We start from the raw sequence: 44,136 nt of genomic DNA on the forward strand, positions 1-44,136 counted from the left end.
CGGCCAGGAATGCACCCCTGCCGATTGCATGATCGATGCCGAGTTCCTCACCGACATGGGATTCGAAGTGGTTGCCGCGCATCATCGGTACCCGCGAATGCGGTTGGAACTGGACAGGGATCACGGGTGGAAGGCTGACGTGGAGTCGGCGTTGGAACGGCTGCTCGCCGTGGCGTCGCTGACGATGACCGACATGGAACAGAAGTCGACCGTCGGGGTTCTCTGAGCGCGTCGCCGACGAATGGTGGCGGCGGGCTCCCTGGATGAATTCCCCGGGATGTTTTGGACGCGAACGCGGTTGAAGCGTTCGACCTTACCGTTGGTTTCCGGCCGACATGGGCGGGTCCGTATGTGGGCGACTTCGCCGAGCACAACAGCGAAATCCTGTGACCGGTTGCAGGTTCCGTTGTCGGCAAGAACCCGTTTGTCGGTGATCTGGGGGTCGAAGGTGTTGGCGTGGTGCCAGTAAGCGGCGGCGGCCTCTTTGCATTCGTCGCTGAGGATTTCGGAACAGGCAAGGCGGGAATGGTCGTCGACGGTGTGGCGCCATAGACGTACCCCATCCCGGTCCGGTTCTTGCGACTTTCGCGGCTGCCAAGATTGCGGTGCCCGCCGCCGTCGGGATGCGGCCGAGTCTCTTGATACCGACTTGCACCTGAGGCGGTCGTGTGCGTGTCGATGAGGGTTTGCCGGAGGACGGGGAGCCTGGTGGCCTGGAGGAATGGAGGGTCCGGCAAAGTCGAATTTCAGCAGACCAAGAGTTAGGTCGATGGGTCTGTGATGACCGTGGCCGTGATTCCGGAGAGCCGCGATGTTGATCTTGTGATCGGAGCTCATTTGGACTACCGTCCAATTGGTCTGGACAGGCGTCCAGATTGCGTTCCTGCCACGGAAAGTCCCGGCAAGAGGACGTAGAGAATGTCACTGACAGTGGGGGTTGATTTATATGTCGGTATTGAAGTCTCGCTCGCTCAAGCGTGCCGCAGTGATGGCGGTTGCGGCGGCGAGTATTGGCGGTGGACTTGCGGTCACGACGCCGAGCGTGGCCGCTGCCCAGGGGAGCAGCGAGACGCCCGTCGCTGGTATCCAGTGCGGCTATTACACGAAGGTGGAGTTCGGCACCGTCTACGCCTACTACCGCACGTGTGATTTGATCGGTCACAGGATCAACGTCGACCTCGCGATCTGGCAGGACGAGCAGCGCTGCGTAGGGTCGAATGCGATTGTGGGTCTCGGCAGCGTGGGAAATGGCCCAGGAGCCGTCCGAAATGCGTGGAAAATCGGGAACTGCTAGTCACATCTCGTAGCTGAAGATTGACCCGCGGCCTGTGTTCGCCAATTGGTGGCGTAGGTCGCGGGGTCTCTCGTATGAGCATTGAGTGGAACCCCATCGAACTGACGGAACGTGTCATCGTGGCCGACGAGATCCGGGTGACATCGCCTGAATCAGCGACTTCTCGTCCACGCACAGCCTGTCGCGTACCGGATGCCGAGATCTTCGGCCAGAAGTGGCGAACTCCATTGCATGACAACGTATTTCTTCCGTGGAGGTGTCGCTCGCATGGCCTATCTGAAGGCTTCAGGCGCGCCGCCTAGGCTTGGTCGGCCTTCGAGAGCTCCTCGGCCAGCAGTTCGGCGAAGGTGAACGTGCCGGTGGGCTGATCGTCCTGCCCGAGCAGGTAGAGGCGCTTCACTGCGATCAGGATGGACTCGGCGATGATGTCACGGTTGCGCGGATTGGCGAGCACGCCGACATCGGATTCGTTTGTGAGATAACCGATGTCGACCTGCACGGTCGGCATGTTGGTCAGCCGCAACAGATCCCAGGTGCGACCGTGGGTCCGGCAGTCCTGCAGCGAGGTCCTGGCAACGATCTCGCGCTGGATGAAGCTGGAGAGAACCTGTCCGATCCGCGAGGTGGCACCGTGCGAGTTCCCGAAGTGGAAGCTGGCCACGCCATTTGCGTGCGGGCTGGTGCTGGCCGAGCACCGCAGCGAGATCATCAGGTCCGCCTCGAACGTGTTGGACGTCTCGGCGCGCTGGGCGGGCGACGGGTTCTGGTCGTGCGCGCGGGACAGGAATGTCTCCATGCCGGTCGCCGCCATCCGGCCCTCGAGCCGGCTGGCCAGGTCCCAGAGGATGTCGGACTCGGTGATCGGACCGAACGCCGAGTCGAGCACGATGCCGGTCTCGCCGCCGCCGAGGTCGGGGTCGATCACGATGCGCTTGCCGCTGAGCTGCGGGCCGGAGCGGCGGACCAGCTCCTCCTCGGTGATGGCGTGCGGCGAGCCGCCCGTGACCCGGGTGCCGAGCAGATCGAGCGACCGCAGCGTCTGCGGGCCGCAGATGCCGTCGGAGGCGATGCCGATCTCACGCTGGAACGACGACAGACCCTCGTGGGTCTGCGGGCCGAAGTAGCCGTCGACGCGGCCCGGGTAGAAGCCGAGGTCCTGCAGCTTGGTCTGCAGCGCCGCCACGTCGTCGCCGTACAGGGGCGCGGACAGCTGGTAGATCAGCGTGCGAGCGCCGAGCCGGTACGAGGCCTCCTTGAGCGACCGGTAGGTCGCGGTGCCGACCACCCCGTCGACCAGCAGGCCACGCTGCTGCTGGAAGGCCCGCACGGCGCTGTCGAGGTGGTGGTCGAACACCGCGTCGGGGGCGATCCACTGCGAACCGTTGATCGCCTCACGCGAGGTGACGGACACCCCGTTGTGCAGGAAGCCGAGCGTGGAAAGGGTGCCTCGAACCTCAGCAACGGCGGGACCGTGGTCGCCGTGACGGAGTCGATGCATTCTTCCCGGCCCTTTCGTCAGTTCCTGACGGCGCACCGAGGCGCCGCGCGTCGCACGTGTCGATCGATTGTCGCAGAAGCCCCCGAGAAACAGTCAATCTCGGGGGCTGCGATGTGACCTAGAGGACGTCGGACAGGTCCTTGAGCAGGGCGGCCTTGCCCTTGGCTCCGACGATCTGCTTCACCGGCTTGCCGCCCTGGAACAGGATCATCGTGGGGATCGACATGACCTGGAAATCGCGCGCGGCGGCCGGGTTCGCGTCGATGTCGAGCTTGGCGACGGTGAGCTTGTCACCGTGCTCGCCCGCGATCTCCTCGAGGACGGGGGCGACCATCTTGCAGGGGCCGCACCAGGTCGCCCAGAAGTCGACGAGGACCGGCTTCTCGGAATCGAGGACGTCCTGCTTGAAGGAGTCGTCGGTGATGGTGATCGTGTTGGACATTGTCTGTCTCCTCGGGTGGCTGGTCGGGGTGTGCGGGCGGTCAGGCCTCGCGGACTACTCGGGACTCACGCCTCGACGGCGACCGGCTCGCCGGCTGCCTCGAGGGTGTTCGCGGTGATGTCGCCGCGCTCGGCGAGCCAGCGCTCGGCGTCGATCGCCGCGGAGGCGCCGGTGCCGGCCGCGGTGATGGCCTGGCGGTAGGTGTGGTCGACCAGGTCGCCTGCCGCGAAGACACCCTCGAGCGAGGTCGCCGTGGTCGGGGACTGCACGCGGACGTAGCCCTCGTCGTCGATGTCGACCTGGCCCTTGACCAGCTCGCTGCGCGGGTCGTGACCGATCGCGACGAACAGGCCGGTCACGGGCAGCGTCGACTGTTCGCCGGTGACGGTGTCGCGGACGACCAGGCCGGTGACGCTGTTCTCGCCGACGACCTCGACCGGCTCGGCGTTGGTGACGAAGCGGATCTTCTCGTTGGCCTTGGCGCGCTCGAGCATGATGCGGGAGGCGCGGAACTCCTCGCGTCGGTGCACCAGGGTGACCGAGCGGGCGAACCGGGTCAGGAAGGTGGCCTCCTCCATCGCGGAGTCGCCGCCGCCGACGACCACGATGTCCTGGTCCTTGAAGAAGAAGCCGTCGCAGGTCGCGCAGGCGCTGACGCCGCGGCCGAGCAGCCGCTCCTCCCCCTCGATGCCGAGGTAGCGGGCCGCGGCGCCCATCGCGAGGACGACCGCGTGTGCGTAGTAGGTCTCGCCGTTCGCGACGACCTTCTTGACCGGACCGGCCAGATCGATCTCGTCGACGTCCTCGGTGCGGATGTCCGCGCCGAAGCGCTTGGCCTGCTCACGCATCTCGTCCATCAGGTCCGGGCCCATGATGCCCTCGCGGAAGCCTGGGAAGTTCTCCACCTCGGTGGTGGTCATCAGGGCGCCACCGAACTGGGTGCCCTCGAAGAGAAGGGGTTCGAGCTCCGCTCGAGCGGCGTAGACACCTGCCGTGTATCCGGCGGGTCCGGAGCCGACGATGATGAGGTCGCGGACGGAGGTCGGAGTAGTCATGCGGGCCTTCCGAGGTAGTGGACGTTATGTGCGTCAACAACAGCCTAAGGGGTGTTGTTCCCGCTGTTCGTGGGTACGCCGCGGGCGGCGGCACGCTCGACGTACGGCGCTATCAGTTCCTCCGTGCGCTGACGGACGGCGGCCACGTCGGCGCCCTTCTCCAGCTGACGGGTCGCGGCATGCACCACCGCGTTGATCAGGTCCGCCATGGCGGCGGGGTCCTGCGCACCGAGTTCGGCGAGGGCGGCGGCCAGCGGGGCGATCAGCTGCCGGTGCATCGCGGCGCTGGACTCCGCGATCACATCACGGGGCGCGATCGAGGCGATTGCGGCGGCGATGGCGTGTTCGCCGTCCGCTACCAGATCGAGGTTCGCGCGCACATAGGCGAGCACCCGCCGGTCCGGGGCACCTGCCTCGGCCATCGCGGCCTCGACCCGCTCCGACCAGCGCGGGAAGGCGTCCTCGATCAGGGCGGTGAGCAGGTGCTGACGGGACCGGAAGTATTGGTACATGCTCGAGCGGGCCAGCCCGGCCCTGGCGGCGACCTCGGCAAACCCGGGGATCTCGGTTGCTCCCTCGGCGAGCACGGCCCGGGCGGCGTCGAGCAGCGCCCGCTCCTGAGCCTCCCGGTGTTCGGCGACGGTGGGCGCGGTGATCCGGGGCAACGGGTCTCCCTTCGCCCTGTGCGTCCGCTGCTGCGGGCCGTACATCAGCCGGTCACGATCTACGCCGGACATCGTAATCGTGCCGCCCCTCGGGCATGCGCCGACCGGCGACCCGGCCGCCCGCCGTCGCCTCCATGTCCGCGCCCGCCCGCCGACGTCGCGTCGATTTCCACCCTGTGACCTCTGTACAGAAGCCCCTGTTCGGGCGCATCCTGATCGTGAAGCCCGCTCGTAGGGTCATCGGAGGTCCGTCATTCCTTTCCACACCGCAGCTCGCGCAGTGCTCGTCTCCATCGCCGCGATCGTTCTCACCGCCGGCAGCGCCGGGGCGGAGGCGGTGGCGTCTGTGTCCGGCACCGAGCAGGCCCCGTCGACGCCCGCTCCCACCACCACCGAGCAGGCACCGGGGACTGCCACTCGGTACGTGAGCAACCCCCCTGACAACGCCGGCGATCAGGCCTACTGCAACCTGCAGGCCGACCGGGCGAACGCCATGGCCGCCAGCGATCCGACGAGTGCGAAGTGGATCGTCGAGTCCGCCAACTCCAACGGTTGCAAGATCGTCGAGGCCTGACGGCCCGCTCAGCCGATCAGCTGCTGCGCCTCGCGCACCACGCAGCGGGTGCCCGTGTAGATGGTCGGCATGCACTTGTTGCAGTGGATGCAATGGCCCTCGGTGGCCGTCTCGTCACGAAACCTGTTGACCAGATCGGGTTCTCGTAGCAGTGCCCGCGCCATCGCGACGAACTCGAACCCCTCGTCGAGGGCGCCGACGATGGTGTCCATCCGATTGATGCCGCCGAGCAGGATCAACGGCATCGACAGGATCTCTCGGAACTGCCGGGCGAACGGGAGGAAGAAGGCCTCCTCGAACGGGTAGGTCGGGAACAGGTGCGGCCCGTATACCTTGAGTCCGAGACCGACCAGCTTCGGTTGCGACGCAACGAATTCCGCCATCGGAACCTCGCCGCGGAAGAAGTACATGCCGTTGAGGAGTGAGCTACCGCCGGTCAGCTGCAACGCGTCGAGGTGACCGTCGGACTCGAGTAGCTTGGCGATCTGCATGCTCTGGTCGAGCCACAGTCCCTTCGGTACCCCGTCGGACATGTTGAACTTCGCGGTCACCGCGACCCTGTCCCCCGCGGCGGCCCGGACTCGTTCGAGCACCTCGCGCGGGAACCTGGCCCGGTTCGCGACGCTGCCACCGTAGCCGTCCTTGCGCTTGTTCAGATTGGGGCTCATGAAGGAGCTCAGCAGGTAGTTGTGACCGAGGTGCACCTCGATGGCATCGAACCCGGCCTCGACCGCGACCCGCGCCGAGCGCTCGAAGTCCGCGGTCACCGCCGCCAGCTGGTCCGGTGTCGCGCCTCGCACCAGACCCATTGCGGGAGCACTGATCCGGGTGGACGGAGCCAGGGTCGGGCGCTTGTTCGACATCGTGTTGGCGACCAGGCCGGCGTGGCCGATCTGGGCGGCGGCCAACGCTCCCTCGGCGTGCACGGCGTCGGTGAGCCTGGTCAGGCCCGGCAGGCTCGACTCGTCGAGGACCAGGGTGTTGCGGTGCACTCGGCCGCCCTCGGACACCGCGCAGTACGCCACCGTGGTGAGCGCCGCTCCCCCCGCGGCCACCGCTCGGTGGAACTCGATGAGCTCGTCGGAGACGGCCCCGCGCGGCATCACGCCCTCGAATGTGGCGGCCTTGATGATCCGGTTGCGCAGGGTCAGCGGGCCGAGCCGGGCGGGCTCGAAGACGCGCGTAGTGCTGGGCGTCTCGTTCGGGGAGGTCATGTCGGATCCTTGCGTCGCGGAATTACGATGCCACCGGCCTCGTAATAGGACACGGTATAGCCCCGAGGCCGGACATGGAAGAGAATCCGGGGCAATGACTAAAACCGGATCGGGTCGGCCGCGGGACCCACAGATCGATGCCGAGGTGCTCGCGGCCGCTCGCGAGCTGCTGGTCGACGTCGGATTCGACCAGCTCAGCATGCGCGCGATCGCCGCGAAGGCCGGGGTGAGCCGGGCGGCGATCGACCGTCGGTGGGATTCGAAGGCGCAACTCGTGCTCGACGCGGTACTGGGCGTGACCCCGGACCTGACCCCGTTCGCGGGGGCCGATCGGGAGGGATGGATCACGTGGGTGGTGACCGGGAGTTCGGAGCTGTTCCGCCGGCCTGAGGTGCGGGAGGCGGTGCCGGGACTGCTCGCCACGTTGCGCGATCAGGAGGATCTGCGTAACACGCTGTGGCGGGGCTTCAGCGGTCCGAGCAGCGCGCTGTACGCCGAGTCCTCCGGGTCGGACGACCTGCTGGATGCGCGCGCCCTCCTGGTCCTCGGGGCCGGGGCGGCGCTGTTCCTGTCGCTGATCGCCGTCGAGGAGGACACCCCCGAGATGCGGGAGCGGGTTTTGCAGATCCTGCTGCCTGTCGCGCGGGGCGAGCAGGGGTGATCGGCGCTGGCCGTCAGCCGATGTCGCTGCGCGCCAGGGTTTCCGGGCGCGATTCCGTGCAGTCGGCACCGACGACCAGCGCGGTGATCTGCGGCGGTCGCGGGCCCGCGAACAGCATCAGGATGCCGCGGATCCCCCGGATCCGCACCGGGCCGGACCCGAGCAGGGGGGTGTCCGGATCGACGCCGTTGGCGCGCAGGCAACCGGCGAGTGCGCCGGGGGCGGACAACGGACCGAGCGACGACCGTCCCATCATGACGAGGGCGGCGCCGGGGGTCAGATCCGCACCCAGGTCCGGCTCGTCGGCGCGGGGCATGAACGGCTGGGCCACGGTCGGTGCCGGTGCTTCGGGATCCTCCTCGAGCACTCCCGTCCCCAGGACGATGCCCCCTGCCAGCAGCAGGATCGCGGCGGCCGCGGCGACGGGGATCCACGCTCGCCTGCGACGGGGATGGTCGGCGAGGGCGACCACGGGGACCGTGTCGACCGGGTCCGGGGCGCCCTTGGCTGCCAACGCTGCGTGAAGTCGGTCGAGAACCTCCGGGGGCGCCGGGGGTGCGGGGGTGTCGTCCGCACGGAGTTCGGCGAGCCGGGTGCTGACCGAATCGAGGGCGGCGAGGACTTGTCGGGCCTGCGGGTCGCTCTCCACCGCGGCGCCGAGGCGCGCCTCGAACGGGGGGTCGAACAGCCCTGCGTGCAGGTCGGCGATCAGTTCGGGGTCGAAAGGGGGCCGCAGGAGCGCTTCATCACCCTGACCGACCATGTCACCTCCCTGCTGAGTCCTCGAGTCTTACGGGCACGTCATTATGATTAGACCCCTCAAGGATGGATTTGGTTCCGCTCATTCTGCAAATATTTCAACTGCTGGGCCAGCTTCAGCCGTGCCCGAGCGCAGCGGCTCTTGACGGTGCCCTCCGGAACCCCGAGTAGCGCTGCCGCCTCCGCGACTGAGTATCCCTCCAGGTCGACCGCCACCACGGCGGCCCGCTGCTCGGGCGACAGGGTGAACAGGGCGGCGTCGATGGCCATCGCGGTCTCGCAGTCGTCCATCGGGTCGCGGGGGCGGGCCGGTTCCTGGTGGTCGTCCTCCAGCGGCACGGTCGGTCGGGCCCGGTTGCGGCGTATCCGATCGAGACACGCATTCACCACGATCCGGTGCAGCCAGCTGCGCACGGCAGCATCCGCCCGGAACGACGCCGCCGTCCGGTGGGCGGACAGCAATGCCTCCTGGAGCGCGTCAGCCGCGTCTTCCGGCGTGTAGCTGGTCCGCTTCGCCGTCTGCCATAAATGGTCCTGATGTCTGCTCAACAACTCAGCAAACGCGCGTGCGTCCCCCGACGCGTGCGCTGCCAGGAGCTCGGCATCAGACATGCCAGCCCCGGCGACCCCCCTATAGATTCGCACGAGAAATGCTAACCGACCGTAAGGTCTGGAGTCACTCCGAGGGCTGAACCGGTGTTCAGGGGGCCTTCGTGAAGCTGATCTCCGCGAGCGAGGACTGGTTCTTCCCGCCCTCGCTGGCCAGCTTGGTGATCCACACCAGGACCTTGCCGGTCTTGCCCTCTGCGGTCACCGGAATCGTGGTGACGCCCTTCCCGAGGACCGCCGAACCGATCACCTGGGTCTGGTCCAGGGTGGGGTTCGCCGTTGCGGCGGTGCGGATCTCGACGGCGGTGCCCGCGCTCGGCGAGGTGATCGAGACCTCGCGCAGCGCGCTCGGCTCGGCCAGGTCGATCATCAGGCCGACACCGTTCTTGAAGGTCGGGAACTGGTCGAAGTAGCCGTCCGTGGTCCACGCGGTGGCCGGGTTGCCGTCGATCGCCTGCCGCGCGGTGGCCGGGTTGTCCGGTGACCCCTGCGGCGAGTACACGGTGGCGCCCGTGGGAACCACCGCTGCCCCCGCCGCGGCGGGCCCGGGTACGGCGGGCGCCGACACGGAGGCCTCGGCCGGGGCGGTCGTGAGGCCGATGTTCTGGTCCGTCAGCGGTTCGCTGGAGCTGCCCCCCGCCAGGAAGTTGGCCAGCCACCAGCCGACCAGGGCCAACACGACGACGGTGAGGACACCGAGCGCGGACAGCGCGATGATCATCTTGTTGTCCTTCGCCCGCTTCGCCTCGGCCTCCTCGGGATCGAGAAGGGCGCGGCTGGTCGCCCCGGCGGGCCGCTGGCCGAGTCGCAGTGCGGGCATGAGGTCGGTCTTCTGATCCACCACGGACGCCTGGTCCAGCACGTGCTGGACGGTCGCGGCCGTGCGGATCCCGCCACCCTGCTCGAGGGCGCGGACGGCGACGGCGGAGATCTCGAACGGCACCTCGGGCCGGAGGCGCCGCGGCTCGACCGGCAGTCCGTCGTCGCCGCGGTCCGCCAGCCTCATCCCGCCCACGGTGCCCGCCGCGTGCGGCGTGCGCGGGTCGGCGGCCGTCTGAGGGGCCGCTGCGGGGGCACCCGACTCGGGCGCCGGTGCCGGCTCGCCGAGCGGCCACCGCGCCGTGATCAACGCGTACAGCATGGCGCCGAGTCCGCGCACGTCCGAGCTGGGATCGGCGTCGGCAAGGGTGGCGGGGAAGGCCAGCACCGCGTCGCCACCCGCGGAGATCCGGATCCGGTCCGGATGGTCGATCGACAGCGATCCGCCGCCGCGGTGGGCGGCCTCCGCCGCCGAGGCGAGCGCACGGATCGCCCTCGCCGCGCCGATCGGAGACGGTTCGGTCTCGGCCATCTCCCGCAGCGACCGTCCCGGCGTCCACTCGGCGACGACGATGCCGCCCGAGCTGCCGCGGACCACGTCGAGGACCCGGGCCAGGCCGGGCGAGTTGATCCGACCGAGCCGCAGGGTGCGCGACAGGACCGCCTGCGGTCCCTCCGACTCGGACGTCGAGGAACTCGCGCGCTGGTCGGCGTCGACGAAGGTCAGCGCGACCTCGCGATCGAGCTTGATGTCGTGGGCCTGCCAGAACTTGAGTCCGCGGGCACCGCCGTGCGGGGCGAGGAGGCGGTAGCGCCCGCCCGCCACCGAGGCGCCGGGGATCAGCTTGGGCCCGCGCGTTGACCTCGCCGCCGAGGTCGAGTCGCCCACCCGCAGCGGGGGCAGCGTCGGCGAGCCGATCGGGATGACACCGGTGTCGACTGTCAGGTCGCGCTCGGGGCGCTCCACGGCAGGCTTGTCGGCCTTGGCGGGAGCCTTGGCCCCGTCGCCGTCCGGGATCGCCGAGGTGGGCCCGCCGTCCGTTGCCTCGATCTTCCGCGGGGCCGATTCGGGCACGGACGCCTTAACAGCGGACACGCCGGACTGGCCGTCGGCAACGTTCTCGTCGCTCACCCTCACTCCTTCGCGCATAAGTCCCGAAATCTCTCCTGTTGAGAACTGGTCCCCAGACCGCCGGGGATCAGCGTACGGGAGTGGTATCCCGCCGCTGAGGGGCATCTGAGCACCGTCGATGGCGGGGATCAACTCAGTCTCCGCCTCATAGAGTGACACGACCTTCGGCGTGTCAACGCGCGATTCCGGCGTCGACCGACCGAGAAGTCTGTTCACCACACGCCCCACCGCCACCGTGCCGGCGACCACCTCGGGTACCCGGGCGATCCGCAGCAGCCCGAATGTCAGCCCGAGCATGATGACCGCGCCGATACCGACCTGGACGAAGGCACCGGGCCCGCCGAACCGGTCGCCGAGACGGTCGAGGCGCAGCAGCTCCTCGGCCGTCAGCATCGTGATCCCGCCCGCCACCGAGGCGACGACGACCAGGAACGCGGTCTTGCCGACGTTCGCCATCCGCAGGTTACCGAGGCTCCGCCGGAGCAGGTAACCGCCGATCAGCGCGCCCACGGTGAAGCCGAGACCGTTCGCGACACCGAGCAGGCTGACGACCTGCTCGTCACTCGAGGCCACCATCGGCGCCAGCAACGAGAGCCCGACCTTCACCCCGGTGATGCCGAGGATGATCCAGGTCGGTGTCCAGGCCTGCTCGCGGGCGTAGAACACCCGAAGGTGGATGAGCACGAGGGCGTACGGGATCAGGGTGAACGCGGACCAGCTGACGGCGTGTCCGAGCCGCTCGGCGTCGGCCTCACCGAAGCGGCCGTAGCCGAACAGGGCATGGCCGACCTGTGGGCCCGCGAAGGTGAGGAACACCACCACCGGCACCAGCGACACCATCGTCAACCGGGTCGAGACGGACAGGTCGTCGACGACCGCCGGGGTGTCCTCCGCGGCCGCATTGCGACTGAGCCGCGGCATGATCGCGGTGAGCACCGTCACGCCGAGGATGCCGTACGGCAGCTGCAGCAGCAGCCAGGCCTGCTGATAGATCACCGGCCCGGCATCGTCGACCCCGGCGGCGACGTATGTGGCCACTGCGAAGCCGGCTTGGCTGATCAGCACATAGAGCACGATGGCGATACCCATGCCAGCGAACATCTTCAGCCTGGCGTCGAGTCCCCACAGCGGCTTCAGGCTGATGCCCTCGCGCCGGATCGCGGGCAGCAGGGTCGCGGCCTGGGTCACCACGCCTACTGTCACGCCCAGCCCGAGCAGCAGCACGCGCCCGGTCGTCATCTCGTCGGAACCGCGGGTGACCAGCCAGAAGACCGCGAGCACGCACAGCACCACGAGGTTGTTGAGCACCGGCGCCCACGCGCCGGGCTTGAACACGCCCCTCGTGTTGAGCAGCGCGGTCAACAGGGCAGACAGGCCGTAGAAGAGGATCGCGGGCAGCAGCAGGTAGGCGAACGAGGTGGACAGTTCGGCGTCGACCTTGCCGTCCTCCGGGAGGAAGATCCGGGTCAGCAGCGGGGCGGCGGCGACCGCGACCACCGAGGCGACACCGAGGATCAGGCAGGTGACGGTGAACAACCTGCGTACGAAGGCCACGCCCCCGTCGTCGTCCTCCTTCTCGGCACGCACCAGGACCGGCACCACGATCGCGGTCAGCACCGCGCCGAGGACCAGTTCCGAGATCATCGTCGGCAGCTGGCTGGCCACGGTGAACGAGCTGGCGGTGGCGGCGCCGAGCACGGTCAGCAGCAGCACCTGCTTGAGGAAGCCGGTGATCCGGCTGACCAGGGTGGCCACCGCGATGGAGCCGGTGGACGCGAGGAGACGGGAGTTTTGGCTCTGCGCCTGCGGCTCCTGCTCGGGTGTCGGCTCCGGATCCGGCGCGGGAGCGGCGGGCCTGTTGACTGCCGGGCTCGGTGCAGGCTGCGGCGGCTGTCCCCCGCGCAGATGCGGGGGCGGCGGCAGGTAGCGCTGCGGGGCGGCCCGCTGCGGCGCGGGCTGCGGTCGGTACGTCTGGGGCTGGGCGGGGCGGAACGGGCGCGGCTGGTCCGGCGGGAACGGCGGCTGCGACCTGGGCTGGCCGGGGGGCGGCGGCATGCGCCCGGCCTGGTCAGGTGGCGGCACCGGTCGCGGGTCGGCGGGTCCGTGCGGTGTCGGGTTGGCCCGTTCCCACGGGGCGGGCGGCGCCGGCTCGGGATGCCGAGGTCCCGGATTCTGGGGTCGCTGCGCGGGCTCCGTGCCCGGATTCTGGGGTCGCTGCGCGGGTTCCGCGCCCGGATTCTGGGGTCGCCCGCCTGGGTCCGCTCCCGTGCCCGGTGGGCGACGCGTGCTCCCCGTCATCGAGCTTCGTACCCTTCATCCGCTGGGTCCGGCTGACCCCGGAATCGGTGCCACAGGCGCCGTCCCGCAAGTAGCAACAGTAGTGCGCCTGCGCAGGCGGTGATGATCGCCAGCGCCTTGCCGTACGTGTTCGTCCGGATCGACACCGAGGTGGGCTCGCCGAGTTCACGGCCGTTCGTGGTGGTCAGCGCGACATCGACCACCAGCTTGCCTGCGTTCTCGACGGTCGCGGGCACCTGCAGCGTCCGGCTGCCGCGCGGCGGCAGCTGTTGATCGCCGATGTCGGTGACCGTCATCTCCTGCGGTGCCGAGATCTGCAGCCGCACGTTGATCCCCACCGGCAGGTCGTTGCGCGCGACCAGCAGGAGCGGGCTCTGTTCCGAGGCGAGGGTGTAGGCGCCGCCGGGGGGAAGCACCGTCACCGACGCGTAGATATCGGTCAGCGCCTCCTCGACGTCGCTGACCCGCGTCTCGGCGGCGGCCGTCGCGGCGCCCCGCTCCCGGTCGCGCCTCCCGGACGTGCTCAGCGCACGCAGCAGGTCCTCACTCAGCGGCGCGGTGTAGCCGCGCGGGGTCAGTGCCGACTGCGGATCGTTCACCAGCGACTCGGTGAGCGCATTGATCTCGGGGGCCACCGCGGCGGCTCCGGTCTGTACCCGGTCGGGCGCGCCGTCCTTGGTGGCCTGCGCCGGATAGTCCAGGTCGACCGGCGGCTGTGCGGTCGGTCGATCGAGCAGGTCGGCGAGCGGGCGCGGGTTGGCCAGCCCCGAACGCATCAGCGTCGACACCGTCGAGAGCACGGCACGCGCCTCGTCGCCGTCCACGGACCAGTTCTGCGGCGGCACCACGAGCAGGCCGTGGTCCGCGCTCGCGGAGGCGTTGGGCGGCGGCGTGAGTGCCGGCCAGGCGATCGCGCCGAGTGCGTCCTGGAGTCGGGCGGTCCGCGAGTCGTCGGACAGGTCGTATCGAACATCCGCCGGGGTGTAGGTGGGTGTCTGCGGGGTGGCACCGACGGCGGCGAGGGCGGTGGCCGCGGGCACGTCGAACAGCGCAGCGGACAGCGGTCGATCGGCGGTCGTCCCGGCCAACGGCACCGTCGGCCGCGTGGTCTCCTCGGCCACCGCGTTGTCGGCCAGCAGCGCGGTCGGACCGAGCCCCCGAAGGCCCGCCGCCTCGGGGTTGAGGACACCCGCGTCCGGCCAGGTCAGGCCGCGGCGCGAGGTGATCCCCAATATGCCGTCGATGATCCCCGCCGGTGCCGACAGGGCCCGCTCCACCAGTGTCGGGTCGTCGGTCTTCTGCAACGCAGCGAGATCGACCTGCGCGAACGGCACGGCGGTCGTGCACAGTCGGGACGTCAGCGACCGCAACCGTTCGAGCCACTCGGTGGCCGCGGTCTGTCCGGTCCCCTCGTGTGCGGGGCCGTTCGGATCCGAGGGATCGTCGACCACCAGGTATCCCCTGGTCATGTTGCTCACGGTGATCAGCAGATCCGGGTCGACGGCCAGGCACATGCTGTCGGCGAGCTTGTGGTCGCGGTCGACGCTGTCGCCGGTGGCGAACTCGGCGGCGGCGAGCAACTGCTCGAGCCGTCCCCCGTCCGCCAGCGAGTCCGCCAGCTCGTCGTCGACGAGTCGGACCTTCTCGTCCGAGGATCCCGGGATGCCGGACGCGAGCCGGGGCTTGTCGGCGAACGGCCACATCAGGGTGACGGCGACGGGGTCGGTGATGCTCGGCGGTACCGCCGCCGCGTCGGGGCGATCGGCGCCGCGGATGCTGGGGTCGCGCGGGAGCCCGAGCACCGGCAGCAGGAATCGGGCGTCGTCGAGCCTGGCCTGGCCGCCGTACTCGGGGGTGCCGTTGACGTTGACCAGCAGCGGGTACACCCCTGGCTCCTTGATGCCGAGCGACACCGAGGAGGTCGACCGCAGCGGCATCGCCAGGGTGAACCGGCTGGACTGTCCCACCTGCAGCTTCTCGGTGACGGTGGTGAACTCCCCGACGGTGTCGTAGGCCTCCTGGTCGGCGGTGAGCATGGACCTGAGCTGCTCGGACTCGGAGATGGCCGGTGCGGCCTGGAGCCGGACCTTCACATCGTGGACGGGACGATCGCCGACGTTGGTGACGGATCCGGTGACCGTGACGAACGGTTCGCTGGAGGTGGTGACGGCGGTCGGGGTCACCTTGTCGATCGTCAGGCTCACGAACTCGCGCTCGTCGGTGTTCGACCGCAGGCCCGAGGAGGCCGGCGCCGCGACGGCGGACTCGGCGCCGCTGTCGGGTCCGTTGGTGGGCGCGGCGACGGCCACCGCGGCACCCATCGGGGCGGCGGCCAACGCCAAGGCGGACAGGGTCGTCACGGCAAAGCGACGCAGGGTGGCCCTCATCCGTTCTCTCGGGACCCTTCGCCGGTAGCGGACGCCATCTGGTCGATCAGCTCCCCCGCGACTCCTGCGAGTCGGCGTTCGTCGGCGTAGGCGAGCCGGGACTCCAACTCGGCCAACGGAACCCACGCCACCTCGGTCACCTCGACGTCGGCGTCGGAGAGCTCGCCGCCCTGGAACCGGAGCAGGTAGTGGTGCACGGTCTTGTGGACCCGCCTGCCCTCGGTGACGAACCAGTAGTCGATGCTGCCCAGTTGGGCGAGCACCGTGCCCTGGATCCCGGTCTCCTCCGCCACCTCACGCATCGCAGTCTGCTCGGCGGTCTCGCCCTGCTCGATGTGGCCCTTGGGCAGTGACCAGAGCAGCCGTCCCCGCCGGTCGGTCCGCCCGATCAGCGCGGCACACTGCTCATCGCGGGGGCCGTCGAGGCCGTCGACGACGAGTCCACCTGCCGACGTTTCGCGGACCGTACGCATGCGCGTGTTCGAGCGGTCGCCGTGCCCGCTTCGTCGCCGCGGGTTGCGGCGACTGCGATTCGCACGTTCGGCAGCAGACACCCAATCAATACTAGTTGCCCAGCGGGACCTGCCTCGAATCCCACACCGGCCGAGCGGCAAGCCGTCCCCCGCGCGTCGGTAAGCTGCGTACTCGTGGTTTCCCCTACTCCCGACGCCGATCGACGCGCCCGACTCCTCAAGGACGCCTCCGCGACCCTCCTGGGCCTCGCGGACGTCCTGACCCCCTTGGGTGCGCGGTTCGCCGCCGCCGGGCACGAGCTGTACCTGGTGGGCGGCAGCGTGCGGGACGCGGTGCTCGGCAGGCTGGGCACCGATCTGGACTTCACCACCGACGCGCGGCCGGAGCAGGTGCAGGCAATCCTCAAGGGCTGGGCCGACAACCAGTGGGACACCGGCATCGCCTTCGGGACGATCAGCGCCGCCAAGGGTGATCAGCAGATCGAGATCACCACCTTCCGCACCGACGCCTACGACGGGGTCACCAGGAACCCGGAGGTCGTGTACGGCACCAGCCTCGAGGAGGACCTGGTCCGCCGCGACTTCACGGTCAACGCGATGGCCGTCCGCATCGGCGCGGACGGCTCGCAGGAGTTCACCGATCCGCTCGGCGGCATGGCCGCACTGCTCGACGGGGTGCTCGACACCCCAGCCGCGCCGGAGATCTCGTTCAACGACGATCCCCTCCGCATGCTGCGGGCCGCGCGGTTCGTCTCGCAGCTCGGCTTCGCCCTTGCGCCCCGGGTGCATCAGGCGATCGTGGAGATGGCCGAACAGATCGACCGGATCACGGCCGAGCGGGTGCGCGCGGAACTCGACAAACTGATCCTCGGCGAGTTTGCGATCGACGGCATCAACGTGATGTGCGAGACCGGACTGGCGGCCCGGGTCATCCCCGAGATCCCGAAGATGAAGCTGGAGATCGACGAGCACCACCAGCACAAGGACGTCTACCAGCATTCGCTGACCGTGCTGCAGCAGGCGATCGACCTCGAGGACGGCGACCCGGACCTGGTGCTGCGCTGGGCCGCGCTGCTGCACGACATCGGCAAGCCGGACACCAAGCGCAACGAGCCTGCGGGCGGGGTCAGCTTCCACCACCACGAGGTGGTCGGGGCGAAGATGGTGCGCAAGCGGATGCGGGCGCTCAAGTACTCCAAACAGATGATCGACGATGTCGGCCAGCTGGTGTTCCTGCACCTGCGCTTCCACGGCTACGGCGAGGGGCAGTGGACCGATTCCGCGGTCCGCCGCTACGTCACCGACGCAGGCGAACTGTTGCCGCGCCTGCACAAGCTCGTCCGCGCGGACTGCACCACCAGGAACAAGCGCCGGGCGGCGAAGCTGCAGGCCACCTACGACGACCTCGAGCAGCGGATCGCGCGGATCGCCGAGCAGGAGGACCTGGGCCGGGTCCGGCCCGACCTCGACGGCAACGCGATCATGAAGCTGCTCGGCATCCCCGCCGGTCCCGAGGTCGGCAAGGCCTGGACCTTCCTGAAGGAACTGCGGCTTGACCGCGGCCCGCTCAGCCCGGAAGAGGCCGAGGCCGAGCTGCTCGCGTGGTGGGCACAGCAGCAGTAGCCGCTACCCGATCAGCCGGAGCAGCTGCGTCAGATCGAACGAGCTGCTCAGCGTGGGGATCTCGAGGGTGAAGCGGACGACGTGGCCGTCGCGGGTGGCGCGGACGTTCCTGGCGTCGTTGGGCAGCGGCGGCAACGGGATGACAGGCGCCGGCAGGTAGCGCCCGGGAACCGGGAGCCCCCGCCAGCGGGCCCGGATCACCTCGATGCGCAGCACGTCGTCGGCGACCGAGGCATCGACGACGGCGGTCAGTCGACGGTGCCGGTGCTCGGCGCGGATCAGGCCGGACTCCTCGGCGAACAGGACCCAGTCGAGGCCTTCCCGGAGATTGACCTGCGCCAACACCGCCGACAGCGCGACACGGCCCTCGACGTCGATCTGTGCGGTTCGGACCCGGGTCGGCGCGCCGGGCACGAGCCGAACCCCGTTGGCGACGGCCGTCACCTCCTCGAGGGTGTGCCCGCCCCAGTCGATACCCGTGAGCCGGGCCCGTGACTCGAAATGGGCCCCCTGACGTCGCACGCGAAACGAACCGAGCCGGGCCGTGACCGGCACGCCCTGCAGGGTGACGGTGACCTCCCGCCCGACGTACCGCCGCGCGATACCGAGGCTGAGCGCGGTCATCACGCTGTCGGGGACCAGCGCCGTCATCGTGCCCGCGCCGAGGGTCGCCACCGGGTCCACCCAGGAGGTGGTGATCGACGACAACGACCATCCGGTGCCCATGATTGGCAACGATAGGCCTCAGCGCAGCGTCGCGCGCATGAGATAGACGTTGTAGCTGTCCCACTCGGAGATGGTGAAGTACACCTCGTCGGCGGTGGACCACGGATGCAGGAAGCCGCCGTACAGCTTCGGGTAGTCGGCGCTGCGCACCATCGGGATGCCGGCGGACCAGGCGCCCTGCGGGCTGTTCGCCTGGCGCAGCACGATGGTCCCGGCCGGTGCGTCCAGGTAGCTCATCTGCCACAGGCCGCGGGACTCGTCGTAGCGCACCGACAGCTCCGCGGCCACACCGTTGAGGACCGGGGTCGGCGAGTGCTCGCCGACCGGGGTCCAGGTCCCGTCGACCCAGTACTGGTAGGCCGACTTGTTGAGCACCTGGTCCCTTGCCACCCGCGCGAGCGCGATGGTGCCGAGCCGTCCGTTCGGGGTGCCGAACATGTAGACGTGGTCGCCGGCAGGGACCATGCTCGCGACCTGGAACTGGTTCATGCCGAAGATGTTCTCCCACTTGGCATACGGATCCTTGGTCCAGGTCTGGCCGTTGTCGTCCGAGTAGGCGATGCCGCCGTGGTTGGTGTACCACATGCCGGGGACCATGCTCCAGCGTCGGACCGACATGTAGCTCATGTACTGCCGGTCGCCGATCGCGAAGCCGGAGGTGGGGATGGTCGTGGTCTCCCAGTTCTTGACCTTGCGGCTGCCGAGCAGTTCGGCGGCGTGGCACCGGCTGTCCTGCACCATGGAGTCGAGGGTCAGGCCGTCTGAGAGGTCGCGGTCGGTGCTGTGCCCCAGCACATTCGAGCGCCAGTCCTGACCGTTTGCGCCTGGCGGTGTCCAGCCCCGGCCGAAGGTGTCGCCGAACGCGATGGCCACCTCGCCTGGCTTGCTCTCCCACATGATGCCGAGGTCGGTTCCGTTGACCTGCCACCGCTTGTCGGTGCGATTGATGGAACCGGGGCCGGTGAGCTGGGCCACCAGGGTCACCTCGCCGACCTTCGGCGCCGCGGCGGCGGTGTCAACCGGTCCCGGCTCGACGGGCGGCGACTGCGGGACCGGCGGCGGGGGCAGCGGCACGCCGGGCCCGGGGATCGGGATGGGGATCGGCTCGGGGTCGGGGGCGATGGAGAATCGCGGTATCGAGGATCCCCACGCCCCCGAACCCGAGGACGACGAACCGGACTCGGACGACGCGGACCCGGACGAGCCCGCGGAGCCGGACTCGGGTTGCTCGGGCGCGGTGTCGGTGAGGTCCGGGCAGGGATCGGCGCACGGATCCGCGGGCAGCGGGGCCTGCGGGATGCGGGTCTGATCCTGCGGCGGGTCCGGCACGGGGACCGGGACCAGCTGGGGCCAGGGCACCTTGATGTCGATGCCGGGAAGGTCCGAGGACTCGGCCTTCGCGGAGGGGTCGAAGCCGGTTTCCCCGCAGGCATTGGTGGGCGCGGGCGCGGCCGTCGCGGGCGTCGCGGTGAGCACCGAGCCGGATGCGGCGAGGATGAGCGCGAGCAGTGGTGCGCTCAGACGATGGATCACGAAGCCCCCTTTGGCATTCCCGATCGCCCACCGCCCCCCGGACGGCCGCCACGATCGTCGATATGAACTTAGCAGTGCGCAACGATTCCTGGAAAGATTGATTAAGTGACCGCTCAATGTATTATTAGGCGTCCCGGGAACGAGGAGGTCGGATGCGCACAGTCGACGTCGCCGCCAGGGCGGCCAAGCGGACCGCCCTGATGGACGCCGCGGCACGGTGTTTCGCCGAGCGCGGCTACAGCGCCACCAGAACGGCGGACATCTGTTCGGGTGCGGGCATGAGCTCGGGCAATCTCTTCCACTACTTCCCCACCAAGCACGCCGTGCTGCTCGCCCTCGTCGAACGCGACGGCGAGCAGACGGGCGAGGCGATGACCGATCTCGCGCAGGCCGACGACCCCCTGGCCGGGCTGCTGTCGCTCCTCGACGAGGTCTGCGGGCTCGCGGGCGATCCGGTGTACTCCGGTCTGGCGCTGGAGATCTCGGCCGTCGCGCATCGCGACGAGGAGGTCGCGGCCCGGTTCAAGGCGAACGACCACACCTTCCGGTGCGGGCTGGCGACGCTGGTGGAACGGGCGAGCGATGCCGGTCAGCTGTCCACCGATCTCACCCCGGAGCACGCCGCGACCTGGCTGGCCGCGCTCGTCGACGGCATGTTCGCCAGGGTGGCCGCCGACCCGGACTTCGATCCCGCGGCCCAGGCGCCGATCCTGCGCCGGATCGTCACCCAGCTCCTCGCGGGTGGCGCAGAGTGAGCCTGCGCGCCGACACCGTTTCCGCACCGGTCGCCCCCGACCGGCTCCGCAATGTCGATGCGCTGCGCGGGTTCGCGCTCCTCGGGATCCTGGCCGTCAACATCTGGGCCTTCGCCGATCCCTACTACGCGTCGCCGGAATCGAACCCGGCGTTCGATTCCGGGCTCGATCACGCCGTCCGGTTCGCGGTCTCGCTGCTCTTCGAGACCAAGTTCTACCTGTTGTTCTCGTTCCTGTTCGGCTACAGCTTCACGCTGCAGATGGCGGCCGCCGAGCGGGCAGGAACGGCCTTCATCCCGCGGATGCTGCGCAGGCAGACCGGGCTGCTGGCCATCGGCCTCGTGCACGGGGCCGTCCTCTACTACGGCGAGATCCTGTCCACCTACGCGATCCTCGGCCTGATCCTGTTGGCGTGCAGGCACATCTCGCCCCGCCGGGCCGTGCAGATCGGTGTCGCGCTGGTGGTGGCGGTGGGCGTGGTGTGGATGTTTCTCGGGCTGCTGACGCTCGCGGGCGGTGGGGGCGACGGCGTCGTCGCATCGGATGCGGCGGTCAAGCTGGCGGCCTTCGGCGGTGACGTGGCCGCGACCCTCGGCTTCCATTCCGGGCACCTGCCCGAGACCATCGGGGCCCTGGTGGCCCTGCAGGCACCGAGCGCGATGGCCATGTTCTTCTTCGGATTCGCGGCGGGGCGGGTGCAGGCGTTCGCGGACCCGGACCGCTTTCGGCCGCTGATGCGCCGGATCCTGGTCTTCGGGTTGCCGGTGGGGCTGATCGGCGCGCTCGCCTACGCGCTGGCCGCGGCCTACGCGCCGGGCGGCGGCGTCGAGGTCGTCGCGTTCGGGCTCGGGCAGCTGACGGCGCCGCTGCTCACCGCGGCATACGTCGTGGCCGGGGTGATGCTGTTCCGTACCGGCCGCGGCAGCAGGATCGAGTCGGCGTTGGCCCCGATGGGCACGATCGCGCTCACCAACTACCTGCTCCAGTCGCTGGTGTTGGGTGTGCTGTTCACCGGCTATGGGTTCGGCCTGATCGATCGGCTCCCGCCGCTCGCGGTCCTCGCGGCGGTGCCGGTGATCTTCGCGACCCAGCTCGTGCTCAGCCGCTGGTGGCTGCGTGGGCGCAGGTACGGTCCGGCGGAATGGGCGCTGCGCGCGATCACCATCGCGGGCATCCCGCGATGGCGGCGTCGTGGCTAGCGGGTCGCCATCAACCCGGCGCCGATGGCTTCGTCGGGGAGTGGGCGGCCTCGCGGCGCTCCTGGTCCTCCTCCTGACCGGCGTATTGGCGGTCGTCGCGGGCAACAGCTATGCGCTCCGGGAGGAGGGGGTGACGATCACGACCGACGCGGGCCCGCTCCGCGGCGTCCTCGCCCTCCCCCGCGATGCGGAAGGGCCGGTCGGACTCGTCGTCTTCGTGCACGGGGACGGGCCGGTGGAGGCGACCAGCGAGGGGTTCTACCGCCCCATCTGGGAGGCCCTGGCGGAGGCAGGCTACGCATCGCTGTCCATGAGCAAGCCCGGAGTCGGTGGCTCCCAGGGTAATTGGCTCGAACAGTCCCTCCATGATCGAGCGGTCGAGGCCGAGACGTTGATCGACTGGGCGCTCGATCGCCCCGAGATCGACCCGCGGCGGATCGGGCTCTGGGGAGCGAGCCAGGGCGGTTGGGTACTGCCCGAGGTCGCGGTCGACCGGCCGGAGGTGTCCTTCGTCATCGCCGTGTCACCGGCGGTCAACTGGCTCGACCAGGGCCGGTACCACCTGCTGGCCGAACTCGATGCCGCCGGTGCGGGCGAGGAAGAACGCCAGGCCGCGATCGCCGAGAGCGACGAGGTCCGCGCGTTGCTGAATCGGGGCGCCACCTACGAGGAGTACCTCGAGGCGTCAACGGACGACGAGCCCATGGACCGCGACCGCTGGGGCTTCGTCCTGCGCAACCACACCGCCGACGCGACGGCCGCACTCGGGGAACTCGGGCGCAGGGACATCCCGGTGCTGCTCGTCCTCGGGGCGGACGACCGCAACGTCGATGTCGACGACACCCAGCGCGCCTACGCGCGTCTGCTCGGGGACCGGCTGACCGCGACACGCTTCCCCGACGCGGCGCACACCCTCGCCCGCTCCGGCGTCGAGGAATCGGAGCTGTGGGGCGTCCTGGTCGGGACGTTCGCGCCGCGCCACGTCTTCGTTCCCGGCTACCTCGACGCCCAGCGAGACTTCCTCGCCGGCCTGCCCTGATCGGCTCAGCCCGCGACCAGGTCCATGCGGAGGAACTCGGTGATGCGGAGCAGCTTCGGCGGGCGCGCCACGTCGTCGGAGAGGGCACGGAACGCCTCGGCTTCCCCGACGAGGCGTGGAGCGGCGAGTTCCACCTCCCGCCCGTCGACTCGGAGCCGCGCACGGTCGGCCGCCAGGACGTTCTGCACCCAGTCCGAGCGCGATCCGTACACCAGAACGAAGAGGTAGCCGCCGTCGACGGGATACGCGTCGAGCGGGGTGCGGTAGGTGGCGCCGGAGGTGCGACCCACGTGGGTCAGCACCGGCCACTTCCCGCCTGCGATCGCGCGGGGGTTGAACACCCGCTTGTTGACGTGTCCCCACCACCTCGGCATCGGCATCGGGCTCTCCTTCTCTCGTTCGGTAGGTCTCCTTACACATGTAAGGCTGACTTACGACTGTAAGCTTGTCAACATTTCCCGCACCCTGGAGTTGAGCCCTCGTGTCACCGTCACCGCAGCCGCCACGGCAACCACTCAGCCGAGATCTCGTGTTGGCAGCCGCGATCCGGGTCGCGGACCGCGGCGGCGCCCCGGCGATCACGATGCGCCGGGTGGCACAGGAACTCGGCGTGGAGGCGATGTCGCTGTATCACCACGTACCGAACAAGGACGCGATCCTCGACGGTGTGGTCGACGCGGTGTTCGCGGCGATCGAGCTACCCGATGCCGAGTGTGACGACTGGCGCAACGCGATCCGTACCCGCGCTTGCTCCGCGCGCACTGTCCTGTCGCAGCACAGTTGGGCCCTCGGCCTCATGGACTCCCGCCGCAACCCGGGGCGGGCGACGCTACGCCACCACGACGCCGTCCTCGGTGTCCTCCGGGAGGCGGGATTCACGCTGCCGATGGCCGCGCACGCCGTCTCGCTCGTCGACAGCTACATCGGCGGGTTCGTCCTCCAGGAGGCGAATCTGCCGGTGACGACGCCCGGCGAGGTCGAGGAAGTGGCGGGCAGCATCCTCGAGCAGCTGCCCGCGGCAGAGTTGCCGTACCTCACGGAGATGATCGTCGACCACGCCCTGCAGCCGGGCTACGACCACACGAGCGAGTTCGGCTACGGCCTCGACCTGATTCTGGATGCGCTCGAGGCTCGCCGGGGATAGCGCCCGTCGGAACCGGCGTCGCCGCTCGCGCGTCCAACACGTATGGGACTGGTGGAGTACTCGTTCGGTACCGGTGAGGGGGCGCCGCGGGACTGGGTGTCCGAGGCGGACCTCGACCTCGGCGACACCGGGTCCGCGGATGCGGTGAGCCTCGACTTCGACGGCGACGGCCTGTTCGACGACGCGATGTGGGACAGCGACGGGGACGGGGGCGCGGATCGTTCGGTGCTGGACGTGGGCGACGAGGGCCGGTACTTCGAAGACGCCTCGGGCGCCGGGGTCTGGGACCTCGAGGTCCCGCCGCCTCCTGCCGAAACCGGGCACGAGCTGCGCTGGACGGACGCCGGGGGCGTGGACCGAAGGGTGCCCGGCGGCGAGGACGCGCGGCCGGTGGAGGTCGACCTCGATCTCGACGGCGCCCCCGACGTCGCGGTGATCGACACCGACGGGGACTCGCTGGTCGACGTCACCCTGATCCGTTCCGGCCCTGGCGGCCCCTACGTCGCGATCGAGGTCGACGAGCGGAACGACGGGTCGGCGGACGTGACGCTGTCCGACACCGACGGCGACGGCCGATTGGACACCGTCGCAGGCGGCCCCGGCTGATCGCGGGCGGGGTGGGCGCTCAGCGCGGTGCCCGTCGCAGCGAGTTCGCCGCCACCGCGGCCAGGCCGACCCCGTACGCCGCGGCCCCGGCGAAGACGAGTCCCGAGGAGCGCCCGTCGGGGGCGACCACCGTCGCCGCGGCGGCCAGCGCGCCGATGAACGCCATGTTGAACACGGTGTCCTGCAACGCGAACACCTGCCCGCGCCGGGCGTCGTCGATGTCGATCTGCATCGCCGCGTCCCCGGTGAGCTTGATCGTCTGCCCGGCGAGGCCGAGCAGGAACGCGCCGACCAGCAGCATCGGCTGGGTGAGCACGGAGATCACCCCCAGCTGCACGGCGGTGGCGAACACCAGTGCGCCCACGACGGTCGGGGACCTGCCGATGCGCGGGATGAGAAACGGGGTGACGCCCGCGGCGAGCAGCATCCCCACCGCCGCGGCGCCGACCGCGACCCCGAATCCGGCGAACCCGCCCGGCAGCGCACCCGTGTTCGAGGGATCCCGGAGGATCAGCACCATGATCAGCGTGTTGATCCCGAACACGATGCGGTGCACACCGATTCCGATCATCGCGGTGGTGACCCCGGGGGCGCCCCACACGGCGGTGGCCCCGGTGCGCAGGCCGGCCAGCACCGCTCGGACGGCGTCGAGGCCGGTCGGGCCCGCATCGGCGAGGTCGCCGGTGGGCCCGAGGCGGTGCGCGGCGAAGCCGGCCGCGGCGAGCGCGCCGAGCGCGGAACCGACCGAGGCGAGGGCGACCGCGAGGCCGGAGCCCCGGTCCCCCTCGCCGAGCACCCCGATGATCGCGACGGCCGTCCCCGCGCCCGCGGCGGAGACCCCGGCCCCCGCGGTCGCCAGCACGGAATTCGTTGACACCAGCCAGGATTGACGTACCACGTTCGGTAGTGATGCCGAGACCCCCGCCAGCACGAACCGGCTGACCCCGACCGCGGCGAGGGCGAGCAGCAGCAATGGGGTCTGTGGTCCGCCGGTCACGAGCACGGCCGCGGCCGCCAGGATCAGGCCGCCGCGCAGCAGGTTCGCCCACATCAGGACAGCGCGCCGGTCCCATCGGTCGAGCAGGGCGCCTGCGAAGGGGCCGACCAGCGAGTAGGGCAGCAGCAGCACCGCGAACCCCGCGGCGATCGCGATGGGATCGGTCTCCCGTTCGGGATTGAACAGGATGGCGCCGCCGAGCGCGGCCTGGAAGAGCCCGTCGCCGAACTGGCTCGCGAAACGGACGGTGGTGAGTCGGCCGAGTCCGGGCGACCGGCGCAGCACGGCGCGCAGGCCGCCGTGCCCGCGCGTCGGGTCTGTCGGGGTCGGATCGGGTGGCGTCGGCGCGCCCGGCGTCGCGCTTCCCGGCGTCGAGTTCACCACCAGCTGACCCTATCGCGGCGCGGGCGCGAGCTCCCGTGTGCGCCACCACGCGACGGTGGCGGCGGCCGCCTCGGCCAGCGGGGTCGGCGCCAGGCCCAGCAGCCGCTCGCTGCGGCCGGAGTCCAGCACGAACGGTCGCTCGAACTGGTACAGCATCTCGGCCAGTTCGCGGCTGTCGCGGTGCACGAGTCCGGCGCCGCGGAGCAGCCAGCCGGGCAGCACGCCGGTCTTCGGGTCCGGCACGCCCGCGGCGGCGGCGTAGGCGTGCACCATGGCGCGCTGGGTGATCGCGGGACCGGTCGGGGCGTGCAGGACCGAGTTCCACAGCGAGGGGTCGGCGGCCGCGGCGATCATGGCCGCCGCGAGGTCGGGCACGTAGGTGAACGAATGCGGGATGTCGAGGCCGCCCATGACGCGAACGGTCTTGCCCGACAAGATGATCGGCACCATCCGTTCGCCCGCATGCGCCATCAGCACCCGCGGCCCGAAGAAGTCGGAGGCGGCCACGCTGACGGTGGCGGTGTCCGATGCCTCGCGCTGGCGCAGCAGCTGGGTGCGGATGCCCGGCTTGCCGTCGCGGGCCTCGCGCGGGGTGTCCTCGGTGATGGGGCCGTCGACCTGCCCGTAGGAGTACAGGCTCTCCGGGAACACCACGACCGCCCCTGCCCGGCCGGCGGCGGCGAGCACTGCTCGCTCGGTGGACGGCAGCTCGCGACGCCAGGCCTCGGCCGAGTATGCCGAGCCGTGGGTGCAATGGAACACCGCCGCGGCGCCCTCGAGCGCGGCGTCGAGCGCGCCAGGCACGGAGACGTCGACGCGGAGCCGCTCCACATTGGGCCGCTCGGGTCCGGAGCCGGACCTGGTCAGCACGCGGACGCGGTGTCCCTGCGCCGCCAGCTGGTCGGCGACCGTCCATCCGACGGGCCCCGCGCCGGTCACTACCTGCACTGTCGACATCGCAATCACTCCTGGGTGTGGTTTCCGGATATTCGAGAGCACTGCTCTCGAAACAACAGTGCGCCGACTTCGGGAGAATGTCAAGAGCACTGCTCTCTTTTGTTGACAGTGCTCACGAAACCGGCCAGGCTGGGGCGGTGACCGGTACCCCGCGCGAACGCGCACGCGAGCAGACCCTGGCCGACATCACCCGGATCGGCCGGGAGCACCTGGCCAGGGATGGGGCGGCGGCGCTGTCGTTGCGCGCGGTCGCCAGGGACCTCGGGGTGGTCTCCTCTGCCGTGTACCGGTACGTCAAGAGTCGCGACGAACTGCTCACCCTGCTGGTCGTGGAGGGCTACACCGAGCTGGGTGACGCGGTCGACGCTGCCGTGGGTTCCGCGCCCGCAGGCGATCCGCGCGCCCGGTTGCACGCCCTCGGGCACGCGGTGCGGGACTGGGCGCTGGCCGAGCCGGCGTGCTACGGGCTGCTGTTCGGCAGTCCGGTGCCGGGTTACCAGGCACCGGCCGAGCGCACCACCGGGCCGGGTACCCGCGTCGTCGGAACGCTGGTGAAGATCTTCGACGAGGCCGGTCGTTCCGGCGAACTCGTTGTCCCGCAGACGATCCCAATGGGAGAACCGTTGCGGGAAAACCTGCGGGCAATCCGCGAGGAGATGGGGCTGGAGCTGCCCGAGGAGGCCCTGGCGCGGGGTGTGCTCGCCTGGTCCTCGCTGTTCGGCGCGGTGAACTTCGAGGTGTTCGGTCAGTACGGGGCGGACACCTTCGCGGACCCGCGGGGGCTGTTCGAGCACCACCTGTCGGTGCTGGACGAGATGGTCGGGCTCGCCCCGCCGGAGTGAGGCGGCGCGGCGGGCCGCGCGTTACCCGGCACGCGTGTCGACCGCCGGTGCGATGATTGTCCGGTGGACCACGCAGAAGAACCCGAGGACCGGATGGCGCCGACCGAACCGATCGTGCGCCCGGGCAGCCTGCTGATCTCCTCGACCGAGCTCACCGAGCCGGCCTTCCGCCGCACCGTGGTCTACGTCATCGAGCACAACGACGCGGGCAGCCTGGGGGTGGTGATCAACCGGCCGAGCGAGACCGCGGTGCAAGCGGTGCTGCCCCAGTGGACGGAGCTGTGCGCCAATCCGCGGGCGCTGTTCATCGGCGGCCCGGTGAAGCGGGACTCGGCGCTGTGCCTGGCCACGCTGCGTACCGGGGCGAACATCGACGGGGTGTCCGGGGTGCGCCGGGTGGACGGCCGGGTGGTCATGGTCGACCTCGATTCCGATCCGGACACCGTCGGCCCGCTCATCGAGGGTGTGCGGGTGTTCGCGGGGTACTCGGGCTGGACCATGGGGCAGCTGGACTCGGAGTTGCAGCGCGACGACTGGACCGTGCTGTCCGCGCTGCCGTCCGACGTGATCGGCCCACCGCGGATCGATCTCTGGGCGCACGTCCTACGCCGTCAGCCGCTCCCGCTCGCGCTGCTCGCGACCCACCCGATCGACGTCGACCGGAACTGACAAGGCAGGCCCGAGCGGTTCACCGGCCCGGCGTGGAGGCCGCCGGTTCCGGGTCCTGGCGACGGGCGAACCGCTGCGCAAGCGCGGCGCAGACGATCAGCTGGATCTGATGGAAGATCATCAGCGGCAACACGATCAGGCCGACCGGCTGCCCGGCGAAGAGCACCGAGGCCATCGGCAGCCCGGTCGCGAGCGACTTCTTGGATCCACAGAAGAGGATCACGATCCGGTCCGGCAGCGAGAACCCGAGCGCGCGCCCGGCGAAGGCCGTCACCCCGAGCACCGTCGCGAGGATCGCGCAGCAGACCGCGACCAGCGCGAGCACCCGCCAGGCGGAGAGCCCGCTCCACGCGTGCTCGTTCATGCCCGCGCTGAACGCCGAGTACACCACCAGCAGGATCGAGCCGCGGTCGACGAGCTTGGTCGGTGCGGCGTGCCGTTGTAGCCAGCCGGTCACCCACGGCCGGATCAGCTGACCGATGACGAACGGGAGCAGCAGCTGCAGCACGATGTCGACGATCGAGGACGCGTCGACGGTCGCCTCGCCGGTGGTGTTCATCAGCAGGATCACCAGCAGCGGGGTGATGAACACCCCGATCAGATTCGAGAACGAGGCGCTGACGACCGCCCCTGCGACGTTGCCGCGCGCGATCGAGGTGAACGCGATGGACGACTGGACCGTCGAGGGCACCAGGCACATGTAGAGCACGCCGGTGTAGAGCTCATCGGTGAGGACCGTGGGCGCCAGCACGCGAAGCGCGAGCCCGATCAGCGGGAACAGCAAGTAGGTCGACGCCAGCACCACCGAGTGCAGCCGCCAGTGCTTGAGCCCCTCGAGCGCCTCGCGCGGGTGCAGCCGGGCGCCGTAGAGCAGGAACAGCAGCGCGATCGCGATCTTGGTGGCCCAGTCCAGCACCGTCTGCCCGCCGCCGGATGCCGGGAAGATGCTGGCCACCACGGCCACCGCGATGATCGACAGGATGAACCCGTCGATGTAGAACCTGCTCAAGAACTTCACATCGGCAACGGTAATCCGCGGCTCAGATATCGCGAAAGTCGATCACAACGATAATTCACATCGAGAACCGTGATAGATATGGCTGATGCTCGATCCGGTGCTGCTGCGCAGCTTTCTCGCCGTGGAGCGTTGCGGCGGGTTCACCGCCGCCGCGCACCAGCTCGGCCTGCGTCAGTCCACCGTCAGCGGACACATCGCCCGGCTGGAGAAATCGATCGGTCGGGAGCTGTTCCGGCGCGACACCCGCAACCTGGAACTGACCGCGGACGGGTCGGCGATGCTGGGCTTTGCCCGCACCATCCTGGACGTGTCGCAGCAGGCCGAGAGCTATTTCGCGGAGTCGGAGCTGTCCGGGGTGCTGCGCTTCGGAGCCTCCGACGACCTGGTCGCGGCCGAGCTGCCGGAGGTTTTGCTCGAGTTCCGGCGCAGCCACCCGCGCATCGACCTGGAGCTGACTGTCGGCCTCAGCGAGAATCTCGGCGCCAAGCTGGCGGCGGGCGAGCTCGACATCGCGTTCGGGATGCGCAGGCCGGGCGAGCAGCACGGCGAACTGGTGTGGCGCGACCGCCTGGTCTGGGCGGGATCCCACGGCGCGGAACCGGTGGAGGGCCCGGTGCCGCTTGTCACCTACCCACCGCCGAGCATCACCCGCCGCGCCGCGATGGAGGCGCTCGAGCGGGCGGGTCTGGTGTGGCGCACCACCTGCGTCACCGACAGCCTGCTCGGCCTTCGCGCGGCCGTGCTCGCCGGGCTGGGGTACATCGTGCACTCGGAGTCGCTGCTGCCGGACGGTTTGGTCCCGCTGGCCGACGGCACCCTCCCCGACCCCGGCGACGCCGACTTCGTGCTGATGCGCCGGTCCCGGCCCGCCTCCAAGCCGGAGGCGGCGCTGACCGCTGCGATCCTCGCCAACGAGCGTCGGTTGCGCCGGAGTTGAGCCGTTCTCGGCCCCGCGCTCAGCGGTCGGCCAGCCGCCGGTCCGCGAGGGCGTTCAGCGCGCCCGCCATCTCCTCGGCCCGTGGCGTGGTGACCGTCAGTCGCTGACCGTTGGCGGCCGTGAAGACCACCGCGGGCCCGGTCGTGGTGACCACGCCGTAGTTGCCGCGGCCCTTCAGGCGCAGCCCCCAGCCGCCGAAGTCCCTGGACGGGTTCACCTCCTCGACGTCGGCCCCGACCAGCTCCTCGACCCCGTACCCGACCGCGGTCATGCCCAGGTTGCGCACCCAGAGCCCCGTCTCGTCGAGGGTCACCCGGAAGCGCAGCAGCCCGACCATCAGCAGGGCGACCGGCAGGAAGACCGCCAGCGGCCACCACGAGCCCGCCCGCGCGCAGAGCCCGCCGGTGATCGCCGTGCCGACCCCGAGCAGGACCGCCGTGGTCGTGGGGCTCAGCCCGAGCCGTTGGGTGATCGGCAGGTCCAGCGGTCCGCGGGGCAGCCGCGGGTCCGGCGGCAGGGTCGCCGCGGATCGTTCGCGATAGTCGCGCAGGGTCGACGCCCCGAGGACGCCGACGGCGGCGCCTGCCACGATCCCGAGCCCGATCCACGACATCGGCAGCGCCACGTTCACGGCCGTTGCCAGGTCCAGTTGCGCGGCGAGCAGCGCGATCCACAGGGTGAGCAGCAGGCCGACCACGGTCAGGCCGACGATCAGCATCGCGCGGCGCATCATCAGCAGGGCGCCCGCGAGGGCGGCGATCGCGCTGGCGCCGCATCCGACGAGGAGGATCACGATCACCATGGTCGAGGCCAGCGACCCGGGTGTGCTGAAGCCGTCGGGGCCACTCCCTGACCAGTGCGTGCCGATGCTCTCGGGCAGGCGCGGGGACCAGAGCCGGGTGAGCGTCAGGCCGGCGGTGGCCGCGAGCGCGGGCACACCGATGCCGAACAGGACGCCGGCCGGATCGAACGTCCGGGAATTGCTCATGGGCGCCGATTCAACCAGGCGCCCGCGCGCGGACCCGTTCAGCCGGGCAGGCAGGCGCCCTTGAGGGCGCAGGACCCGCAGGATTCCATGCCGCAATCCGCGGCGGCCGCGGCGTCCGCAGCGTTGTCGACGGACTCCGCGGACTCCGGCTCGGCGGGGCTGCCGCAGCCGCAGTCGTGGCCGCAGCCACCGGCAGGGGCGGCCGCAGCGGCGGCGCGGGCTCCCATGGATCCGCCGTATCCGGCGGTGACCAGGGCCGCGACCAGGGCGACGGCGACGGCGAGAAGTCCGCCGGCCGTGCCGAAGGTGAGGGCGCCGATACCGCCGATGACCAGCAACAACGCGGCCGCGGCCATGGTGGGCGCTGCGATGCGGTTGGCGAGGCGGAAGGCGTCGTCGCTGGCGAGGGCCTCGGGGGTGGTGACCCCGGCCCAGCGGTTACGCGGCAGCCGGCCGGCGATCCCGGCGACCGCCACCACGCCGACGGCGAGGGCGACTACGAACAGCACGGTTGCGACGATGACCACGGGTCCAGGGTACGGCGGGGACCGATGACCGGGACTATTCGGGTGACGCCTTAGGCTGGTCGGCGGTAATCCATGCCCGAGAACCAGCGCCGAGACGCCGAGCTCAGCGCAGAGTAGATAGCGAAACACGTGACCGAGCCAGTGCAGCAGCCAGCGGACGACGCCACCCCTCAGCACCGATACACCGCGGAGCTCGCGGGTCGGATCGAGCGGCGGTGGCAGGAGCTGTGGAGTGAGCGCGGCACCTTCAACGCGCCGAACCCGGTCGGCGATCTCGCCGGGGAGTTGCCCGCGGACAAGCTCTTCGTCCAGGACATGTTCCCGTACCCGTCCGGCTCGGGCCTGCACGTCGGGCACCCGCTCGGCTACATCGCGACCGACGTGTTCGCGCGCTACCACCGCATGCACGGGCACAACGTGCTGCACACCCTCGGCTACGACGCCTTCGGCCTGCCCGCCGAGCAGTACGCGGTGCAGACGGGCACCCACCCGCGCACCACCACCGAGTCGAACATCGAGAACATGAAGCGGCAGCTGCGCCGTCTCGGGCTCGGCCACGACGAGCGGCGCTCGCTGGCCACCACCGATGTGGACTTCTACCACTGGACGCAGTGGATCTTCCTGCAGATCTTCAATGCCTGGTACGACGTCGACCTCAAGCGGGCCCGCCCCATCGCGGAGCTCGAGGCGGAATTCGAGTCCGGCGCGCGCACCGCCCCGGACGGCCGGTCCTGGACCGCGCTCGACGCGGGTGAGCGCCGAACGGTGATCGACTCGTATCGCCTTGTCTACCGGTCGGATTCGATGGTCAACTGGTGCCCCGGGCTCGGCACCGTGCTGGCCAACGAGGAGGTCACCGCGGACGGTCGCAGCGACCGCGGCAACTTCCCGGTGTTCCGTAAGCACCTGCAGCAGTGGATGATGCGCATCACCGCGTACTCGGACCGCCTCGTCGACGACCTCGAGTTCCTGGACTGGCCGGACAAGGTCAAGGCCATGCAGCGCAACTGGATCGGGCGCTCCCACGGCGCCCAGGTCCGGTTCGGCGTGGACCCCGCGGTCGACGACGTCGCGATCGAGGTCTTCACCACCCGCCCCGACACCCTGTTCGGTGCCACCTACGTCACCCTTGCCCCCGAGCACGAGCTGGTCGATCGGCTGGCCTCGGGCTCGTACGCCGCCGACGTGGACCCCCGCTGGACCGGCGGCGCCGCCAGCCCGGCCGAGGCCGTCGCCGCCTACCGCGCCTCCATCGCCGCGAAGACGGACCTGGAGCGGCAGGAGAACAAGGAGAAGACAGGCGTCTTCCTCGGCGAGTATGCGGTGAACCCGGTCAACGGGCACCGGCTTCCGATCTTCATCGCCGATTACGTGCTGACCGGGTACGGCACCGGCGCGATCATGGCGGTGCCGGGGCACGACCAGCGCGACTGGGAGTTCGCGACCACCTTCGGCCTCGACATCGTCGAGGTCATCGGGGGCGGCGACGTCACCGAGGCCGCCTTCACGGGCGACGGTCCGCTGGTGAACTCGGACTACCTGGACGGCCTCGGCGTCGTGGAGGCCAAGGCCGCCATCACCGCGCGACTGGAGGCGGACGGCACCGGCAAGGGCACCATCCAGTACAAGCTGCGGGACTGGCTGTTCGCCCGTCAGCGGTACTGGGGCGAGCCCTTCCCGATCGTCTACGGCGCGGACGGCGTCGCGCACCCGCTGCCGGAATCGATGCTGCCGGTGGAACTCCCGGAGGTCGAGGACTATGCGCCGGTCTCCTTCGACCCGAACGACGAGAACTCCGAGCCGTCCCCGCCGCTGGCGAAGGCCACCGACTGGGTGAACGTCGAGCTCGATCTCGGCGACGGGCTGCAGAGCTACCACCGCGACACCAACGTGATGCCGCAGTGGGCGGGCAGCTCCTGGTACCAGCTGCGCTACATCGACCCGACCAACAACGACGAGTTCTGCGCCAAGGAGAACGAGCAGTACTGGATGGGTCCGCGGCCCGAGCTGCACGGCCCGAACGACCCGGGCGGCGTCGACCTGTACGTCGGCGGTGTCGAGCACGCGGTGCTGCACCTGCTGTACTCGCGGTTCTGGCACAAGGTCCTCTTCGACCTCGGCTACGTGAGCTCGAGCGAGCCGTACCGCCGGCTCTACAACCAGGGCTACATCCAGGCCTATGCCTACACCGACTCGAGGGGCGTCTACGTGCCCGCGGAGGAGGTCACCGAGCGCGACGGCAAGTTCTTCCACGGCGACGAGCCGGTCCACCGCGAGCACGGCAAGATGGGCAAGTCCCTGAAGAATTCCGTTGCGCCGGACGAGATCTGCGAGGAGTACGGCGCGGACACCCTGCGCGTGTACGAGATGTCGATGGGGCCGCTGGACACCTCACGTCCGTGGGCGACCAAGGACGTCGTCGGGTCGCACCGGTTCCTGCAACGTGTCTGGCGCACGGTCGTCGACGAGGAGACCGGCGAGCTCCGGGTCACCGACGCGGTGCCCACCGACGACACCCTGCGCGCGCTGAACAAGACGATCGACGGCGTCAACGCGGACTACGCCGCGCTGCGCGACAACACCGCGGCGGCCAAGCTGATCGAGCTGAACAACCACCTGACCAAGGCGTACCCGAACGGGGCGCCGCGGTCGGCGGTCGAGCCGCTGGTGCTGATGCTCGGCCCGCTGGCCCCGCACCTCGCCGAGGAGCTGTGGTCCCGACTCGGGCACGAGACCTCGCTGGCGCACGGACCGTTCCCGCTGGCCGAGGACAAGTGGCTGGTCGACGACACCGTCGAGTATCCGATCCAGGTCAACGGCAAGCTGCGCAGCCGGCTGACCGTGGCCGCCGATGCGGACCCGAAGTCCATCGAGGCCGCGGCACTGGCCGACGAGAAGATCGTCGCCATCCTGGAGGGCAACGCGCCCCGCAAGGTGATCGTGGTGCCGGGCAAGATGGTCAACATCGTCAAGTAGGCAGCTCCGCTGCCCGTGCGCGGTTAGCGGGTCCAGGGACCAGCTAACCGCGCACAGGGGCGAAGCCCCTCAGCACTCGGTCGGTGCCGGTTCCCCGCGCAGCCGGGCGTCGACCCAGTCGAATGCCCCGGGATTCCCGGTGAGCTCGCCGAGGATGTGTTCGCCTGGTACCTGCCGGTACAACGCGCGCACGCCGTAGCCGCACTGCTCGTCGTACAGGTTCCGTGAGCCGAGTGCGGGGACCCAGAACTCCTGACCGCCGCTGTAGATGTACAGCGGGGTGCCGGACTTACGATCCGCCATTTTCATTTTCGTGTAGATGTCGTGTGCGACAGGTGAATCCAGCGCCTGCTTCACATTCGCGAGCGCCTCGGCCGGTATCCCGAAGACGCCGGCGAGGGCGAGGGTGTTCGCGCACTGGTCCTTGATGGACGTGATGCTCAGCCGCTGTCCGAGAGTGTTGATCAGCGGGAGGATCTCGGGGTTCTCCCTCGTGATCCCGAACACCGCCGCGAGGAACAGTCCCCCGGCGAGGTTGCCGTTCATGGTGCGTCCGAGCATCTCGAAGTCGGCGGGTATGCCGCCGAGCGCGGCGCCGACGACGTCGCCTGCCAATTCGGGGGCGTACGAGTCGATCAGCTTGACCGCGCCGTGCGTCGCGATCGAACCGCCGGAGTAGCCCATCATGGCGAGCTTGCTGGAGCCGAACTCGGCGGGGAACACGGCCCGCATGCCGCGGATGGTGTCGAGGATCGCGTGCCCGGCGACGAAGGGTTCGGCGTATGCCATCCGGGGACCCTCGTGGTCGGGGATGAGCACCGCGTAGCCGCGTTCCTCGGCCTTCGTGGTGACGGGCCGGAGCAGCTCGAGGAAGTTCTCCGTCGGCGTGATCCCGTTCCCGAGGGTGTGACCCGGGGTGCAGGTCCGCCCGAGCCCGTTGATCGGCACGTTGTTGACCAGGACCGGTCGCGGTCCGGGACCTGGCCAGGGCGTGGCAGGCACGACGAGTGTTGCGGTCGCGAACGACGGGTCGCCTGCCGAGTCGGTGCTTCTCACCTTGATCTGGCGCACCTCCCGCACCGGCCCGCGCAGGAGCGCCCTGGCGGCGGGAGTCACGTCGCGGGTCTCGATGACCTGGCCGTTGGACATGCCGGGCAGGCCGGGCGGGTACACGTCGAAGAACGGGTCCCCGATCGGCTTGGGCATCATCTCGGCGCGCAGCGTCTCGAGGGGCGGGGGATCGAGATCCGGCCCCGGGATCACCGAGCCGACCACGCCAGGAATCGCGGACCCCAGCGGCGACCCGGCGGCGGATCCGGTTCCGAGAGAACCGGTGATCAGCGTCGTCCCGTTCAAGGGTGTGCCGTCCGACGCGGTGCCGTCCGTCAGCGACCCGGTGCCGACCGAACCCTCACCTCCGGCGCTGCCGGTGGACTGTGCGACGGCGGTGCCGACCGACGTGCCACCCCCGACCGCGACGCTGACCGCCAAGGCGGCCACACACATTCGTACCCAGAAACCCCCGTGCTGGATAGGCATGCGCGGCACCGTAACACCGGATTGCCGCGGCCCGAACGGCTTTCGGGGACCACGGTTATCACATCGTGAGCTGCGGTCCACCGAATCCGGACGAACCGGACTCGGAGGCGGATCGATGCCTGCCCTCGTTCCATGGAATCCCGCCGGCTTCGCCGGTACCCTCGCAACTAGAACAGGTTCTACTAATGAAGGGTATCGGCATGGCGGCATCACGCGAGGACATCCTGAACACCATCGAGAGCTACGTGAAGTCGGTGGCAGGCGGCACGGTCGACGACGTCCTGGCGCTGTACGCGCCCGGCGCCACCGTCGAGGATCCGGTGGGCACCGACCCGCGGACCACCGAGGAGTCGATCCGCGAGTTCTACGGCATCATCGAGCCGCTCGAGCAGACCGCCGAGCTCGGCGTCGTCAAGATCGCGGCGGGCACGGCCGCCTTCAACTTCACCCTCACCACCATCATGGGTGATCAGAAGGTCGAGATCTCCGTCATCGACGTGATGACCTTCGACGACGACGCCAAGATCACCACGATGAAGGCGATCTGGGGCCCGGAGGACATGGTCGCCAGCTGACCGAACGCCCGGGTTCCGACCACGGGTCATACCCAGGTCGGACCCGGGATCAGTTCCAGGCCTGACGACAGCGGGCCGTCGCCGCAATACGTTCGGATCGCGACACAATCACCAGGCGACCGAAAGCGTGCGATGACCCAGATCTTGTCCCCGTCCGAGGCCCCGCCCACTCCCCGCTCACTCCCCCGGATAGTCGGCGTGGACATTGCGCGGGGCCTCGCCGTGCTCGGCATGATCGCCGTGCACACCACCAGCGCCGAACAGATCGGCGAGTTCGCCCACTTCGCGCTCAGCGGCCGCGCCGCCATCCTCTTCGCGGTGCTGGCCGGGGTGTCGCTGGCGCTCAGCACCGGCGGAACCCGCCCGCCCGAGCGGCTGGGCGCCGCGCGCAGATCCATCGCCGCCCGCGCTCTCGCGCTGTTCGTCCTCGGCCTCGTCCTCACCCAGCTCGGATCCCCGGCGCTGGTCATCCTCGCGACGTACGCGGTGCTGTTCCTGATCGCTTTGCCGCTGCTGCGGCTGAGCTGGCGGTGGCTCGCCGCCGCCGCGGCCGTCACTGCCGTCGCGGGTCCGCTGCTCTCGTTCGCCATCCGGTCACGGATGACGAGCCCCGACGTAGCCGGTGAGAGCGCGCGGTTCGAGATGCTCACCTCGATCGACGGGGTCCGGCACCTCGGCTCGGTGATCCTGCTTCAGGGCGCCTACCCGGTGCTCACGTGGGTACCGTTCCTGTTGGCGGGCATGGCGATCGGCCGCTGGGGCCTGCGGCGCGAGCGAGCGGGGGCCGTCCTGGCCGCTCTTGGCTCGGCGCTGGCCGTGCTCGGGCTCGGCGGGTCCTGGGGGGCGCTGAACCTGTTCGGCGGGAAGGACGCCCTGGTGGCGTTCCTGGACAAAGTCATGCCGGGCGAGGGCGCGGAGATGCTCCCGTTCATGCTCCGTTCCTCGGGCCTGGGCGTCGTCAGCACCGACCCCTGGCAGTGGATGCTCACCAGCACCCCGCACAGCGGAACCGTGTTCGAGGTCGTCGGCTCGGGTGGGATCGCGATCGCGGTCCTCGGACTGAGCCTGCTCGCGGCGGGGATCGCCCCGCGCATTCTCACGCCGCTGGCCGCGCTCGGATCGATGCCACTGACGATCTACGCCGGGCACATCGTCGCGCTGGCGCTGTTGCTGCGCAGCGAATCGTTCACCTACTCGTGGGCGCTCCCGGTCTGGTTCCTGGTGGTGCCGTTGGTCTTCGCGACGCTGTGGCGGCGCTACCTAGGGCGGGGTCCGCTGGAGTGGGCGCTGAACAAGATCGGGGCGGGCGCCGCCCGGCTCGGTTCTCCGCGCGCGCTCGGCTAGCGCGCGAACGCAGGACAACGCCCCGACGGCGCCCCGACGGTCAGGCGGCGAGGGCGAAGGTGGCCCAGGCGCGGGCCGCGACACGTCCACCCTGCCCGGTGGCAGTGAGGACCACGTCGACGCGCGCCTCCCCGTCGGCGGTGTACTCCTGCACCACCTCGCCCGAGCACGACAGCGTCTCGTCGGCCGCGACCGCGGTCACCAGGCGGGTGCGGAATCGTCGCACCGACTCCGGGCCGAGCCAGTCGGTGGCGTAGTTGGCGAGCTGTCCGACCACCGCGGTGTCGCCGCCCGCGCCCTGCGTCCACGCGTCGGCGATCAAACGGCCGTCGGCGTCGCGGTACTCGGTGATCCGGTCGTGCTCGCCGTCGCGCACGGTCACGGTCAGCTTGTCACCGGCGCGGGGCGGCGCGCCGAAGAAGCGGCAGTCGCGTTCCGACGGGACGTCGTGGGCGCCGGCGATCGAATCGGTTCCGCACAGGTAGGTCGGCGGCACCACCGGGCGCTCGGCGTCGCGGTATGCGGCGTGGGTGGAGCGGGTGGCCTCCGCGAACTCGAGGATCTTGCCGCGCTCCAGGTCGACGGTGACGCCGGTGAACGGCGCCCCCACCGTGCTCGCTGCGGTTGTGGTGATCATCGATCCGCACCTCCTTCGATCAGTTCGGATACCGCGACGTTAGGTCCGCGGGCGGCGCGGTCGGCATTCTCTTCCCGCTGATCGGGAGACCCCGGGCACCGGCTTGCTGGGCGGGGGCGAAATCGTCCCGGTCAGCGGGAAGGCCTCATGAACTCGCATGCCATCGCCCCGAAGTATGAGGCGCATCACATCAGTGCGTTTCTCGAGCGCGTTTGTCTCGAGAGTGAGAGAAGAGGTGGCGATGGCGCTGCAATCCAAGTCCGAAGCCGACGAGGTCAGGATGATCGAGGCGGCGGCGGCTCCGACCCGGTTCGCCCGCGGTTGGCACTGCATCGGTCTGCTGAAGTCGTTCCAGGACGGAAAGCCGCACGAGATCAAGGCCTTCGGCACCTCGCTGGTGGTGTTCCAGTCGGAGTCGGACGGCAAGCTCAACGTGCTCGACGCCTACTGCAGGCACATGGGCGGCAACCTCGCCCAGGGCACCGTCAAGGGCGACTCCATCGCCTGCCCGTTCCACGACTGGCGCTGGGGCGGCAACGGCAAGTGCAGCGGCATCCCGTACGCCCGCCGCGTGCCCCCGCTCGCGCGCACCCGCAGCTGGCCGACGCTCGAGCGCAACGGTCAGCTCTACGTGTGGCACGACCCGCAGGGCAGCAAGCCAACCGATGAGGTGACGATCCCCGAGATCGAGGGCTTCGGTTCCGACGAGTGGACCGCCTTGACCTGGAACTCCATGCTGATCGAGGGCTCGCACTGCCGCGAGATCGTCGACAACGTCGTGGACATGGCGCACTTCTTCTACGTGCACTACTCGTTCCCCCGATTCTTCAAGAACGTCTTCGAGGGCCACGTCGCCACCCAGTACATGCGCTCCACCCCGCGCCACGACATCTCGGTCGGCACCAGCTACGACGATCCGAACTCCACCCTCCGCTCGGATGCCTCGTACTTCGGCCCGTCCTACATGATCGACTGGCTGTGGAGCGACGCCCAGGGCATGACGATCGAGACGGTGCTCGTCAACTGCCACTACCCGGTCGACGAGAACTCCTTCGTGCTCCAGTACGGCGCGATGGTCAAGAAGCCGAAGGGCATGTCGGACGAGGCGGCCGAGGGCATGGCGCAGCAGTTCGCCGAGGGCGTCGAGATGGGCTTCGAGCAGGACGTCAAGATCTGGAAGAACAAGGCGCCCATCGACAATCCGTTGCTGTCCGAGGAGGACGGCCCGGTGTACCAGCTGCGCCGCTGGTACAAGCAGTTCTACGTCGACGTCGAGGACGTCACCGAGGACATGACCAAGCGCTTCGAGTTCGAGATCGACACCGACCGCGCCGTGCAGAGCTGGGAGGCGGAGGTCGCCGACAACCTCGCCAACGGTGTCGTCCCCATCCAGGCCAACGCCTGATCCATCCGCCAGACCTGCCCACGATCTACCGATAGACAAGAAGGAACACCACGATGACCAACAAGGCACTCGACAATCTCATCGAGATCGCGGATCAGATCCGCGACCAGGCGACCGAGGCGGAGCGGATCGGTCGGCTTCCCGACGAGACTGCGAAGCTGCTCAAGGCTGCCGGCCCGATCAAGCAGCTGCAGCCGAAGCAGTACGGCGGCTTCGAGGCGCACCCGCGTGCCTTCTCCGAGACCGTGATGAAGGCCGCCTCGCTCGACCCGGCCACCGGCTGGGTGTGCGGCATCGTCGGTGTGCACCCCTGGCAGCTGGCCTTCGCCGACCCGAAGGTGCAGGAGGAGATCTGGGGCGCGGACGACAACACCTGGGTGGCCTCCCCCTACGCCCCGACCGGGATCGCCAAGCCGGTCGACGGCGGATACATCTTCAACGGTCGCTGGCAGTTCTCCTCCGGCACCGATCACTGTGACTGGATCTTCCTCGGCGCCATGGAGGGCGACAAGGACGGCAACATGGCCCTGCCGCCGCGGATGCTGCACATGATCCTGCCGCGCAAGGACTACGAGATCGTCGAGGATTCCTGGAACGTCGTGGGCCTCAAGGGAACCGGCTCCAAGGACATCATCGTGCGGGACGCCTTCGTGCCCTCGTACCGGGTGATGGACGGCGATGAGGTGATCAACGGGACCGCGCAGAAGAACGCCGGCATGACCGAGACCCTCTACAAGATGCCGTGGTCCAACATGTTCCCGCTCGGCATCTCCTCCGCCGTCATCGGCATCGCCGAGGGCGCGCTGGCCGCGCACCTGGACTACCAGCGTGACCGGGTCGGGGCGCAGGGCACCGCGGTCAAGGACGACCCGTACGTGCTCTTCGCGATCGGTGAGGCCGCCGCGGACATCAACGCCGCCCGTCAGGAACTGCTCGCGAACGTCGACAAGATGTGGGACATCGTCGAGTCCGGCAAGGAGGTCTCCTTCGCGGACCGCGCCGCCGGTCGTCGCACCCAGGTGCGTGCCGCCTGGCGCGCGGTCGGTGCCGTCGACCAGATCTTCGCCCGCTCCGGCGGCAACGCGCTGCGCATGGACAAGCCGCTGCAGCGGTACTGGCGTGACGCGCACGCAGGCCTGGCCCACGCCATCCACGTGCCCAGCACCGTCTACCACGCCTCCGCGGTGAGCTCGCTCGGCCTGGACCCGGCCGACAACCTCAAGTCGATGATCTGATCCGGCCCCGCACAGCACTGAAAACAGAAGAAGGACAACACATGACTGACATCAAGGGCTTGGGCTACATCAAGGTCCAGACCAACGACATGGAGCGCTGGCGCAAGTTCGCCTTCGAAGTGCTCGGCTTCGCCGAGGGCTCCGGACCGGACGAGAACGCCATCTACCTGCGGATGGACGAGCGCGCCGCGCGCATCGTCATCGTGCCGGGTGACACCGACGAGGTCGTCACCATCGGCTGGGAGGTGCGCGACCACGCCGCCCTGGTTCGCGTGCAGGAGGCCGTGGAGGCCGCGGGCATCGCGGTCAAGCCGCTCTCGCTGGAGGAGGCCGACGCCCGCCGCGTCGAGGAGGTCATCACCTTCCAGGATCCGACCGGCGCCACCCTCGAGATCTTCCACGGTGCGGTCCTCGACCACAGCCCGATCGTCACCCCGTTCGGTGCCAAGTTCGTCACGGGCGCACAGGGTCTCGGCCACGTGGTGCTACCGGTGATGGACATCAACGGCGCCTTCGCCTTCTACACCGAGGTGCTCGGCTTCCTGTCGCGCGGCGCCTTCCGCATCCCGGCTCCGCCGGAGTTCGGCCCGATGCGGGTGCGCTTCATGGGCGTCAACGAGCGCCACCACAGCCTGGCGCTGTGCCCCGCCCCGCACGGCGGTGCCCCCGGCCTGGTGCACATCATGGTCGAGGTCGACACCCTCGACGCGGTCGGCCAGGCGCTCGACCGGGTCGTCAAGGACGGCTTCTCGGTCTCCTCGACCCTGGGCAGGCACACCAACGACAAGATGGTCTCGTTCTACGTTCGCGCTCCCGGCGGCTGGGACATCGAATTCGGAACCGAGGGCATGCGGGTAGACGAGAAGTACTACTCCGCGGAGGAGATCACCGCCGACAGCTACTGGGGCCACGACTGGTCCGGCAGCGAGCCCCTGGCGGCGATGTAGCCACAACCCCCCTCACTTCGCGCGCGGTCCCACCGTTCGTGTGCATCACCAGCGCACAGGCACCGGGTCCGCGCGTGAGGTGTATTCAGACTCAGATCGAGAGGACCGCAATGACGAGCAACACCGTGACCGTCCATCCGAGGTCGGCCGACGAGATAGAGCAGTGGGACCACGAGGCCGATGTGGTGGTGGCGGGATTCGGCGTTGCCGGTGCGTCCGCGGCCGTGGCCGCGGCCCAGGAGGGTGCCGACGTGCTGGTGCTCGAACGCACCGGCGGCTGGGGCGGCGCGGCCGCGATGGCAGGCGGGTTCATCTATCTCGGCGGCGGCACCCCGCTCCAGAAGGCTTGCGGCTTCGAGGATTCCGCCGAGAACATGAAGGCATTCATGACCGCGGCCCTCGGTCCCGGCGTCGATGCCGAGAAGATCGACGCGTACTGCCAGGGCAGCGTCGATCACTACGGCTGGCTGGTCGAGTGCGGCGTGCCGTTCAAGGCGAGCTTCTGGGGCGAGCCGGGCTGGGAACCGCCGGGTGACGACGGTCTGCAGTACTCCGGCGGCGAGAACGCCGCGCCGTTCGCCGCGACCATCCCGCCTGCCCCGCGCGGGCACGTGCCGCAGATGGCGGACAAACAGTCCGGCGGCGAGCGCGGCGGCGGGTACATGTTGATGAAGCCGCTCACCGACACCGCGACGGGGCTCGGGGTGCGCTCGGTGTACGACACCCGCGCGCAGTCGCTGGTGGTCGACGGGTCGGGCCGGGTGGTCGGCCTCGTCGCGACGCAGTACGGCAAGGAGATCGCCGTCCGGGCCCGCCGCGGCGTGGTGCTCGCGACCGGCAGCTTCGCCTACAACGACCGGATGGTCGAGGCGTACGCGCCGCGGCTGGTCGGCAGGCCGGCCGCCTCTATCGAGGAGCACGACGGCAAGGCCATCCAGATGGCGCAGGCCCTCGGCGCCGATCTGGCCCACATGGACGCGACCGAGGTGGCGTTCTTCTGCGACCCGCAGCTGTTCGTCCGCGGCATCCTGGTCAACGGCCGGGGGCAGCGCTTCATCAACGAGGACACCTACCCCGGCCGGGTCGGGCAGGCGACCCTGATCGAGAACCAGAACCAGGCGTTCCTTGTGATCGACGAGGCCGCGTACGAGGAGGCGTTGACCACCCCCACCGCCACCCCGTTCCTGCGGCATCAACCGACCTGGGTCTGCGAGACGGTCGAAGAGCTCGAGGCGGAGATGGGGTTGCCCGCGGGCACCCTGCAGTCCACCGTCGAGGTCTACAACCGGCATGCGGCGAACGGTGAGGACCCGGTGCTCGGCAAGAAGCCGGAGTGGGTCAAGCCGATCGGGTCGCCGGTCGCGGCGATCGACCTGCGCGGGTTCACCGGCGGGTTCACCCTCGGCGGGCTGCGCACCAGCGTCGACTCGGAGGTGCTGCACGTTTCGGGTGCGCCGATCCCCGGCCTGTTCGGTGCCGGCCGGTGCACCGCGGGAGTGTCCGCAGGCGGGTATGCCAGCGGTGCGTCGCTCGGCGACGGCAGCTTTTTCGGCCGTCGTGCGGGCCGGTCCGCCGCCAAGGGCTGATCCCACTGAACGGACGATAACCGCAGGTCAGGCGCAAGGGCCCCGGGTCGAGTCAATCGACCCGGGGC

The 44,136-nt window shown here is 69.8% G+C and carries 40 protein-coding genes and 1 pseudogene (1 of these 41 cut by a window edge); 20 read left to right on the forward strand and 21 right to left on the reverse strand.

Annotated elements, in window-relative coordinates; translation table 11 throughout:
- Positions 1-226, forward strand: the 3' end of a protein-coding gene (locus tag ACWFRB_RS05315) for a GNAT family N-acetyltransferase (protein ID WP_452639357.1). It extends 452 nt beyond the left edge of the window; only the last 226 of its 678 coding nucleotides appear in the window; its start codon lies beyond the left edge, outside the window; it ends in the stop codon at positions 224-226.
- Positions 227-294: 68 nt separating this feature from the next.
- Here the strand turns inward: ACWFRB_RS05315 and ACWFRB_RS05320 are convergent.
- Positions 295-655 (reverse strand): annotated as a pseudogene (locus tag ACWFRB_RS05320) (IS481 family transposase); the annotation flags it as partial.
- A 291-nt stretch (positions 656-946) separates the two neighbouring features.
- Here ACWFRB_RS05320 and ACWFRB_RS05325 point away from each other — a divergent pair.
- Entirely contained in the window at positions 947-1,294 is a 348-nt protein-coding gene (locus ACWFRB_RS05325) for a DUF6355 family natural product biosynthesis protein (RefSeq protein ID WP_452639359.1), read from the forward strand.
- Between the two features lie 298 nt (positions 1,295-1,592).
- Here ACWFRB_RS05325 and ACWFRB_RS05330 read toward each other — a convergent pair whose 3' ends face one another.
- From ACWFRB_RS05330 to ACWFRB_RS05345, 4 genes are all read right to left on the reverse strand, one after another.
- Complete coding sequence (locus tag ACWFRB_RS05330; RefSeq protein WP_452639360.1) at positions 1,593-2,792, reverse strand: N-acetylmuramoyl-L-alanine amidase; 1,200 nt, start codon at positions 2,790-2,792, stop codon at positions 1,593-1,595.
- A 118-nt stretch (positions 2,793-2,910) separates the two neighbouring features.
- Complete coding sequence (gene trxA / locus ACWFRB_RS05335) at positions 2,911-3,234, reverse strand: thioredoxin (RefSeq protein WP_072753054.1); 324 nt, start codon at positions 3,232-3,234, stop codon at positions 2,911-2,913.
- Between the two features lie 65 nt (positions 3,235-3,299).
- A complete protein-coding gene (gene trxB / locus ACWFRB_RS05340; protein ID WP_452639362.1) occupies positions 3,300-4,289 on the reverse strand; it encodes a thioredoxin-disulfide reductase in 990 nt (329 codons plus the stop codon).
- Positions 4,290-4,333: 44 nt separating this feature from the next.
- A complete protein-coding gene (locus tag ACWFRB_RS05345) occupies positions 4,334-4,954 on the reverse strand; it encodes a TetR/AcrR family transcriptional regulator (protein WP_452639414.1) in 621 nt (206 codons plus the stop codon).
- A 280-nt stretch (positions 4,955-5,234) separates the two neighbouring features.
- Between ACWFRB_RS05345 and ACWFRB_RS05350 the strand changes: the two genes are divergently transcribed.
- Positions 5,235-5,528, forward strand: coding sequence for a hypothetical protein (locus ACWFRB_RS05350; RefSeq protein ID WP_452639364.1), 294 nt, complete (start codon positions 5,235-5,237; stop codon positions 5,526-5,528).
- Between the two features lie 8 nt (positions 5,529-5,536).
- Here ACWFRB_RS05350 and nox read toward each other — a convergent pair whose 3' ends face one another.
- Positions 5,537-6,742, reverse strand: coding sequence for a 4,4'-dithiodibutanoate disulfide reductase (gene nox, locus ACWFRB_RS05355; RefSeq protein WP_452639365.1), 1,206 nt, complete (start codon positions 6,740-6,742; stop codon positions 5,537-5,539).
- Between the two features lie 94 nt (positions 6,743-6,836).
- On the opposite strand from nox, the gene ACWFRB_RS05360 reads away from it, so the two are divergent.
- On the forward strand, positions 6,837-7,403 hold the full coding sequence (locus tag ACWFRB_RS05360) for a TetR family transcriptional regulator (RefSeq protein WP_452639367.1): 567 nt from the start codon (positions 6,837-6,839) through the stop codon (positions 7,401-7,403).
- 13 nt (positions 7,404-7,416) lie between these two features.
- On the opposite strand, the gene ACWFRB_RS05365 is transcribed toward ACWFRB_RS05360, so the two are convergent.
- The 5 genes from ACWFRB_RS05365 to ACWFRB_RS05385 form a co-directional block, all read right to left on the reverse strand.
- The gene (locus ACWFRB_RS05365; protein ID WP_452639368.1) at positions 7,417-8,166 is read right to left on the reverse strand and encodes a hypothetical protein; all 750 of its coding nucleotides are present in this window, start codon (positions 8,164-8,166) and stop codon (positions 7,417-7,419) included.
- Between the two features lie 56 nt (positions 8,167-8,222).
- Positions 8,223-8,807 carry an RNA polymerase sigma factor SigM gene (sigM, locus tag ACWFRB_RS05370; protein ID WP_452639370.1) on the reverse strand — a complete coding sequence of 195 codons (585 nt, stop codon included), beginning with the start codon at positions 8,805-8,807 and terminating at the stop codon, positions 8,223-8,225.
- A gap of 55 nt (positions 8,808-8,862) precedes the next feature.
- Positions 8,863-12,777 (reverse strand): murein biosynthesis integral membrane protein MurJ, encoded by a 3,915-nt coding sequence (locus ACWFRB_RS05375; RefSeq protein ID WP_452639371.1) that lies wholly within the window; start codon positions 12,775-12,777, stop codon positions 8,863-8,865.
- 239 nt (positions 12,778-13,016) lie between these two features.
- On the reverse strand, positions 13,017-15,407 hold the full coding sequence (locus ACWFRB_RS05380) for a DUF6049 family protein (RefSeq protein ID WP_452639373.1): 2,391 nt from the start codon (positions 15,405-15,407) through the stop codon (positions 13,017-13,019).
- Positions 15,404-15,961, reverse strand: a complete 558-nt coding sequence (locus ACWFRB_RS05385; RefSeq protein WP_452639374.1) for an NUDIX hydrolase — start codon at positions 15,959-15,961, stop codon at positions 15,404-15,406. The genes ACWFRB_RS05380 and ACWFRB_RS05385 overlap by 4 nt, the downstream gene beginning before the upstream one ends.
- A gap of 93 nt (positions 15,962-16,054) precedes the next feature.
- Between ACWFRB_RS05385 and ACWFRB_RS05390 the strand changes: the two genes are divergently transcribed.
- Complete coding sequence (locus ACWFRB_RS05390) at positions 16,055-17,503, forward strand: CCA tRNA nucleotidyltransferase (RefSeq protein ID WP_452639376.1); 1,449 nt, start codon at positions 16,055-16,057, stop codon at positions 17,501-17,503.
- A gap of 3 nt (positions 17,504-17,506) precedes the next feature.
- On the opposite strand, the gene ACWFRB_RS05395 is transcribed toward ACWFRB_RS05390, so the two are convergent.
- Together ACWFRB_RS05395 and ACWFRB_RS05400 are read right to left on the reverse strand one after the other, a co-directional pair.
- The gene (locus ACWFRB_RS05395) at positions 17,507-18,229 is read right to left on the reverse strand and encodes a hypothetical protein (protein ID WP_452639378.1); all 723 of its coding nucleotides are present in this window, start codon (positions 18,227-18,229) and stop codon (positions 17,507-17,509) included.
- 18 nt (positions 18,230-18,247) lie between these two features.
- Entirely contained in the window at positions 18,248-19,762 is a 1,515-nt protein-coding gene (locus tag ACWFRB_RS05400; RefSeq protein WP_452639379.1) for a DUF4185 domain-containing protein, read from the reverse strand.
- Between the two features lie 152 nt (positions 19,763-19,914).
- Between ACWFRB_RS05400 and ACWFRB_RS05405 the strand changes: the two genes are divergently transcribed.
- Genes ACWFRB_RS05405 through ACWFRB_RS05415 form a run of 3 tightly spaced genes read left to right on the forward strand, consistent with a single transcriptional unit; the run spans position 19,915 to position 22,755 of the window.
- Positions 19,915-20,517 (forward strand): TetR/AcrR family transcriptional regulator, encoded by a 603-nt coding sequence (locus ACWFRB_RS05405; RefSeq protein ID WP_452639381.1) that lies wholly within the window; start codon positions 19,915-19,917, stop codon positions 20,515-20,517.
- A complete protein-coding gene (locus tag ACWFRB_RS05410) occupies positions 20,514-21,716 on the forward strand; it encodes a DUF418 domain-containing protein (RefSeq protein ID WP_452639382.1) in 1,203 nt (400 codons plus the stop codon). Before ACWFRB_RS05405 ends, ACWFRB_RS05410 begins: the two co-directional genes overlap by 4 nt.
- A gap of 40 nt (positions 21,717-21,756) precedes the next feature.
- Positions 21,757-22,755, forward strand: coding sequence for an alpha/beta hydrolase family protein (locus tag ACWFRB_RS05415; protein WP_452639384.1), 999 nt, complete (start codon positions 21,757-21,759; stop codon positions 22,753-22,755).
- 5 nt (positions 22,756-22,760) lie between these two features.
- Here ACWFRB_RS05415 and ACWFRB_RS05420 read toward each other — a convergent pair whose 3' ends face one another.
- Positions 22,761-23,135 (reverse strand): nitroreductase family deazaflavin-dependent oxidoreductase, encoded by a 375-nt coding sequence (locus ACWFRB_RS05420; RefSeq protein ID WP_452639385.1) that lies wholly within the window; start codon positions 23,133-23,135, stop codon positions 22,761-22,763.
- A 152-nt stretch (positions 23,136-23,287) separates the two neighbouring features.
- On the opposite strand from ACWFRB_RS05420, the gene ACWFRB_RS05425 reads away from it, so the two are divergent.
- Positions 23,288-23,899, forward strand: coding sequence for a TetR/AcrR family transcriptional regulator (locus ACWFRB_RS05425; RefSeq protein ID WP_452639415.1), 612 nt, complete (start codon positions 23,288-23,290; stop codon positions 23,897-23,899).
- A 42-nt stretch (positions 23,900-23,941) separates the two neighbouring features.
- Entirely contained in the window at positions 23,942-24,505 is a 564-nt protein-coding gene (locus ACWFRB_RS05430; RefSeq protein WP_452639387.1) for a hypothetical protein, read from the forward strand.
- A gap of 19 nt (positions 24,506-24,524) precedes the next feature.
- On the opposite strand, the gene ACWFRB_RS05435 is transcribed toward ACWFRB_RS05430, so the two are convergent.
- Positions 24,525-25,796, reverse strand: coding sequence for a hypothetical protein (locus ACWFRB_RS05435; RefSeq protein WP_452639417.1), 1,272 nt, complete (start codon positions 25,794-25,796; stop codon positions 24,525-24,527).
- A gap of 99 nt (positions 25,797-25,895) precedes the next feature.
- Positions 25,896-26,843: an NAD-dependent epimerase/dehydratase family protein gene (locus ACWFRB_RS05440; RefSeq protein ID WP_452639389.1), complete on the reverse strand. Its 948-nt coding sequence runs from the start codon at positions 26,841-26,843 to the stop codon at positions 25,896-25,898.
- A gap of 137 nt (positions 26,844-26,980) precedes the next feature.
- Between ACWFRB_RS05440 and ACWFRB_RS05445 the strand changes: the two genes are divergently transcribed.
- Positions 26,981-27,685 carry a TetR/AcrR family transcriptional regulator gene (locus ACWFRB_RS05445; protein ID WP_452639391.1) on the forward strand — a complete coding sequence of 235 codons (705 nt, stop codon included), beginning with the start codon at positions 26,981-26,983 and terminating at the stop codon, positions 27,683-27,685.
- A 63-nt stretch (positions 27,686-27,748) separates the two neighbouring features.
- Positions 27,749-28,354 carry a YqgE/AlgH family protein gene (locus ACWFRB_RS05450; protein WP_452639393.1) on the forward strand — a complete coding sequence of 202 codons (606 nt, stop codon included), beginning with the start codon at positions 27,749-27,751 and terminating at the stop codon, positions 28,352-28,354.
- Between the two features lie 19 nt (positions 28,355-28,373).
- On the opposite strand, the gene ACWFRB_RS05455 is transcribed toward ACWFRB_RS05450, so the two are convergent.
- Positions 28,374-29,372, reverse strand: a complete 999-nt coding sequence (locus ACWFRB_RS05455) for a bile acid:sodium symporter family protein (RefSeq protein ID WP_452639394.1) — start codon at positions 29,370-29,372, stop codon at positions 28,374-28,376.
- A gap of 85 nt (positions 29,373-29,457) precedes the next feature.
- On the opposite strand from ACWFRB_RS05455, the gene ACWFRB_RS05460 reads away from it, so the two are divergent.
- Positions 29,458-30,309, forward strand: a complete 852-nt coding sequence (locus tag ACWFRB_RS05460) for a LysR family transcriptional regulator (protein WP_452639396.1) — start codon at positions 29,458-29,460, stop codon at positions 30,307-30,309.
- 19 nt (positions 30,310-30,328) lie between these two features.
- On the opposite strand, the gene ACWFRB_RS05465 is transcribed toward ACWFRB_RS05460, so the two are convergent.
- Positions 30,329-31,297: a DUF1648 domain-containing protein gene (locus tag ACWFRB_RS05465; RefSeq protein WP_452639397.1), complete on the reverse strand. Its 969-nt coding sequence runs from the start codon at positions 31,295-31,297 to the stop codon at positions 30,329-30,331.
- Positions 31,298-31,335: 38 nt separating this feature from the next.
- On the reverse strand, positions 31,336-31,824 hold the full coding sequence (locus ACWFRB_RS05470; RefSeq protein ID WP_452639399.1) for an SdpI family protein: 489 nt from the start codon (positions 31,822-31,824) through the stop codon (positions 31,336-31,338).
- Between the two features lie 129 nt (positions 31,825-31,953).
- On the opposite strand from ACWFRB_RS05470, the gene leuS reads away from it, so the two are divergent.
- Positions 31,954-34,800 carry a leucine--tRNA ligase gene (gene leuS, locus ACWFRB_RS05475; protein ID WP_452639400.1) on the forward strand — a complete coding sequence of 949 codons (2,847 nt, stop codon included), beginning with the start codon at positions 31,954-31,956 and terminating at the stop codon, positions 34,798-34,800.
- Between the two features lie 69 nt (positions 34,801-34,869).
- Here the strand turns inward: leuS and ACWFRB_RS05480 are convergent, their stop codons facing one another.
- Positions 34,870-36,339: a lipase family protein gene (locus ACWFRB_RS05480; protein ID WP_452639402.1), complete on the reverse strand. Its 1,470-nt coding sequence runs from the start codon at positions 36,337-36,339 to the stop codon at positions 34,870-34,872.
- 200 nt (positions 36,340-36,539) lie between these two features.
- Between ACWFRB_RS05480 and ACWFRB_RS05485 the strand changes: the two genes are divergently transcribed.
- Both ACWFRB_RS05485 and ACWFRB_RS05490 read left to right on the forward strand, forming a co-directional pair.
- Positions 36,540-36,914 (forward strand): nuclear transport factor 2 family protein, encoded by a 375-nt coding sequence (locus ACWFRB_RS05485; protein WP_452639403.1) that lies wholly within the window; start codon positions 36,540-36,542, stop codon positions 36,912-36,914.
- A 198-nt stretch (positions 36,915-37,112) separates the two neighbouring features.
- A complete protein-coding gene (locus tag ACWFRB_RS05490; RefSeq protein WP_452639404.1) occupies positions 37,113-38,258 on the forward strand; it encodes a heparan-alpha-glucosaminide N-acetyltransferase domain-containing protein in 1,146 nt (381 codons plus the stop codon).
- A gap of 40 nt (positions 38,259-38,298) precedes the next feature.
- On the opposite strand, the gene ACWFRB_RS05495 is transcribed toward ACWFRB_RS05490, so the two are convergent.
- Positions 38,299-38,895: an FAS1-like dehydratase domain-containing protein gene (locus ACWFRB_RS05495; RefSeq protein WP_452639405.1), complete on the reverse strand. Its 597-nt coding sequence runs from the start codon at positions 38,893-38,895 to the stop codon at positions 38,299-38,301.
- A gap of 241 nt (positions 38,896-39,136) precedes the next feature.
- Between ACWFRB_RS05495 and ACWFRB_RS05500 the strand changes: the two genes are divergently transcribed.
- The 4 genes from ACWFRB_RS05500 (at position 39,137) to ACWFRB_RS05515 (ending at position 44,068) form a co-directional block, all read left to right on the forward strand.
- Positions 39,137-40,300 carry a Rieske 2Fe-2S domain-containing protein gene (locus ACWFRB_RS05500; RefSeq protein ID WP_452639407.1) on the forward strand — a complete coding sequence of 388 codons (1,164 nt, stop codon included), beginning with the start codon at positions 39,137-39,139 and terminating at the stop codon, positions 40,298-40,300.
- A gap of 53 nt (positions 40,301-40,353) precedes the next feature.
- Entirely contained in the window at positions 40,354-41,535 is a 1,182-nt protein-coding gene (locus ACWFRB_RS05505) for an acyl-CoA dehydrogenase family protein (protein ID WP_378404489.1), read from the forward strand.
- A gap of 41 nt (positions 41,536-41,576) precedes the next feature.
- Positions 41,577-42,482, forward strand: a complete 906-nt coding sequence (gene bphC / locus ACWFRB_RS05510) for a biphenyl-2,3-diol 1,2-dioxygenase (RefSeq protein WP_452639408.1) — start codon at positions 41,577-41,579, stop codon at positions 42,480-42,482.
- A gap of 110 nt (positions 42,483-42,592) precedes the next feature.
- Complete coding sequence (locus tag ACWFRB_RS05515; RefSeq protein WP_452639409.1) at positions 42,593-44,068, forward strand: FAD-dependent oxidoreductase; 1,476 nt, start codon at positions 42,593-42,595, stop codon at positions 44,066-44,068.
- Positions 44,069-44,136 lie beyond the last annotated feature (68 nt).

It is taken from the genome of Rhodococcus sp. NPDC055112, from assembly GCF_053607505.1.

Coding starts and splice junctions, on each gene's coding strand:
- ACWFRB_RS05515 (WP_452639409.1), top strand. CDS start 42,593: ATGACGAGCAACACCGTGACCGTCCATCCGAGGTCGGCCGACGAGATA.
- ACWFRB_RS05485 (WP_452639403.1), top strand. CDS start 36,540: ATGGCGGCATCACGCGAGGACATCCTGAACACCATCGAGAGCTACGTG.
- trxA (WP_072753054.1), bottom strand. CDS start 3,234: ATGTCCAACACGATCACCATCACCGACGACTCCTTCAAGCAGGACGTC.
- trxB (WP_452639362.1), bottom strand. CDS start 4,289: ATGACTACTCCGACCTCCGTCCGCGACCTCATCATCGTCGGCTCCGGA.
- ACWFRB_RS05465 (WP_452639397.1), bottom strand. CDS start 31,297: ATGAGCAATTCCCGGACGTTCGATCCGGCCGGCGTCCTGTTCGGCATC.
- bphC (WP_452639408.1), top strand. CDS start 41,577: ATGACTGACATCAAGGGCTTGGGCTACATCAAGGTCCAGACCAACGAC.
- ACWFRB_RS05365 (WP_452639368.1), bottom strand. CDS start 8,166: ATGGTCGGTCAGGGTGATGAAGCGCTCCTGCGGCCCCCTTTCGACCCC.
- ACWFRB_RS05500 (WP_452639407.1), top strand. CDS start 39,137: ATGGCGCTGCAATCCAAGTCCGAAGCCGACGAGGTCAGGATGATCGAG.
- ACWFRB_RS05460 (WP_452639396.1), top strand. CDS start 29,458: ATGCTCGATCCGGTGCTGCTGCGCAGCTTTCTCGCCGTGGAGCGTTGC.
- ACWFRB_RS05375 (WP_452639371.1), bottom strand. CDS start 12,777: ATGCCGCCGCCCCCCGGCCAGCCCAGGTCGCAGCCGCCGTTCCCGCCG.
- ACWFRB_RS05380 (WP_452639373.1), bottom strand. CDS start 15,407: ATGAGGGCCACCCTGCGTCGCTTTGCCGTGACGACCCTGTCCGCCTTG.
- nox (WP_452639365.1), bottom strand. CDS start 6,742: ATGACCTCCCCGAACGAGACGCCCAGCACTACGCGCGTCTTCGAGCCC.
- ACWFRB_RS05495 (WP_452639405.1), bottom strand. CDS start 38,895: ATGATCACCACAACCGCAGCGAGCACGGTGGGGGCGCCGTTCACCGGC.
- ACWFRB_RS05480 (WP_452639402.1), bottom strand. CDS start 36,339: ATGCCTATCCAGCACGGGGGTTTCTGGGTACGAATGTGTGTGGCCGCC.
- ACWFRB_RS05440 (WP_452639389.1), bottom strand. CDS start 26,843: ATGTCGACAGTGCAGGTAGTGACCGGCGCGGGGCCCGTCGGATGGACG.
- ACWFRB_RS05395 (WP_452639378.1), bottom strand. CDS start 18,229: ATGGGCACCGGATGGTCGTTGTCGTCGATCACCACCTCCTGGGTGGAC.
- ACWFRB_RS05325 (WP_452639359.1), top strand. CDS start 947: ATGTCGGTATTGAAGTCTCGCTCGCTCAAGCGTGCCGCAGTGATGGCG.
- ACWFRB_RS05505 (WP_378404489.1), top strand. CDS start 40,354: ATGACCAACAAGGCACTCGACAATCTCATCGAGATCGCGGATCAGATC.
- ACWFRB_RS05420 (WP_452639385.1), bottom strand. CDS start 23,135: ATGCCGATGCCGAGGTGGTGGGGACACGTCAACAAGCGGGTGTTCAAC.
- ACWFRB_RS05330 (WP_452639360.1), bottom strand. CDS start 2,792: ATGCATCGACTCCGTCACGGCGACCACGGTCCCGCCGTTGCTGAGGTT.
- ACWFRB_RS05430 (WP_452639387.1), top strand. CDS start 23,942: ATGGGACTGGTGGAGTACTCGTTCGGTACCGGTGAGGGGGCGCCGCGG.
- ACWFRB_RS05405 (WP_452639381.1), top strand. CDS start 19,915: ATGCGCACAGTCGACGTCGCCGCCAGGGCGGCCAAGCGGACCGCCCTG.
- ACWFRB_RS05360 (WP_452639367.1), top strand. CDS start 6,837: ATGACTAAAACCGGATCGGGTCGGCCGCGGGACCCACAGATCGATGCC.